Genomic DNA, 57,671 nt, shown 5'->3' with positions numbered 1-57,671 from the left:
CGTCGGCGGCACCCTGCGGCAGACCCGGGTGTCGGTGCGAGCCTTCCTGCCCGAGCTCGGCGGCGCCGAATGGCGGGCGGAACTCGACGCCGACTTCTTCGGCGGACAGCAGCCCTCCAACGGCGGGCGCACCTTTCCCCTGCTGCGGATCCGGCGGGCCTGGCTCGAAGGTTCGTGGAACCGCTTCGCGGTCCTGATCGGCCAGGAGGCGCCGCCGATCGTGGAACTCAACCCGGTGACGCTCTCCAGCATCGGGCTGAGCGCGCTCTCCAGCAGCGGGAACCTCTGGCTGTGGATCCCGCAGCTGCGCCTGACCGGGGACCTCGCGCAGGGGAAGCAGGTCCGGCTCTCGCTCGAGGGCGCGGTGCTGGCCCCGACCGGCTACACGCCGCAGCCGCCCTTCACCACGGACTTCGACCGCGCCGAGCAGTCGCGCCGCCCCTACCTGCAGGGCCGGCTCCGGCTGCGCTGGGGCACCGGCGAGACCGCGGGCGAGCTCTCCGCCGGCGCCCACCGCGGCTGGCTCAGCACCGCCGGGGATTCGCTGCTCGACTCCAAGGCCGTCGCGGCCCTGCTGCTGCTGCCCCTGGGCAGCCACGTGGAGCTGCGGGGCGAGGCCTTCGCGGGCGAGGGGATCGCCGGGCTCGGCGGCGGGTCGATCGGGCAGGTGTTCGGGCGCAACGGACGCACCATCCGCACCCGCGGCGGCTGGGCTCAGCTCAACCTCCGGCCCAACGGCGCCGTCTGGCTCCTCGGCGCCAGCGCGGGGATCGACGACCCGAAGGACGCCGACCTCGACACCACCGTGCAGCGGCTCAAGAACGTGACGTTCGGCGGGCACCTGCACTGGCGGCCCAGCCCCCTGGTCTTCGGCGTCGAGGTGCGGCAGGCCCGCACGACGTACGGCGCCGGCGTGGGCGAGCTCAAGGCCACGCACGTGAATGTCGCGGCGGGGTTTGAGTTCTAGTGGGAAACGGGAAACGGGAAGCGGGTGGCCGCACAGGATCGCCCGGCCCGCCGCGCAGCGCACCCGCCGCCGCCCTACCGCCTTACCGCCTTACCGCCTTACCGCCTTACCGCCTTACCGCCTTACCGCCTTACCGCCTTACCGCCTTACCGCCCTACCGCCTTACCGCCCTATCGCCTCTCCGCCCCCCGGTGGTAGGCGTACGCCACGCCGAGCGAGGCCACGCCCAGGATGAACGCCGAGCCCACCCGGTAGAGGGCATCGAGCTCGGAGAGGTCCACGAAGACCACCTTGAGCAGCGCCAGGCCGGCCACGAAGAACCCCGCCAGCCGCAGCGGCTTGATCTGGCGCCGGAAGCCGAGCAGGAAGCAGATCGCCGCGCCGAGGATCCACCAGGCGCTCACCGCGAGGCCGCCGGCGAGGTTGGCGGTGGCGGTGTCGAGGCTGCTCAAGTCGAAGGCCCGGGTGAGCTCCCCGGTGACACCGAAGAGCAGCAGCACCCCCGCCACCCCCCAGAGCCAGGGCCGGAGGGAGAGCCCCCGCCCCCAGCCCTCCGGCGGCGTCGTTTCCCGGAGCAGGCCGGCGGCGAGGGCGGCCGCCGTGAGCACCGCGCTCCACAGCGCCACCGCCCACCCGCCGATGAACGCCGCCTCCGTCTCCGGCCGTGCCGTCGACAGCGGTCCCAGCAATACACCGAGCGCCACCCCGTAGCTGGCCAGCGCGTACCAGCGGCCATCGCGGCGGTCGCGGACGCGATCGAGCCCCGCCCACAGCAGGGTGAGGGCCAGGAGGGCCCAGGCCTCGGGCAGTTGGTCCTCCCACCGGACCAGGGCCGCGATGCCCAGCGCCACCGCCGCCACGGTGCTGAAGCACCGCACGCCGGGGACGAGTCCCACCACCAGGTACGGCAGGGCGATCAGCAGCGGCAGCAGCCCCGGCGTGGCGTCGAGCCACTCCGGCGCCACCTGGTGCAGCGCGCCGGCCACCAGCAGCGGTGAGAGGTAGAAGTAGAAGGTGTCGCCGAAGGCGCCGGGGTCGGGCCACACCGTGCGGGCGCGGAGAGCGCGCCCCCAGACCGGCGCGGTCAGCACCAGCGCGCCGAGCAACGTGGGCCAGTGGTCGGTGGCCCGGTGGTCGGCGATGCCGAGCAGCGCCCAGCCGCCGCTGAAGGCCAGGAAGCGGGTCTCGAACCACCCCTCGCGCAGGCCCACGAAGAGCCCCGCCGCCCCGCCGAGGATCCCGTAGAGGTACACCCCGGCGGCATCGGCGCGGTTGAAGGTCACCGGCACCGCCACCGTGAAGTACGCCAGCGCCACCACGGCCATGGTGAGGCGCCAGCGGCGCGCCTGGGCCACCCAGCCGAGCGCGGCGCCCATGCTGCCCAGGTAGAGCAGCAGCATGTTGATGCTGCCCGATTCGGAGCCCACCACGATCGGCGCGAAGAAGGCCCCGAGCGCCGCGGTGGTGGCCAGCGCCTGGAGGTTGATGACCCACGCGATGCCGGCGAGCGCCAGCGACACCGCCGCGAGCGCGCCGATCGCCGGCGTGGGGGGCAGGAACTGGTACAGCCGCGCCGCGGCCCACACCGCCAGGTAGATGATCGCGGCCCCGAGCCCGATCAGCGCGGCGCCGTAGCTGCGGGTGCCCTTGCCGTGCAGCCGCCAGCCGAGGACACTCACCGCCCCGCCGGCGAGGGCCCCGCCCACGCAGCGGGCCAGCGGCGAGATCCAGCCGCGCTCGAAGGAGAGCTTGAGCAGGTATCCCGCGGCGAGGATCACGAAGATGACGCCCACGGCGAGCAGGCCGCGCTGGCCGAGCCACTCCTCGGAGATGATGGACGGGCGGGGACGGGACGGTGCGGGGGGGCGGCGGCTCGGCGCCTCCTCGAAGGGACGGATCGGCGGCGGAGGTGGCGGGAGCGGCGGAGCCGGCGGCGGCACGGGCGGGGGCGACGGCACCGGCCGCACGCCCTGGTTGGCGGTCACCAGCTGCCGCACCAGCCCCTCCAGCACCGCCAGGCGCTGTTCCAGCCGCGCCAGCCGATCGTCGTCGCTCACTTGGCCTCCCGGGCCGCGGGGACGGGGGTCTCGCCGGTGGGAGGCGAGGGGAGTTGTTCCACCTGGAACGCCAGCACGCTCACCAGCGCCATCATGATGGCCGCCACGATGAACGGCCACTGGTGCCCGATCCGCTGGAAGACGATCGTCCCCACGATCGGCGCCGCCACCCGTGCCAGCCCGGCGTAGGTCTGCGCCACGCCCATGGTGGTGCCCACCTCCGCCTTGTCGGAGTAGCGGGACATGAGCGAGGTGGTGGCCGGGAAGAGCAGCGCGGTACCCACCGGCACCAGCGGCATCAGCGCCACCAGCACCCAGAGGTTGCCCGCCACCGGGTAGGCCAGCATCCCCGCGATGAGGAACGCCGCGCCGAAGCGCATGGCGCGGGTCTCGCCCACCCGCTCCACCACCGGCCCGAGCAGCACCAGCCGCATGACGATGTTGAGCACGCCGATGTAGGTGAAGAAGTACCCGATCGTCACCTCGGTGATGCCGTGCTCCTCCTTGAGGAAGAGCGCGATCAGCGAGGTGAGCGCCGAGAAGGCGAGCATGCCGATGCCGTAGATCCACACGAAGCGCGGCACCGTGCGGGTGGGATGCCGCAACACCACCCACGCCGCGTGCCACACCGGCTTCTTGCTGAGGTTGGCCAGCCGCTCGGCGGTGGGCCGGGTCTCGGGGAGCCAGCGCCAGGCGAACCAGGCGTTCACCAGGCAGAGCGCGGCGGCGATGAGCCCCGGCGCCGAGCGGTCGAGGTGGGTGGCCAGGCCGCCGATCACCGGCCCGAGCGTCACCCCCACGTTGGTCGAGGCGGAGAGCCAGCCCAGCGCCTTGGCGCGGTCCCGGGGCTTCACGGTGTCGGCGACGTAAGCCTGGGCCACGCCGGTGGTGCCGCCGCCGGCGCCCTGCACCAGCCGCGAGAGGAAGAGCATCCAGATGCTGGTGGAGTAGGCGAACACCACGTACGCGATGGCGCTCGCCAGCAGCCCGATGACCAGCGCGGGCCGGCGGCCGTAGCGGTCGGAGAGCCGGCCCCAGAACGGCGCGGCGATGAGCTGCGCGATCGAGAACGCGGCGATGAGCCACCCGATGCGCTCGGGGGTGGCGCCGAGGTCGCTCGCGAAGAAGGGGAGGATCGGCAGCACCAGCATCAGGCCGATCATGTCCACCAGGTTCACGCCGATCAGCACCGACAGCTGCTTGAACTCCCCCGGCAGGGCGCGGCTGGGATTCACCGGGCAACCACCTTCCGTTCGCTCCCGAGCGCGAAGACCAGCCCGGAGAGCAGCATGAGGAACACGCCGTACGCCGCCGACACCCCGACATCCCCCTGGCGGAGGCTGGCGAGGATCTCGAGCGAGAGGGGACGGGTGTCGTACGTATAGAGAATGATCGAAGTGACGAAGTCGCCCAGGGCCGTGACGAAGGCCAGGGTGGCGCCGGCGGCGAGCGCGGGCCTGAGCAGCGGCAGCGTCACCGCGAAGAGGCGGCGCCGGGGCCCCGCGCCGAGGCTCGCGGCGGCCTCGTCGAGGGCGGGGTCGAGGCCCCGGAACCCCGCCAGGATGGCGCGGCTGGCGATCGGCAGGTTGCGGATGACGTAGGCCATCGGGAGGATCCACAGCGTCCCGACCAGCACCACGCGGCCCAGCAGCGGGGCGTGCACGCTGAACGCCGTGGCCAGCGCCACCGCGAACACCGTCCCCGGCACCAGCCACGGCACCGCGAGCAGCCGCTCGATGAGCGCCGCCCCGCGCCGCGGCCGCCGCACCGTGAGCAGCCCCGCCGCGAGCGCCACCCCGATGGCCACGGCGGTGGCCAGGGTGGCCATCCACAGGCTGTTGCCGAGGGGCCGCAGCCGCTCGGGATCGGTGGCCAGCGCCACGTAGTTGGCCAGGGTGTAGGCGGGCGGGAAGGTCTCGATGGTCCAGGTGCCCACCGGCACGAACGAGAGCAGCACCAGCGTGGCGTGCGGCAGCAGCAGCAGCACCGCGAGCCCCCACCCGAGCCCGGTGGCCAGCAGCCGCAGCGCGGGGGAGCGGATGGGCGCCGCCGCCGGCGCGATGCCCTTCCCCGCCGCGGCCACGTCGCCGCCCCGGTCACTGGCCAGCCAGAGGCCGGCGAGCGCGAGCAGGCTCAGCACCACGGTCTGCGCCATGGCCATGCCGTACTCGCCGTTGAGGCGGGTGAAGACGATCTGGGTGGTCATCACCCGGAAGCCGCCGCCGAAGATGTACGGCGCGCTGAAGGAGGCCAGCGCGGTCATGAAGGCGAGCAGGGCCGCGCCGCGGAGCGAGGGGAGCAGCAGCGGCAGGGTCACCCGGGTGAGGGTGCGCCAGCGGCCGGCGCCCAGCGAGTGCGCCGCCTCGATCGCCGCGGGATCGAGCCGGGCCAGCCCCGCGCGGGTGAAGAGGTAGAAGTAGACGTAGAGCGAGTAGGCGTGCACCAGCAGGATGGCCCACGCCCCCTCGAGCCGCCAGGGCGGGTCGGCCAGGCCGAGCGCGGCCTGCACCAGCCGCCCCACGAACCCGGTCTCGCCGTAGAGAAAGAGGAAGGCGATCACCCCGACCAGCGGCGGCAGCACCACCGGCAGCGCCACCAGCGCGCCCAGCAGCCGCCGGCCCGGGAAGTCGTAGCGCTCGAACAGGAACGCCAGCGGCACGCCGAGCAGCGCGGCCAGCACCACGCTGGCCACCGAGGTCCACAGGCTGCCCCACAGCGCCTGCCACTCCCGCGGCTCGCGCGCGAAGCGCTGGAACCAGGCCAGCGTGAAGCCGTCGGGCCCCCGCACGCTCTCCAGCGCCACCAGCAGCAGCGGGTAGGCCACCAGCCAGGCCAGCCCCGCCACCAGGGCCAGGGTGCCGAGGCGGCGCTGGCGCTCGGTCACCGGCCGTCCTCCGCGAAGCAGACGATCCGCTCGCCCCGGTCGGCGCGGGACTGGGCGGGGGCGAGGGTCACCCGGTCGCCGGCGGCCGCCGCGGCGGGATCGGCCGCGAGCTCCACCAGCTCGCCGGAACGGAGCCGCACCTGGTAGAAGGCGCTCGCCCCCGCGAAGCGACGGTCCTCCACGAGGCCGGTGAGCCCCGCGGCGCCGGGCGCGGTGAAGGCCAGCGCCTCGGGCCGCACCAGCAGCCGCACCCCCTGCCCCGCCGCGAGGCCCGGGATCCGCGCCACGATGGGCGCGGCGGGGAGGGCCCAGCTGGCCTCGCCCAGGGCCACGGTGACCTCCGCCGGCGTGACCGCCGTGACCCGCCCCCGCAGCCAGCTCGAGCGGCCGATGAACTCCGCCACGAAGGCGGTGCGCGGCGCCTGGTACAGCGCCTCGGGGGTGCCGACCTGCTCCAGCCGGCCGTCCTTGAGGACGGCGATCTCGTCGCCCAGGTCGAAGGCGTCCTCCTGCTCGTGGGTGACGATCACGGTGGTGATCCCCACCCGGCGGATCAGGGCGCGCAGCTCGCGCCGGGTCCGCTCCCGCAGCGCGGGATCGAGGTTGCTGAGCGGCTCGTCGAGCAGCAGCACCCGCGGCTCCGGCGCCAGCGCGCGGGCCAGCGCCACCCGCTGCTGCTGCCCGCCGGAGAGCGCGGTCACCGCGCGGCGCTCGAAGCCGGCCAGGTCCACCAGCGCCAGCGCCTCGCGCACCCGGGCCTCCGCCGCCGGCCCGCGCACGCCCCGCGCCTCGAGCCCGAAGGCCACGTTCTGCCCCACATCCAGATGCGGAAAGAGGGCGTAGTGCTGGAACACCATGCCGAAGCGCCGCGCCTCGGGCCGCAGCGCGACCACGTCGGCGCCGTCCACCACGATGCTCCCCGCGTCCGGCGCCTCGAAGCCGCCCAGCAGCCGCAGCGTGGTGGTCTTGCCGCTCCCGCTCGGTCCCAGCAGCGCCAGCGTCCGCCCCCGCGCCAGGGTGAGCGAGAGCCCGAACACCCCGGCGTGCGAGGAAAAGGTGCGGGTGAGGCCCTCGAGGACGAGGTAGCTCATCGCCGCGCCCCCGTGTGCCGCACCTGCTGGTCCCAGTAGCCCATCCAGCCGGCCCCCTCGCGCGCGAGCAGCGCCCAGTCCATCGGCTCCACCACCATGGTCCGCTCCACCTCGGTGACCCACGCCGGCACCCGCGCGGCGGGGAGGTCGTGCCGCGCCGGGAGCCGGAACACCCGCTCCGCCGCGAGCACCTGGGCGTCGATGCCGCCCACGAACTCGATGAACGCCCGCGCCAGGTCGGGGTGCCGCGCGCCGCGCACCAGCGCGATGGCGTCGTCGATCACCACCGTGCCGCTCGAGGGAAAGACGTAGCCGAACGGCATCCCCTTGCTGCGCGAGATGAGGATGTCGGGCAGGTCCCACAGCGTCACCAGCCCCTCCTGCCGCGCCAGCTTGGCGTCGAGCAGCGCCGGCGAGAGGGCGTAGGTGCGGGTCTGGCCGTCGAGCCGGCGCAGCCACGCCATCCCCCACGCGGTGTCGCCGGTCTGGCGCAGGCCGCGCTGGAGGATGAGCCCCCAGATGGCGCGCATGGTGCCGCTGGCCACCGGGTCGCGGATCAGCACCCGGTCGTGCCAGCGGGGCTCGAGCACGTCGTCCCAGTCGCGCGGGGCCAGCGACTCCGGCACCGCCACGTTGTTGTAGGCGATGATCGCCGGGGTGCGGTACACCGGGTAGTAGAGGTCGCCGGGGCCGACGCCGCCCGGGTCCACCTGCCCCGCCCAGCTGGGCCGGTACGGGGCCAGCAGCGAGTCGGCGATGCCGCGCTCGAACAGCGTGGTGGGCCCGCCGAACCAGAGGTCGGCCTGGGGGTTCACCCGCTCGAGCCGCAGGCGGTCGAGCACCTCCTGGCTGCCCAGGTCGAGCCAGCGCACGTCCACCTCGGGGTGCAGCCGCTCGAACTCGTGCTCCAGCAGCGTCAGGTGGTCGCGGCCGTGGGGGGAGTAGATGGTGAGCGGGATCCGGCCGTCGCCGCAGGCGGCGAGGAGGAGGAGCCCGGTCATCCAGCCCCGCGCCGGTCGCGTCACTCCCGTTCCACCGCCGGCAGGCTGTCGGCCCGGGGCCTGGGCGCGGGGCCGGTGGTGGCGCGCGACTCCCCCAGCGCCAGCAGGTTGGCGAAGAGCCGGAAGGCGCCCGGCACCGCCGCCGGCAGCTGCCGGAAGAAGCTGAGCCCGGTGTACACGTACGTGCCGCGCCCCACCCGGGCCACCAGCAGCCCGCCCTGCAGCGGGGGCTCGCCGGGATCGTGCAGCTCGAGCAGCGGGCTCCAGGCCCGGTCCCAGCTGCGCGCAAAGTAGAGCCCCCGCTCCTGCACCCACCCCTCCCAGTCGCCGGGGCCGAGGCGGTTGGGGGCGCGGAACGCGAGGGCGGCGGGCTCGAGCAGCCGCACCGGCGCGGCTTCGTCGGTGACGCGGTCGTGGCCGCCGAGCAGCGCGGTGGAGATGGGCCGCACGGTGTCGCGGGTGGCGGTGCTGGCGGTGGTGCCGGGGGCGCGGCTCCCCACGGTCATGGGGTAGGGCGCGTAGCCCCCCAGGAAGTAGCCGTACTGCTGGTACTGGACGATCACCGTGCCGCCGGCGCGGGCGTAGGCCAGCAGGCGGTCGTTCTGGGCCGGCAGCGCCGTGTCGGTCTCGAAGGCGCGGGGGCCGATGACGATCACCGGCCACTGCGCGGGCGTGGCGGCGGCCAGGTCGGCGCCGGTGATCACCGTGACCGGGAGCCCCACCTGCTGCAGCGCCTCGGGCACCCGGTCGGCGGCGCCGCGCAGGTAGGCCACCGCGCGGAGCCGCGGCAGCGCCAGCGGCGCGGCGCGCACCACCGCGCTGGCGTGACGCGACCAGGTGCGGGCATGGATGTGCGGGTGTTCCACCGTCCGCAGCCCCACGTCGAACACCCGGCCGCGCCGGTCGATCGCCAGGGCGTCGACGCGGTAGCTGCCGGCGGTGAGCGCGGCGGTGGCGGTGACCCGGAAGGTGAAGCGGCGCACCTCGCCCGGGCGCGTCAGGCGGAACAGCTGCGGCGCCGGCTGCGTGAACCCCGCCGGCACCACCAGGGTCACCTTCCCCTCGGTGGTGTCGCGGGCGCCGTGGGTCAGGGTCACCACGAACTCGCGGCCGTGCCCCGCGCCGACGGGCCACACCTCGGTCTCCGGCGTGAGCCGCACGTCCACCACGGGCACCACGGTGATCGGGCGCCGCACCTCGCCGGTGGCCTGGTCGTTGGCGCGCCAGGCGATCTCGCGCGGCTCGCGCTCGCCGGCCTGGCCGGGCGCGAACGGCGTGATCCACCAGCGCGGCTCGCCGAAGGGATCGCCCCAGGCCAGCCGCTGGTCGGGATCCCAGGTGTAGAGGTCGCCCTGCCGCGGCGCCCGCAGGAAGTACGGGGTGGTGTAGTCCTCCGCCGCGGGGAGGGTCCCCTCGAGCCGCGCCGTGAGCAGCCGGCCCGGCGCCAGCATCCCGGCGTCGCGCGGCTCGGCGCTGAGCCGGCCCGCCGCATCGACCACCGCGCAGGAGCCGCGGCGGGAGGAGAGGTTGAGCGGGAGGCGCGGCGCGGAATCGGGGAAGAGGTTCCAGGAGGAGCGGGTGCCGCCGAGGCAGAAGCCCGCCGGCGCCGGGGCGGGGCCGGTGTTCCACAGCGTGGCGGTGACCGCGAGGCTCTCCCCCGGCGCCACGCGGAGCTGGGTGGTCGTGGCGTCGACCACGACGCCGGCCGCGATGCGCCGGGCCCGCGCCAGGCGGCCCACCTCGCCCTCGAAGGGATCGCCGTCCAGGCGCACGTCGGCCTGCACCTCGCGGCCGCGGCCGCCGGGGGCGCCGTCGAGCGCGGCGCGGCGCGCCGCCTCCAGCGTGGCGGCGGCCCGGTCCAGCAGGGCGCGGAGCGCATCCCCCTCACGCGGGGCCAGGTGGAGCCGGGCCGAGTCCACCTGTGCCACGTACAGCGCCAGCGCCGCCGCCACCTTGCGCCGCGGCTCGGCCCGGAGCGCGGCCACGAACGGCACCGCGGCCAGCGTGGTATCCACCCCGCCGAACAGCCCGCTCCCGCCGCCGGTCCGGTCGGTGAGCAGCGCCAGCCGCACGGTGGAGGGGCCGGCCGCCTGCAGCTGCCCCATGTCCTGCGAGCGGTGCAGGCTGCGGCCCCGCATGGCGATCTGGTGGAACGACTGCCCCACGGCGGGATCGAGCGCGCCACCGTCGAGGGTCAGCGTGGTGGCGGCGGAATCGAACCGGGTGCTGCGGTACAGCTTGAGCGGCGCCCACGGCGCCAGCCCCTCCTCCCGCTCCAGCTCCGGGAAGCGCGCCGGATCGCCCGCCACCAGGAAGGCCTCCTGGGCCGCCCAGCCGGCGGCCTGGTGCTGGCCGTGGCCGTCGCGCGGGGTGCCGCTGAACACCGACACCACCACCTGGGGCCGGAAGCGGCGCACGATGCGCACCACGTCCTTGAGCACCGAATCGCGGGGCCAGTGGGCCCAGGTGTCCTCGAGATTCCTGGAGTAGCCGAAGTCGTAGGCACGGGTGAAGAACTGGCGGGCGCCATCGAGCCGGCGCGCGGCGAGCAGCTCCTCGGTGCGCAGCAGGCCGAGCTCCTCGCCCAGCTCCTGCCCGATGAGGTTCTGGCCCCCTTCCCCGCGGTTGAGCGAGAGGTACGCCGCCTCGGCCCCGAAGCCGCGCACCAGCACGGTGAGCAACTCAGTGTCCTCGTCGTCGGGGTGGGCGGCGATCAGGAGGAGGCGCTGGTAGTGGCCGAGACGGCGCAGCTCCTGGTCCTGGGCGACCAGGCCGCCGGTGGCCGGGGGCGCAAGCTGGCCGGCGAGCGGCCCGGCGAGGAGCAGCAGGGGGAGGAGCAGGCGATGGCGGGGCACGGGGGTCAAGGTAATCCCCGGCGGAGGGCTCAGAAAGGACGCCGGGGGAGCCGGCTCAGAACTGGTCGTCGAGGCCGTCGGCGTCGCGCTTGCCGGCGAGCATGGCGGCCACGAAGCAGGCCAGGGCCAGGAAGGCGAGGATGATCCCGCCAAGCGGCGAGATGCCCTTGAGGAAGAAGATCATCCCGAGGGAGACCAGCACGGTGCCGAGGCCGCGGAGGACCTCGTCCATGTTCTTCCAGTGGGTCTCGCGGCCCCACTGCACCGCCCCGGCCAGGCCCAGGAGCCCGACGATCAGGAGCGCGCCCCAGACCCACACCCAGATCCAGCGGCCCGGGAGGTTGAACAGCACGCGGGAGAGCATCACGGGGCCACCACCGGGACGGCGCCCGCGGTGCAGGCCTCGCAGGGACAGCGGTCGCGCAGCCAGCGGAAGGTGTAGATCCCCGTGCCGTGGCCGTCGGACCACTCCACCCGGAGCCCGTAGGCGCCCACCAGGGCCAGGCGAAGGGGGCGGATGTCCTGGGGGACGGTGGCGGGATCGAGCAGCGGGCGGCCGGTCATCTCCTCCACGCACCCGGCGCAGGGGCAGGCCAGGCGGAGGGCGCGGGCGGGGAACAGCGCGGCGTGGCCGCCGGCCACCCACTCGAGGTGGAGGCCGTCGTCCCGGCGGGTGATCGCGTGCGGCATGACTGGCGGTGGCGCCATGGTCGGTGGTCCGTTTCCAGGGGCGGCGTGGTGGCCAGTCCGGAGCGGGGCGGATTATACTAAGGACAGCACGGTACCTTAACTCTCACCAGACCGAGCCATGTCCACCACCCCGAACCCTTTCGGTGCCCGCGGCAGCCTGCCGCTGGGCTCCACGTCCGCCACGATTTTCCGCCTTCCGGAGCTGGAGCGCAAGGGCGTGGCCCGGCTGGACCGATTGCCGTTCTCCATCCGCATCCTGCTGGAGAACGCCCTCCGGTTCGCCGGCCGGGGCGTGGTGACCGAGGCGCACGTGGCGGCGCTGGGGGGCTGGTCGGGGGGCGGCGCGGGCCAGGGGGAGCTCCCCTGGATGCCGGCGCGGGTGGTGCTGCAGGACTTCACGGGGGTCCCCTGCGTGGTGGACCTGGCCGCCATGCGCGACGCCATGGCCCGGATGCAGGGCGACCCCGACCGGATCAACCCCATCGTCCCCTGCGACCTGGTGATCGACCACTCGGTGCAGGTGGACTACAGCGGCAACGCCGGCGCCTACCAGCGGAACGTCGACCTCGAATACCAGCGGAACCGCGAACGCTACCAGCTGCTCAAGTTCGCCCAGAAGGCCTTCCGCAACTTCCGCGCGGTGCCGCCCGGCACCGGCATCGTGCACCAGGTGAACCTCGAGTACCTGGCGCCGGTGGTGCAGCTGCGCGAGCAGCACGGCGAGCTGACCGCCTACCCCGACAGCTGCGTGGGCACCGACTCGCACACCACCATGATCAACGGCCTCGGCGTCATGGGCTGGGGCGTGGGCGGCATCGAGGCCGAGGCGGTGATGCTGGGCCAGCCGTACTTCATGCTGATCCCCGAGGTGATCGGCATGAAGCTGGTGGGCGAGCTGCCCCTCGGCACCACCGCCACCGACCTGGTGCTCACCGCCACCCAGCAGCTGCGCACGAAGGGGGTGGTGGACAAGTTCGTGGAGTTCTACGGCCCCGGGCTGGCGAGCCTGTCGCTGGCCGACCGCGCCACCATCGCCAACATGGCGCCGGAGTACGGCGCCACCATGGGCTTCTTCCCCATCGACGCCGAGACCCTCCGCTACCTGGAGCGCACCGGCCGCGACCGCGCCACGGTGGAGCGGGTGGAGCGCTACTGCAAGGAGCAGGGCCTCTTCCGCACCGACGCCACGCCCGACCCCGAGTTCACCAGCACGCTCACGCTCGACCTCTCGGCGGTGGTGCCGAGCCTGGCGGGCCCCAAGCGGCCGCAGGACCTGGTGCCGCTCACCGGCCTCAAGCGCAACTTCCAGGTGGCGCTGCCCGAGCTGATGACGCCGGCGGTCCCGGGGCCGCGGCGCGAGGGGGCGCAGGCCACCCATGCCCGCTGGGTGAACGAGGGCGGCGCGACCGGCGCCGCGACGGCCGACCACCCGCCCATCGCCACCCCGGTGGTGGACGGCCAGCCCTGCGAGCTGCGCGACGGCTCGGTGGTGATCGCGGCCATCACCAGCTGCACCAACACCTCGAACCCGTCGGTGATGATCGGCGCCGGGCTGCTCGCCAAGAAGGCGGTGGCAGCGGGGCCTCACCACCCGGCCGTGGGTCAAGACCAGCCTGGCGCCCGGCTCCCGGGTGGTGACCGAGTACCTCAAGGCGGCGGGGCTGCTGCCCTACCTGGAGCGGCTGCGGTTCGACGTGGTGGGCTACGGCTGCACCACCTGCATCGGCAACTCGGGCCCGCTGCCCGACGCCATCCAGCAGGCCATCGACGAGCACGCGCTGGTCACCGCGGCGGTGCTCTCCGGCAACCGGAACTTCGAGGCGCGGGTGCACCCGAGCGTCCGGGCCAACTACCTGGCGAGCCCGGTGCTGGTGGTGGCGTTCGCCATCGCGGGCCGGGTGGACATCGACCTGGCCACCGAGCCGATCGGCACCGGGTCGGACGGGAAGCCGGTGTTCCTCAAGGAGATCTGGCCCTCGCCGCAGGAGATCGCCGACACCCTGGCCGCCGCGCTCAAGCCGGAGATGTTCCGGGAGCGCTACGCCAGCGTCTTCGACGGCGACGAGGTGTGGCAGGCGCTGCCGGTGCCGACGGGCAGCCGCTACGCCTGGGACCCCGAGAGCACCTACGTGGCGGAGCCGCCCTTCTTCCAGAACCTCCCGGCCGTGCCGGGCCCGCTCCAGGACATCCAGGGGGCGCGGGTCCTGGCGGCGCTGGGCGACTCGGTGACCACCGACCACATCTCCCCCGCCGGCTCCATCCCGAAGCACGGGCCGGCGGCGCGCTACCTGCTGGAGCACGGGGTGGCGCAGGTGGACTGGAACACCTTCGGCGCGCGCCGCGGGCATCACGAGGTGATGATGCGCGGCACCTTCGGCAACGTGCGGATCAAGAACGCGCTGACGCCGGACAAGGAAGGCAACTGGACGCTCCACGTGCCGAGCGGCGAGGTGCTCTCGATCTTCGACGCCGCGATGCGGTACCAGGCGGAGGGGACGCCGCTGGTGATCCTGACGGGCAAGGAGTACGGCACCGGCTCCAGCCGCGACTGGGCCGCCAAGGGCCCGGCGCTGCAGGGGGTCAAGGCGGTGATCGCGGAGAGCTACGAGCGGATCCACCGCAGCAACCTGGTGGGCATGGGGGTGCTGCCGCTGCAGTACGAGGCGGGGACCACCCGGCAGAGTCTGGGGCTCACGGGGCGCGAGACGTTCAGCGTCACCGGGATCGCGCAGGGACTGACGCCCGGAGGCCGGGTGAAGGTCACCGCGATCGCGGCCGACGGCACGGTCACGACGTTCCCGGCGATCGTGCGGCTCAACAGCCAGGTGGAGCTGGACTACTACCGCCACGGCGGGATCCTGCAGCGGGTGCTGCGGATGTTTGCGGGGCAGGACAAGTAGGCCGGGCGTTGGCCGGGGGGAAGCGGGAAGCGGGAAGCGGGAAGCGGGAAGCGGGAAGCGGGAAGAGGGAAGCGGGAAGAGGGAAACGGGAAACGGGAAGCGGGAAACGGGGGCAGTGCGCCCCGCCCCGCGACCCCGCGATCCGCGGCTAAAGCCGCGGCTCGGCATCCATCGCTAAAGCGAGAACATCCTCACACTCCGGCCCCGTGGCTGGACCCGCCCGCGCGAAGGCGCTTCAGCGCCTGCAGCCGAGCCGCGGCTTTAGCCGCGAGCACGTGAAGGGATCCCTTCCTCAGGACGGGATGACAGCCGCTGCTGGACTCGCCTCGCCTTCCCGCTTCCCGCTTTCAGAAACGTTCCCGCGGGTCCGGCGATTGTCCCGAGCGTTGCGCGGGAATTCCGGAACGCCGGTACGGCGGGACGACGGCCGGGAGAACCTGCCGGGACGTCGGGACGGGGGAACGACGGCCGGGAATATCGGCCGGGACGGCGGTACGGCGGAACGGGGGTCGCGCGGGGTTTTCGGGAGTCCGGTACGGCGGAACGACGGTCGGGAGATGCTGCCGGGACGGCGGTACGGCGGAACGGGACTCGCGCGGGAATTCCGGGACGTCGGGACGGGGGAACGACGGCCGGGAATTTCGGCCGGGACGGCGGTACGGCGTGACGTTTGCCGCGCGGGACTTTCGGGGAGATGGCGGCGCGGCCTGGCTCCCGGGCGATTAGATTCCTCCCCATGGTCGATCGCCGCCACTACCCGGTCCGCCGACGGCGCCTGCAGGATCCCGAGGATTACTCCGCCCTCGACGCCCTCACCCCGTCGGCCCGCATGGCCATGGTCTGGCCGCTCACCCTGCAGGCGTGGGCCTTCTCCACCGAGCTCGCCGATGAACCCCGACTTCGTCGAGATGTTGGCCGAGTAACACGCGGCGGGCGCTGACTACCTGGTGGTCGGGGCCCACGCCCTGGCGGCGCACGGACGTCCCCGCGCCACGGGTGACCTGGACCTCTGGGTGCGCCCAACCCCTGACAATGCCCGGCGCGTCTATGCCGCCCTGCAACGCTTCGGTGCTCCACTGGACCATCTCACGGTCGGGGACCTGGTCGCCCCCGACGTGGTCTACCAGATCGGGGTTCCCCCCGCGCGCATCGATATCCTGACGAGCATCTCAGGAGTCAGCTTCGAGCAGGGCTGGTCCAGCCGTCTGACCGCAACGGTCGGGGGGCTCGCGGTCCCCGTCCTCGGCCGGGATTGCCTGATCCAGAACAAGCGTGCCGCCGGGCGCCCCAAGGACCTGGCCGATCTGGCGGAATTGGGAGAGTAGTCGATCCGGGGGCGGTTCGGCGGTTAGGCGACTCGGCGATTCGCGATGGGTGGTCTTCGAGGGATTCGGGCCTCCCCCGGCTGCCCCCTCTGGCGCGTGCCAGTCGTCGGCTTTGGCACGCGGCGCCGGGGGCACCCGGGAGGGAGGCGCCGCAGCGCCGAGTCACCGAGCCGCCGAGCCGCCTACCGGAGGCCGAGCACCGTCAGGGCGGTGCCGCACCAGAAGAGGAACATCCACTTGAGCAGGTCGGACCGCAGGCGTTCGAGGCCGACGTCCATGTCGGCCCGCAGGCCGGTGAGTTCCTGGTGAAACTCGGACCGGAGCCGGGTCTCCATCTCGACCAGGCGGGACTCCATCCGGGACTCCGCCTGGCTTATCCGCGCCTCCATCCGCGCTTCGCCCTGGCCGATGCGCGCCTCGACGCGGCCCCAGTTGAAGTCGTTCTGCTCCCGCAGTTCCTGCCGGTAGGTAGCATCCACCTGGTTGAACCATTCCACGAGATCGTTGGCGATCTCGTCGCCGAAGGTGTCGTAGAAGCGTTTCGACAGCCGCGCGGTCACGGGCATGGGCACCTCGCCAGGTTCGGGACGGTGCCCAGTGTACCATACGCTCGGCGGCGGCCAGGGCGCAATCGGTTGCGAAGGGGAGCGGGGAAATGCGCGTGGGCGATTGGGCGATCAGGCGATTGGGCGATCAGGCGATTGGGCGATCAGGCGATTGGGCGATTGGGCGCGACCGAGCCCCTTTCGGGAGCGGCGGAGCCGCGACCTGGGGGCGAGGGAGAGGGCGATTGGTGCTCTTTGAGGGGTCGGGGCCTCCCCCCGGGTGCCCCCTCTGCCGCGCGCCAGTCGTCGGCTTTGGCACGCGGCGCCGGGGGCACCCGCAGGTCGGCGGATCCCGTTCACGGCGGGTACCGTCTCCTTGCCCCGAGCCGCCGGCCCTGATAGTCCTACTTTGGGGAGGTCCGCCACAGCGCTGCTGCCCCGCCCCCCTCCGTTCTCTTCGTGGATGCCGGTGGGACTGCGTCAGCGCAACTCTATTCTGTAATCGGCCTTTCCTCAAGCAGCGTCAGGTGCACCTCGGCCTCAGCGTAGACGAACCGCAGCAGATACTCACGGCGCAAGAGCCCACCGGGAGCATCGGCAGTCCGCCAAGGCCAAGGCATTTCGGTGACTTTCGCCTGCACTCCAAGGGTGTCTGGAGCGAGCCAACTGGGACTTGCGATCCAGAGAAAGTAGCGGGCTCCAGTGTCCGCACAACTCCAGAGATACCTTTCCATGCAGGTGCCGCGCACGATCCCCCGCTCGACCAGCTGCTGCACAAGCCCCTCGGCGTGGCTCCTAGGGACCCGCTCGCGGCGCGAGTCCCCAGGCGAGTAGCGGCCCGCAACAGGGCTCATCGTGAGACGGCCACCCCGGCCAGATCCAGCTTGAGCAGAGAGGAGCGAATCTGGCGGGCGGTTTCCGCAACAGCCAATTCCTCAGGCGCTGGCGTGGAGGAGTCGACTTGGGCCCCACCGCGGCTTGCAGCGCGCGAACAGGCCAGCAACATGCACGCCATCAAAGCACCGAGCCTGATGGTTGGTTGCGCGGGGCGCACCGCGTAGGTGCTCGAGGCGGCATTCATGGCACGGGCTCGTTGGCCTGGACGGCGGTCTCGCCGGCCGTCGCCATCAGGTGCTTCCAGCGCTGCAGCCGCGAGCGGGCGATCCCCAGCTCGCGGCTCAGCTCGGCCGCGGTGATCTCGCCGCGGGTGATGCGCTCGATCTGCTCGCGCTTGAACTCGGCCGTGTACTGCCGGCGGCCATTGCGATCGCGGGCCATGGTGGGCATGCCACTCCTCCGAAGGTGGTCCGATGATACCTCACGTGAGGTGTCTCGGCCAATCGGGGAGCACTACAAGCCTACTCGCCACTCTCGGCGCGCTCCCAGGCGATCACAGTACCATCTAGCGAACCTTGGAAACAGTACCGCAGGTGGGCTTGAGCATCGCCAATATGGTCAAGCGACATCACCCGAATGCAGACCCCTGGGCCGACGGGCATAGGCTCTCTGCCAAGTCGCGGAGCACTAAAGGGGGAGATCCGGTCAATGTCACCTTCCATCACGACACTCTGAGCCCCGAATGGGTCGAGTAGACGAGCCAAGCGCCAAGCAACCTCACGATCCACCTCGGTGGATCTACCTATCCTAAGATTCATGGCTCGCGCCACCTCGACAGCGCCAGGACTGGGCGCACCACCCAACTGGATCGCACGCCCAGCGCTGATAGCCACCAAGATCATGGCTCCGTGCAGCACGCCACGGTTCTGCGCTCGAAACACTGGGATCGCCGGCGTGCCGAGGTCAGTGCCTTCGAACCTGACGTCAAGCACCTGCCGAAAGAGCGTACTCGTGTCCGATGATGCTCCGAGTGCGAGGGCGCGTGCCTGGAACACCGCGGTCAACTCGGCTGCGACAGTGGCTGGGACCTGGCCTCTGGCGCCCTCTGCGCAGGAGGTCAGGACAAGAGCCAGTAGCCATCGGTAGACGATGGCGCGGGTGCGAAGCAGGGGACTATTCGACAACATCATTTCCGCCTCCCAGTCCCGGCATAGAATGGGTTCGCATTCCGGGCCTGAGACTCTATGAGTACCGCGTAGCGGTGGCTGTCCGCAGCAGACCATCCTGCGAACGAACCGCGCGCTTCAGCAATCTCATGCGCCACGAGAATGCCCCAGTCGACCCGCCCACGGCGATACAAACTCGCCACGGCATCCCACGCAATCGGGTCGTCCCACATTCGAAGCTCCAAGGTGTTCCGGCCACTACCGTCCCCAGAGAATGTCGAGCACGGGCGGTGATCGATCGGGCAGTGACCGTTCATCGCCTTCCACCCGACCACCCGTTCAGTCCTGAGACGCCCTCCCTCTTCATAGAACGCATCATACTCCTGCTTGCACACTGTATTTAGCTTGCATCCGAGCAGCCCAGGATCAACGCCGCGCTTCGTCCCTTGGCTCCTCTCTTCCCACCACTCTTCCCACCGCTGGTCCTCCCGATCCCGGGCGTCGGTGCAGAACACCAGGCACATCGACAACTCGCCCCCGCCGCTGAAGGTCTCCTGCTCCGCGAACCCGAGCCCGAGATCCCCCACCTCCGCAAACAACCCACTCGGATCCCGCCCCTCGAGCACCGCCCCGCCCACGTAGGCGTACAGGTTGCCCCCGCCGCCGTACCCGATCGGGTCCTCCTGCGTCCACCGCCGCAGTTCCGGGCTGTAGTACCGCGCCCGGTGGAAGCTGAGCCCCGTCTCGGGGTCCGTCTCCCGCCCCGTCCACCCGACGTGCAAGCCCTTCGGCCACTGGTGCCCGCCGACCGAATCCCGCGCCAGGAGCTGCCCCGCCGGCGTGAAGCGCTGGCTCATCACCCACGTGCCGTCGCGCTTGACCAGGCCCCGGACGCTGCCCAGCTGGTCCTGCACCACGTAGAACTGGGTGCCGGTCGAGTCCTGCAGTCCCACCAGGTTGTCGGTCCCGGGGCCCCAGGTGTACTTCCACTTGAACGCCCCCGCCGCGTCGGTCTCCGCCACCACCTGCCCGCCCTGGTAGAGGTAGCGCGTCTCCCGCGCCTCCGCCCCCGGCAGCGGCGACCAGTACACCCGCCGCGCAATCCGCCGGCCCAGCACATCATAGCCGTACCGGGCCACCAGGCTGTCCGCCCCCCAGCCATGGCCGCGGTAGCGCACCCACGGGAACTGCGTGAGGGCGTGGGACGAGACCAGCCCACCTAGGCGGCGCGAACAGCACGGGGCGGCGCCTAGCCGCCCCGCAGAATACTGCCCGGCGCCGCCCGGCGGCGCCACCGGAGAACAGCGCTACCAATCGGCTCCAATGTAGGCGTCAGCACCAACGCCTTCACCCGTCCACGATGCGCGGAGTGTGATCGATACGCTCCCGGGGGAAAGGGAGTAGGCATGTCGCCAGTATTCGAACGATTCGGCTGAGACCACCTCTGAGCCACCGCGCCAATGAACTACCAGTGTCCTGCCGTCGAGGATACGGACGAGGTCGGTCTGGTGAGGGCGTTTCCCCACACTCAGCACGGGCTTGCAGGCAATGCGCATTGTCCCCTGGGCCACCGAGCCCAGGCACTGCAATGGCTTCGGAAGGGCCGCAACTCGCTCAACGGCCTCTTGCCATTGCAGCTCGTGCTCCTCCCCGTCCACATCGAGCACCACAAACTTGAGATCTTTGCCGCCCATGCCAAGTCCAGCCAGCAGGTAGAGCAGCGCGAGCTTCGCCCACAGGATATCGTCAGGCATATCCTAGACGCCCCGAGACAACCTATGGTACCACTGACCCGTTACAACGCCGGGCACTATTCGCGTCGCCTAGCGCAGAAGCGGCCGGACGCCCGGTCAGGGTTGGCGCTGCCATCCGTCCAGTGACCCCGCACCCCGGCGCCACCGTCAAACGACCTCACCTCGAACACGACTCCCGCATCAAGCGCCCCACCGCCCCAGACAAGGGCGATCTCCTTTTCCCCCGGCCAGAAGTAGCCAAGGAGGGGGCCATTGGCGGCTGGTCCAGACTGACCATGCCCAAGCGCAAGGTACTCAAAGCCTGAGACGTCAGCAGTGATGTTCCCACTAATCTCCAATAGGCACCCTGACTCACGGCAGACTGCTCGTACCGGCGTGATCGTCATGGCACCGTCAATCGTCTGACTTCGTGGCGGGCTCTCCTGGACAAGCCGCAGTGCATACTCCCCGGCCAATGACTTGACCATGGAGTCGGTTGGCGCCAGTACGCCTGAGGCGGGGGACTCGGGGCACTCGCGTTGCAACAGATCCTCGCCTGTGGACGCCGTGTTGGCCATGCCCCCACAGGCGCAGAAGAGAAGCACGCCGAAGATACCGGCGCGCGGGTTCCCGCTTGGCCTCCGACGCCTAACCAGCCCCGCACCCGCGGTGCAGCAGGAACAGGAAGTGGCGCGTGTTCGTGAAGGCCGTGATGCAGGCATCATCGACTCCAGGCAAGCGTAGGCCGTCGTGGGCCGCCCGGACCTGCGCGGGCACTCGCTCCAGGGCAACCTGCCACAATGTATCACCCGGAGCATAGGGAATCGATACACCGGCAGGACGCCCGATGACGAGGTAGCCGCGCGCGGGGGCCTGGGCGGCTGTGGGCCGCGGGCCGACCACGCTCAGCATGCAGAGGAGCGGTCCTGCCAGCCGCATGACGCGCGCGTCCGCGGTGTGTGTGAGTGCCGGACCTCGCGTTCCGCCGCCTTCATGGGACGATGATTTCCACCTGACCATACTCAGGCACATTGGACGCCATCCGTTGCATCGGCCGACATCGCAACCGCCGTATCCCCCCCCCACGGAGGGAAGTCGGCGACGCATCACGACCCGACGGGGGTCGCCGGAACGTCTTGCCCCAGCCGCCTGGCATACCATGCGCAGGCGCCCAACACCATGGCCAGGGCGGCGAGGACAAGAGCGTCCACCGCCGCTCCGCCGCCGGCCAGGGCACTCAGCCCGGCGGTGATCATCAGGACGATGGCACACGCCATGGTCGTGGCGCTGGCCCGGCGTATCCTTCGGGCATCACCCCTATAACCCCACAGCGCGATCCCGAGAAGCATGCAACTCACTCCCGCACCGAGAGCCACAACACCGCCTGCAAGAAGTAACGCGACGTCCTCGGGCTCAGACCCTGCGTTGTGCAACGCCTCGGGGAGCCCCAAGAATGCCAGTGCGGCCAAGCCTGCAAACGCTGTCGCGATGCAGAGCGACATAACCGCAAGTGGAATGCGCCCCTTCATTTACCCCTCCTATCCTGCTCGCTTAGAAGACGGTTGAGTAGTAGTGCGCCACACGCCTGCCGTAGGCACTGATGGATGAACACGACCCGCAGTTGTACCTGGTGGCCAAAGACGAGATTGGCGCATCGTTGCGAATTAGCCCTCGGGCCCCGAGCACGGCCAGGTGCTGTGCCATCACACGAATGTTGGTTCGGGAATCAAGGAGTTGCTCCCGCGAGTAGCCATAGAGACCCACCGTGATTTGCCCCAAGCCCACCGTCTTTCCCTTCCCAAGATACTCCTCCGCGAAGGCCTCTCCCGGTTTTAGATGCGTCTGCTCCTCATAGATGATGCTCCGCATGAGGTCACCATCGACTCCGAACTCCTCTGAGGCGGCGTCGATGTCCTCCTTGAATGCGGCGATTATCCCGCGCACAACACCGCCTCGGAGAGCTTCGCCAGCCCTCATTGCAGGATTGATGTCTCCATCCTGGAGTGGCGGCTCGCCTCCTGACTCCTGCGTGGCGCTCGCCTGGGCGGCCCTATTCTCCCTCTCCGCCTTCCGTGCCGCCGCCCCGCCATCCGGCAGCGGGATCTGATCCAGCATGGACGACGCGGTCGGGTCGAGGGTGAAGGGACGGAACGACTCCGCCAGCCCGAGCCCGCCCCCGCCCCGCAGGTCCTCGATCAACCCACTCGGATCCCGCCCCTCCAGCACCGCCCCGCCCACATAGGCGTACAGGTTCTGGCCGCCGCCGTACCCGATCGGGTCCTCCTGTGTCCACCGCCGCAGCTCCGGGCTGTAGTACCGCGCCCGGTGGAAGCTGAGCCCCGTCTCGGGGTCCGTCTCCCGCCCCGTCCACCCGACGTGCAAGCCTTTCGGCCACTGGTGCCCGCCGACCGAATCCCGCGCCAGGAGCTGCCCCGCCGGCGTGAACCTCTAGCTCATCACCCACGTCCCGTCCCGCTTGACCAGGCCCCGGACGCTGCCCAGAAGTCGGGCGGTTAGCCGGTTAGCCGGTTAGGCGGTTACGCAGTTCGGCGCGACCGAGGGCCCTTCGGGGGCAGTGCAGCGGCGACCCGGGCCCGCGGGAGAGGGCGATTGGGCGACTAGGCGATCAGGCGATTGGTAGTCATTGAAGACCGGGGGCCTCCCCCCGGGTGCCCCCTCTGCCGCGCGCCAGTCGTCGGCTTTGGCTCGCGGCGGCGGGGCACCCGGGGGTCGGCGGATGCCTTCCACGGCGGGTACCGTCTCCTTGCCCCGGACAGCCTGCCGAGCTCCGTGTCCTGGCGGTCCAGTCTTCAGGAAGCCACGCCTGGGGCAGATCGACGCCCGCTCCCCCGCGCCGCATTCTACGCGTATGCTAGCGAAGGCAATTGACGGACGATTTGGGCCATAACGCCGCAGTGGCATCACGGATACTTGAGCGGAAGCTCACGGGCGCCCACAACGAAGGCGGCGAGCGCTCCACTGCGCTCGAAGATGTACTGCGAGTACCGGGCAATCCAGCCTCCGGTCCAACCCTCCGCACTCTTCGCGATCACCGTGATGCCCACGACAGCCATCCCATTCTCGATCCTAACGAGCGTGTCGGGCGGCCAGTCCAGCGGGCGCATTGCCTGCCAGCGAGCGACAATCTCTGGGGTCATACATGCTTCACCGACCGATGGCCCCTGCAAACACGCGTCGCTTAGCCCCCACGCATCGCTGGCCATGGAGAATACCATGGCCTTCTCGATCGGTGCTTGGGCCTTCCAGTCAGGCGACGCCATCGCAGCGCGGCGATCAAACTCCTCGAGCTCAGGCGACACAAATCCGCCGAGCCTGAGTAGGACTTCTCCTGCGACCGCGACCAGGAAGAACCGCCCGTGCCCGGAGGGCCCGTACCGCGCCCTGTATCCTGGCAGCGGCCCTATGCTCCTAGTCAGCGTCGTCACTTCTACCGCTTGCTGAGACAGCGGTGTCAGTTCGAGCAGAGCTGGTACATCGCGGACCGCAAGGTCGGCGAGCACAAGCCGCGCCACGCGCTCAGAAGGAAGCACAGACACTTGGGGGGCAGCCGCTTCCGGCGCCAGCGATAGACTTGCCGCCAAGGTGCACATGTGCCACCACCAGAATCGACCGCGCCCGAGCGCAACGCGTTCGGCCACGCGGGCGATCAGCAGGCCTACGACCATGGCATGCCTCCTCTGATCATGGACTCATCTCTGCGCTTCGCGCACATGCTTCGTCACAACTGCCATTGACCGCGATCTCGTTAGTCCCGATCGCGTGGGCGAGCTCATGCCGGACAACATGGTTCATCGTCACGTTGTAGCCTCGCGACACTGACGCGGCAGCAAGGAGCGTAGGGTCGAGGATGACACGAATGGCATACCGGCGCACCTTAGGAACAAACGCCAGCGTGGTGGTTCCTCCGGGATTGTCGCCCCACTGAGAACCAGCATTCCCCGGGAGATCCGTATTGAACACAATGTCAATATGGTCTCTTCTGGCCAAGAACAACGCTTCTGCCGCACAAGTTGTGCTTGTCTTGATGCACTGCGTCACGTCAGCCAGCGATTGTGCATCAACAAACTTGAAGTTCGTGATCTGTTGAGTGTGGCCATCGGCATACCTGACAATGACGACCTTACGATTCGCAGCTTCCTCAAACCACTCCTCCCACTTCTGCTCCTCCCGATCCCTTGCGTCGGTACAGAACACCAGGCACATCGACAGATCGCCCCCGCCGCCGAATGCCTCTTGCACCGCGAACCCGAGCCCGAGATCCCCCACCTCCGCGAACAACCCACTCGGATCCCGCCCCTCCAGCACCGCCCCGCCCACGTAGGCGTACAGGTTGCCCCCGCCGCCGTACCCGATCGGGTCCTCCTGCGTCCACCGCCGCAGCTCCGGGCTGTAGTACCGCGCCCGGTGGAAGCTGAGCCCCGTCTCGGGGTCCGTCTCCCGCCCCGTCCACCCGACGTGCAAGCCCTTCGGCCACTGGTGCCCGCCGACTGAATCCCGCGCCAGGAGCTGCCCCGCCGGCGTGAACCGCTGGATCATGATCCAGGTGCCGTCCCGCCGCACCAGGCCCCGCACGCTGCCCAGCTGGTCCTGCACCACGTAGAACTGGGTGCCGGTCGAGTCCTGCAGCCCCACCAGATTGTCGGTCCCGGGGCCCCAGGTGTACTTCCACTTGAACGCCCCCGCCGCGTCGGTCTCCGCCACCACCTGCCCGCCCTGGTAGATGTAGCGCGTCTCCCGCGCCTCCGCCCCCGGCAGCGGCGACCAGTACACCCGCCGCGCGATCCGCCGGCCCAGCACGTCGTACCCGTACCGGGCCACCAGGCTGTCCGCCCCCCAGCCGTGCCCGCGGTAGCGCACGCTGCGGAGCTGGGTGGCCAAGGCGGGTCAGCGGCCCAGCCGCTCTAGTAGAAGTGGCACGGGGCGACCGAAGGCCGCCCCGCGACTCACTGCCCTGCAGTGGCCGGAACAGAACACCCCGGAAACTAGCACTCCAAGAAGCCCACCGACGGACGCCTTCGCTGGAGGTCGGAGAGACTTGTGCCAACCCATGCCGTCACGGACCCATGGGGCTTTCTAGCGCCAATGGTGAGCGCTCAAGTGCACTCAGCACTGGCCCAAACTGCGTCATGCGTTCCTCTCCAAGCAGTCGGACGGACTCACGGATGACAGCGATCGCGAGATCTGGCCAGTAGTCATGTCTCGCCACCGCCCATTTGGTGGCATAGGCGGGCTCCGCCACGAACGCCAACAGTTGCCACGTCGCATCGCAGGCAAATCCAAGCACTGCCGCCGAGTCGCGCACGGTCTCCAGCGATCGGACCGCGCTCAGCACGCCGGCACGTCGTGAAGCCTCCAAGTTCAGCTCTGCCACAAGCAGTATCGGCTGTGGCCAGCCACCCAGTGCACGGTAGAGCTGCGCTGCCGCATCCGCACCCTTGGTCCCGTATCTCGACGGGTCGGCCACGGCCTCCGCCAGCCCTGCGGCTATTCCAAGGGAGTCGGCCCGCCAGGCGCTTCTCAGCATGGGTGGCATACCGTGCCCCGTCCCGGCCTGGAGTGCCACCACAGCCGAGTCCACCACGGCGCGTTGCACATCATCGCCCGAGATGCGATCCCCCGGCAACACGGCTGGTAGCCCATGGGGAACTGCAAGGCACACTGCGGGCAACGCTTGAGAGTGCGCGGCTGGTGCCACAGCCAGAGCCAGAGCCAGGTGACATAACAGCACCGCCGAGGCGTAGCGGCGCACGTCTATTGGCATGCTTGCCCCCTGTAGGATTGGTTGTAGCCGGTGGCCATGTCCGCCCAGGTATAGGCGGCGCATTCACCAAAGCCATGAGCGTGCAGTGTCTCGTGGAGTAGCACATTGGCAAGCTCCGCGTATGACACGGACTGGAGCCTTAGACGCCCCGTATGGACCGCAGTGAATGACGTTCCGTTGTCCTCATACGTCTGGATCGTAATCGCGAGCGTCCCGCTGCCGGAGCCGTTCGCGGCTACGTAGCCTGGGTTGGAGAATACCCCACCGCTCATGAGATGCTCGGTGACCCAGTTCAGCGCATCCGAGGGCTGACTCCCAAGGACGCTTCTTGCCGCAGCAAGCGTGCGTGCAAAGTCCCTGTAGCTCAAGGCATCGGAGCCTGCGAAGATCCTGGCGATGCCTCTATTGGCACTCTGGCCATAGCTGGCCTTGAGCTTCTCGTATCGTGAGCGGTAGTCATTCCACATGTCGCGCAGAATGGTCTGGGTTGCGCCCCAGAGCTGCAGGGCGCGGGACGCCCGCTCCCCCCACGTGCCCCCGCTCCCGCCGAGATTCCCGCCGTAGGAGTCGAAGCCGGGCACCCCCGACCAATCATGCGGATTGCCGCAGGCTCCGCCAGAGCAGTCCCGGATCAACCCACTCGGATCCCGCCCCTCGAGCACCGCCCCGCCCACGTAGGCGTACAGGTTGACCCCGCCGCCGTACCCGATCGGATCCTCCTGCGTCCACCGCCGCAGCTCCGGGCTGTAGTACCGCGCCCGGTGGAAGGTGAGCCCCGTCTCGGGGTCCGTCTCCCGCCCCATCCACCCGACGTGCAAGCCCTTCGGCCACTGGTGCCCGCCGACTGAATCCCGCGCCAGCAGCTGCCCGTACGGCGTGAACCGCTGGCTCATGATCCAGGTGCCGTCCCGCCGCACCAGGCCCCGCACGCTGCCCAGAAGTTGGGCGGTTCGGCGGTTCGGCGGTTGGTGGTAACTTGAGGGGTCGGGGCCTCCCCCGGCTGCCCCCTCTGCCGCGTGCCAGTCGTCGGCTTTAGCGCGCGGCGCAGGGGGCACCCGGGGGTCGGTCAATGTGCTTCACGGCGATGGTTCCGACCTCCGACCGAACTGGCGGCCTGTCGGCGTCTCCTGGAGGCCAGACTTCGGAGAGGCCGGCCCTTCAGTCCCAATGCTCCGAGCCTGAGTGGCCCTGCAACGGGGAAAGGGTCAGTGCGATCAGCCACCCGATAGTCTGGACACCGTGCTCTCGACCGGTCCGGGGCCCGAGAGCTTGGGCGCCGCGCGCACGCGCTTCACGCGGAGGGCCGTATCAGGGCGTCCACTCCCAGTCGGGTGCACAATACCCCATCAGTGCCTCGCGCCCATTGTGCGGCGGCGGGTAGAGCCGATCAGCGACCTGGAGAAACTCCGACCGCACCTCCGGTCCCAGGAGGCGCATAGCGTGCGGCAGGAGGAGGCGAGCATCGATCGCCGGCTCGTAGAGCGGGTCGATCGCAGACAACGCACCTGCGGTGTGATACGCGACCAGCAACCATGCCGCTTCGCAGGCCCACCCCACTACCGTGCGCCGCTGTGCTTCCCCATCAAGCGCTCGGATCGCTCGGAGCGCACGCAAGCGCGCCTCCGGGCGGTGCCAGGACTCGAGAATGTGAATGACCGGAGCAGCGTCGCCGAAGGACACAAAGTACAACCATGAAAGGTCCTCCAAGTAGAAGTCCGGCGCCAACATCGCATCGCCATTCACCACGAGATAGGCCAACCCTCCTTTGGCACCTGTCGAATCCAGCCGCCGCGCCTTAGATAGAATGCGTCCAAGCTCTGCGCGCACCTCGCTCGGTGCGAGCCGCTCGCGCACCGCAAGGCCATGAAGCCGACTGAGTTCCTCCACCATTCCCAGGGCGGCAGTTCTCGAGGGCAACACCGCTGAGCTCCCTGCCTCCGCCATGTCGCTGCCCGCACGGTAGAGGGCCGGATCTCGGCATGCCAGCGGGAGAGGCGGCGGCACCTGTGAGGAGGCAGCGCCGCTGGGCCACACCACCAGTAGAGTTCCCCTTACCGCCAAGACGCACAGGCCCCGGATAACACCTAGCCGCATATCCGCCTTCCTGTCGTGTATCGGTTCGCGAAGTCCTGAGCACCACCTGGGCCATGGCCCAACTGGTGAACGGCGTGGGCGTACTCATGGAGTGCACAGTTGGCGAGCGCCCCCGAGTCTCGGTTACTCACCGTAAACACTGAGGGACTCAGGAAGTACCACCCGTAATATTGATCCGCGGAGCGCGGCGCGTACCCGGGATCGCGACTCACCGCCCTCCAGTCGCTCGCCGAGCCGACCCTGCCGCCGACCAAAAGGTGGTCGAGCAGGGACTGCCGGGCCGCCGCGTCGGCGATGCCTGCAGCGCCCATTAACATTGCGAACTCCGTGCTACTCAACTGCCGGGTGGGCTTGAGAAGTTCTGCAAGCGCAGGAAAGCGCTGCTCGTCAATAGTGCGCGACTCGAGATTGCTGTTCTTGTAGCGTTCGTATTCTTCCTGGTTGACCGCGCATACCTGGCCATAGCAGCCTTCCTTTCCCCTCGCTGCTCCGTACATCGCGTCCATCAGGTCTTCGAGATAGCCGTCATCCTCTATGTAGCTCCCGACCCCGCCACCAAAGCCGGAAGCGTCGCTCCCATCGCCCGACAGACCCCAAACCCCCGACCAATCATGCGGGTTGCCGCAAGCCCCGCCCGAGCAGTCCCGGATCAACCCGCTCGGATCCCGCCCCTCCAGCACCGCCCCGCCCACGTAGGCGTACAGGTTGCCCCCGCCGCCGTACCCGATCGGGTCCTCCTGCGTCCACCGCCGCAGCTCCGGGCTGTAGTACCGCGCCCGGTGGAAGGTCAGCCCCGTCTCGGGGTCCGTCTCCCGCCCCGTCCACCCGACATGCAGCCCCTTCGGCATCGCCACGACCGCGGAATCCCGCACCAGGAGCTGCCCATAGGGCGTGAACCGCTGGCTCATCACCCACGTGCCGTCCCGCCACACCAGGCCCCGCACGCTGCCGAGCTGGTCCTGCACCACGTAGAACTGGGTGCCGGTCGAGTCCTGCAGCCCCACCAGATTGTCGGTCCCGGGGCCCCAGGTGTACTTCCACTTGAACGCCCCCGCCGCGTCGGTCTCCGCCACCACCTGCCCGCCCTGGTAGATGTAGCGCGTCTCCCGCGCCTCCGCCCCCGGCAGCGGCGACCAGTACACCCGCCGCGCGATCCGCCGGCCCAGCACGTCGTACCCGTACCGGGCCACCAGGCTGTCCGCCCCCCAGCCGTGCCCGCGGTACCGCACGCTCCGGAGCTGGTTGGCTAAGGCGGTTTAGCCGCCGTGCCGAGTCAGCGAAAGGGGCACGGGGCGGCTGATGGCCGCCCCGTGCGTGATCTCCCAACCCCGGACGTATCCAAGGCCTAGCAACGGTCCTCGGTTACGGGCCGGGGTGGCCCCACGTTCAGGGGGCCCCGCCTAGCACGCCCCCTCATCTAGGCGGTCTAAGGGCGGGCTCGAGCATCGACCAGGCAGGCCCGGATGCCAGGTTGGTGGCCTCCCCCAGAAGCACACCGTTCTCTGCCAGGACGGCAGCAGCAAGCCCGAACTCACTGGGGTCCTTGGCCAGACAGTCAGCCACCAAAAGCACGAGGAAGCGATTCTCGGTGGCGAACCACCTCGTGCAACCGGGATCCCACGCGCCTCGCGGAAACCCCCCGACCAGGTGCCCAGTGGCCCTGATGACTGCCCCCGGGACGGTACGCGGTTCCTTCTCCAGTAGCGTATCGCCGAGCCTGAACCCGAAGGTGGCCGGCATTGCTGTTCCAACAACCAAGAAGCCATACGGAGCGCCTGATGGCATCCCGCCCACGAGTACCTGGCTGCTCACGCACGCGCCGCTCGACAGAAGGAGCGTCATGGCCACGACAGCGCAAGCACACGGCAGCACACTTTGCGTTCGGAACCGGTTGCCAAGCCACAACTCTCTCACTGCACTCTCCCATGAACCCACCCCTGTCCAGCTACCCATTGGTACCTCCACACCACTCGTCTGGAGACGACGTACATTGGCACTGTGTATCCGTTCTTGCCTGCCGATTGGATGTCAGGAGTACTCGGCTCGACACCGTAGCGACAGGCATCGGGGAGAGAGGCTGGCGGACACCTTGAGTAATCGGCGCCAACGGCAGGCCACCCGACATTGGGGTGCGAGTGCCACCCGAGAATCGCGCCTGCTGGCTGACTGCCCAGCTTTATCCCCCCGACGCCGCCGAATGTCACCGTACATGAGGTTGCCGTGCACCATCCACCGGATTCGACACGGTACGACAGGTACTTTGAGTCGTAAGGCGCCAAGTTCATCTTCGCGCGCACGTCTGCAAGTAGCTGCGGGTTACCTACGAGAGGGTCGCCCGACTGCTCAAGAAACTCCCGGCAGGCCTCTGGCAGTTCGCTGCAAGGCACCCTGTCACCGTTCGCCAGAACTGCAATCAGGTCTATCGTTGTCGAAGAGCCTCCGCTGGGCAACGGGATCTGATCCAGCATGGACGACGCGGTCGGGTCGAGGGTGAAGGGACGGAACGACTCCGCCAGCCCGAGCCCGCCCCCCGCCCCGCAGGTCCTCGATCAACCCGCTCGGATCCCGCCCCTCCAGCACCGCCCCGCCCACGTAGGCGTACAGGTTGCCCCCGCCGCCGTACCCGATCGGGTCCTCCTGCGTCCACCGCCGCAGCTCCGGGCTGTAGTACCGCGCCCGGTGGAAGCTGAGCCCCGTCTCGGGGTCCGTCTCCCGCCCGGTCCACCCGACGTGCAAGCCCTTCGGCCACTGGTGCCCGCCGACCGAATCCCGCGCCAGGAGCTGCCCCGCCGGCGTGAACCGCTGGCTCATGATCCAGGTGCCGTCCCGCCGCACCAGGCCCCGGACGCTGCCCAGCTGGTCCTGCACCACGTAGAACTGGGTGCCGGTCGAGTCCTGCAGCCCCACCAGATTGTCGGTCCCGGGGCCCCAGGTGTACTTCCACTTGAACGCCCCCGCCGCGTCGGTCTCCGCCACCACCTGCCCGCCCTGGTAGAGGTAGCGCGTCTCCCGCGCCTCCGCCCCCGGCAGCGGCGACCAGTACACCCGGCGCGCGATCCGCCGGCCCAGCACATCATAGCCGTACCGGGCCACCAGGCTGTCCGCCCCCCAGCCATGCCCGCGGTAGCGCACGCTCCGGAGCTGGTTGGCGGCGTCGTACTGGTACGTCCAGGTGATGGTCTGCGACAGCGTGGTGCCGCTGGCCTGGGTGAGGTTGCCGCCGGCATCATAGGTATAGCTCCAGGTCCACGCCCCCGCCACCCGGGTGAGCAGCCGGTCGGTCTGCAGCTCGTGGGTGCGCGTCTCCCCGTTCACATGGACGTTGCCGGTGCGGTCGAACCACACCGAGTCGCTGGCCAGCAGGGTGAGGAGGGTGTCCGCCTTCCGGAAATGCTGCCACCCCAGCAGCCGGCCCCACCCGTCATAGCTCAGGCTGTCCACCAGGGTGTCGGGGAGCAGCGGGGAGGGGCCGTGCTGCTCCACCCAGATGGGCCCGAGCGGGGCGCCGAGGGTGGGTTCGTCCGGGGCGCCCTCGGGATCGTAGGTGCCCACCTCGTACCCGCTGGCCCCGGCTGTCTGGGTGATCTTCGCCGCCCCGCTGCTCGCGAGGTACTGCACCGACTGGGTGAAGGCCGGCCCGCTGCTCAGCACGGTGCGCTGGGCGGGCCGCTGCTGGCCGTCGAGGGTGAGGCTGACCGAGTCCCCGAGGGGGGTGACCAGGCGCTCGGGGATGCCCCGCGCGGTCTCGTAGCGGGGCCGCCAGGCCCCCACGGGGTCGGTGACCACGCTGTCGCGGTCGTACTGGTCGCGGGTGTAGGTGGTGACCAGGGCGGTGGCGTTGCGATAGGCGGTGTCGGCGAGCAGGTGCCCGCGCGCATCAAAGCCGTACCGGACCTCCCCATTGACGCCGCCGATCGAGTCCACTGCCCCGGTCACCCAGACGCGGGTGAGCTGGTCCAGGGGACCGGCGTAGGTTCGGTTGATGGTCCCGATGCCGGGCACCACCTGGGTGAGGAGGCGGTTGCGGCTGTCGTAGGTGGCGGTGAGCAGGTCGCCCCGCCGGGTGTAGGTCTTCACGATGTTGCCCGCGACATCGTAGACCATCGAGTCCCGGGGCGCGGGCCCCCCGGCGCTCGGCGGCCGGCGCGCCAGCAGCCGCCCCAGGCGGTCATAGGTGTACACGGTCTGGTAGCCGCGTTCGCCGACCCGGGCGGTATCGCGCCCCGCCGCATCCCGGAACACGCTCACGGTCATGACATGGAAGCTGTCGGACGGCCAGCTCGCCGGGCCGCCCACGCAGGGATCGCAGGTGTCGCTGCGATAGCTGGTCTGGGTGGTGACCTCGTTGGTGGCGGCGACATACGTGGGCACCGTCTTCCGCCACTGCCACTTCACGGTGGACCCGGTCACCCGGACCTGCACCCGGGACAGGGTGCTCGCCACCCGGCCGTAGCTGTCGTAGGTGGACTGGCTCTGCTGCACGCTGCCGGCCGTCGTGGCCCCGGCGCTCACGGTGGTCGGGTTCTTCCACGTCGCATCGTAGGTGTAGCGCTGGCGCGCGGTGGTACTCGGCGGCAGCATCGAATCGAGCTGGCCCGTCGTGCTGCTGTACCAGAACTGGGTGACGGCCCCGCTCGGGTCCTTCGTCTTGATGACGTTGCCCTTGGCGTCGTAGAAGACACTGTCGGCCTTGCCGCGACTGTCCACGTGCACGATGACCCGGTGGCTGGCATCGTAGACCAGGCTGTCGAGCCGCACCCCCTGGCCGAGCCCGGTGACGGTGTTGGTCCAGGACTTCACCAGCCGCTGCTGGCTGTCGTAGGCCGAGTACACCCGGGTCGTGTCGCCCCCCCGCCGCGCCTCGCTCCACACCACCCGCCCGTCGGTGGTGTAGCGGGCCCGGCTGAGCGCGCCGAGGGTGTCCCAGACGTACCGGGCCTGGCCCCAGCGCGTGAGCCAGGAGCGCGTCCAGTTGCCCCGCGGATCCCGCATCTCGACCCAGGGCCCCGTGCTGTCGAGCGGCACCACGGTGCCGGCCCCGCGCCTGAGGACCGCCGTATAGGTGATCTGCGGCCGGACCAGCGCCCCGGTCTCGTCCGGCACCCGGGGGAGCCGCACGGCGCCCGGCCGCCAGAGGAAGCCGGCGGCGCTGGAATCGTAGACGACCTGGGTGGAGTCGCCGAGCATCCCCTCGCGGATGCCGAGGAGCTGGGTCTTGGTGGCGGCGTCCCGGACGGCGTAGCGGTAGATGGTGCGGTAGGGGGCGCCACCGATGGAGTCGCGGGTGAGCTGGTTGGTGGCCGCGTCGATGATGATGGCGTGGGTCCGCGGCACCCCGGTGCCGTGCAGCGTGGTGAAGGTGCTCAGCTTGCCGCTGGCGTAGCCCAGCAGGATGCGCTTGTCGAGCGGATCGCGCAGCTCCAGCAGGGAGTCGGTGGTGCCGCCGTACAGCAGGGTGTCGCGGTTGCCGTTCTGGTCGGCCCGCTTGACCAGCCGCCCCTGGGCATCGAACACCAGCTTGGCCAGGCTGCCGCGCGGGGCGAGTTCCCAGGTGGTGCCCACCTTCTTGAGCACGCTGAAGTTGCCGGGGGGCGGCAGGTAGAGGCTGTCGCCGTTGCCGCGGAAGACGGTCACCGCCCCGTCGGCGCCGACCAGCAGGCGGTCCTCGCCGGCCGCCACGAGGCGGAGCGCGCCGGCGGGCCACCAGCCGGCCCCGTAGCGGGTGGTGCGGCGGTCCACGAGGGCCACCTCCACCGAGTCGGTGGCCGACACCACCGCACCGCCGCCCGCGGGCACCACCCGGGCTTCGATCTTGAGCCACTTGCGCATCGGGGTGGCGAAACTCGAGGTCCGGAAATCCGCGGTGATGACGCCGCGGCACTTCCGGACCGCGCCGGTGACGCAGGCGGGCGCGGTATAGCGCACCGAGTCATTGATGTAGGCCCCATCCCAGGCGATCAGGGTCAGGGCACTCGGGTTGGCGCCGAGCCAGGGGAGTTCCACGTCGACCGGGATGGTGACCCGGGGCCAGGCCTGGCGGGTGGAGTACACCAGGCCGGCGGAGCGGGCCTGGCCCATCGAGAAGTAGGGCACGGTGCCGAAGCCCGTCTCGATCTCGACGCCGCTCACGGCGATGCCTGGGCCGAACGGCGCCCCGAAGCCGGCAGCGAGGCTGCCCGTGGGAACGCCGGAGAACCCGAGGATGGGCTTGCTGTCGTTCGCCAGCTTCACGATCCGGCGTTCCTCGGTGCAGACGCCGCCGGTGGTGCAGTGCGTCACGGTGGCGCGAGCGGAATCCCCGGGATTCTGCAGCGCGAGGCTGTCCTCGACCTCCCACTCGATGAGGCCCCGGTTCCGGCGCGCATCATTCGTGACCGTGACCACCGGACCGGCGGGCAGGCGCTGCCAGGTCATGCCGATCGTGGCGCTGTCGGTGGCGTACCCCGGGCTGAGCAGGAACCGGGCGAGCAGCGCCGGCTGGTGGCGCCGCACGGTGACGACGGCATCGTTCTGGGTGCCTCCCGGCGTGACCATGGCGATCATGCTGGACTGGACGCGGACCCCGTAGTAGCCGGCGTCGGTGGCCGGTCCGCTCGCGGTCAGCGTGATCGTGTTGCCGGAGAGCGCGAGGTTCCCGGTCTGGTAGTAGACGTGGACGGTGATGGCCTCGTCGGGCGCGAGGGTCTCGGAAGTGCTGTCGAGGAAGCACCCGGTGACCTGGCCGGTGTAGCTGCAGGCCAGCGTGTAGGTGCTGGTCAGGGTCCGGGTATTGAGCACGGTGAAGTCGGCCCGGAACCAGGCGGCGTGGGCCGTTGCGATGAGCGTGCCGCCATCCGGCGTGACGATGACGGTACCTGGGACGGCAGGCGCCGGAACGAGGGCACGGCGGAACGACGGTACGAGGCCGGGCGTCAGGAACGCGAGGAGGAGCAGGAGGACGGACAGCCAGCTGAGGCGGAGGCGCACCGGGAGGCTCCGGAGTGGGGATGCCTCCTTGCTATGTCATGGGGCGTGCCATTGGCGCCTGGTCCCAAGATGTTTGCATGGCGCCACTTGGCTCGCGCGCCGCCAGTTTGTCGCTGCGACAACGCGCCGCCGTGCGACAAATGGTGCGACACGGTGCGACTAGTTCAGTCCTGCACCACCCGCGGGGTTCACCGGGGCTGGATGCCCCGGCGCTTGAGGCGACGGTACAATGTGGCCCGGTGCACCCCGAGCAGCACCACCCGTGGCGGTGGTCCTCCCATTCCTATCGGCGCTGTTCGCGGTGGGGAAGGTCAAGCGGGGCTCCGCCTGCTGTACAGCGTGGCCCGGGATCGTCGGATGTTCACCGTCGAGCCGCCGGTGTGGCGGGACCGGTCGGCGCGGGCGACGGCTACGGCCTGAATCGGCCCTGAAAGACGGCTGGCCGGCTGGGGCGGAGGAGCCATGACTCTCTTGAAGGAGCCTCCGGGCTCGCTTCCCATCGTACAGGCTCTCCCCTGGTCGAGGGTCCGCTCGAGTCTCCAACAATGGGGTGTCGAGGGACGCCCGCGGGAGCGGGCCACGCCTCCGAGTGGTGCTAGGATCGGGCTACGCGGTGCCCGTCAGCCGGCAGTCGCTCTTTGACAATCGTGGTACCCTGCTCCATCGTGTGCCCGGGCCCACCGGGGATCCGCGTTGTGAGCCGAGGCGGGCCTCAGTGCGGCCTCCGACAAAACACCTGATCGCGGGCTGGTCCACCTCCCACTCGTCCGGGGCGCCTACCGGCGCTGATCCGATAACCCACGCGACGGGCGCCTGGCGCGCCGCGTCCGACGTGACACGCGATCGCGCTGGGAGCATCGCAGAGCGGGAGACTGGGTGGCGGCGGGTCCCCCTGGCGCTGCTCACGAATGAACGACAGCCGCCGGGCTGAACCCGCCCCTCTCGAAGCGCGCGAGCAGGTCACTGTAGGTCACCTTGTCACGAGCCACCACCTCAATCTGGCCGTGGTGAGATAGGAAGGCGTAAAACGCCCCGATGACGGGAACGTAGAATGCGTCCCATTGGAACAGGAGCGCGACAGCTAGCGCCGCGTGGGCTTCGATAAACTCGGATCGGTGGAATACGTGTGCCGGTGATGTTCGTACCGGGCCCGCACCCTGCGCCGATTGTCGCAATGAGTTCAGAAGTAGATGGCCAACGCGCTCTGTGGTCTCGCTCCAAATATCCCAATCCTGAAGCCAGAGAAGGCCGCCTTGGAACGCGGTTTCATCGTCCCCCGGAACCGCCGTCATGGCCAGCGCGTAGCCCAACCCGACGACTTCGGTCGCCGAACCGGCTACTGCAAGGCGAAGCCGATAGGACTCGCCTCCGGGAAACCCGATGCGTGTGCTGGGAAGCTCGTTGACAGGCTGAAGCCCACGCTCGGCACACCAGCGGATCGCCTGTTCGTCGGAAAGGAGTTCCATTTCGGTTCCTATCAGGGTGCAGGTATTGCGTTAGTCGCGGGGACGGCGATTCTCAGGAGAGTCCGGACAATCAAGTAGGCAGTCGCGGCTGCACCGACTGCGTCTACCTGATTCTTCGTGGGCCACTGCTGCGGGCCGTAGATCGGTGTACCATCGTGATCGCCGATTTCGGTGCCGTCCGGGTTGAAGCGCCGGGTGTTATTCCGCCCGCCCATGCCCTTGACGTCCCAGTGTCCCTCAGGGTCCCAGCTTGCACTGGGCTGTTCGCCTTTCTCGCTCGGGACCGGTGTCTTCGGTCCCCACTTCGTCCGCTTCCCCGAACCCGCTTTCACTTCCCAGGAGTTCGGCTTGCCATCCTTCCCGTCCGGTACCGGGATCGGAGGTCCGCCAGCCGGCTCGGGACATGGAACGGTATTACCGTTGGCATCCTTACAAGGAGTGAGACCAAACGGATCGGTATAGGCTAGACATCTATTCCCGCTTGACGCCTCCCTGAGGCCCGCGCTGTCTTCGGTGGCTCCTCCGCCCCCCTCACCCCGGAGCCACCCCATGACCCCGATGAGAAGCAGGCCTACGCCCGCCAGTTCCCCGTGCATGTCGGGGTCGACACTGCCAAGCAGTTCCACGTCCTGGTGGCCCAGGGCCCTGACGGACGCCGCTCCAAGCCCTTCAAGGTAATTGTCTGCCGGGCCGGCTTCGCGGCCACCCACGCGCACCTGCAGGACCTCTTCCCGGGGCTCACCCCCGCCCAGATGCTGGTCGGCTTGGAGTTCGCCGGCCACCACGGCTTCACCTTCGCCCGGTTCCTGGCTGACCGGGGCTACCCCGTGGTCAATGTGCTCCCGGCCCACACCAATCGGTCCAAGGAGCTGGAGGACAACAGCCCCTTGAAGACCGACGCCAAGGATGCCGCCCAGATCGCCAAGCTGGTCGGGATGGGCATCTTCGTCCGCTTCCCGTTCCTGACGACGCCCTACGTCGAGCTCCGGCTCCTGTCCGTCCAGCGGCACCGGCTCACCGTCGAAGCCACCCGGTTCAGGAACCGGCTGCAGGGTGTCCTCGATCTGGCGTGGCCCGAGTTCCTCGGGCAGTTCAGCGGGCTCCACAAGCGGACCCCGCTCGCGATCCTGGCGCGCTGGCCATTGCCGCAGGAGTTCGCCGCCGCCACACCCCAGGCCGTCTGGCGGCACATCCACGCCGCGTCCCGGGGTCACGTCTCCAGGAGCGGGTGGCGACGCTGATCGCTTCGGCGAAGGAGACCATCGCGCTGACCCAGGCCACGCCGGAGCGGCGGCTGGAGATCACCAAGCTCCTCGCTCGCTGGGCGCTGGTCCGGGAGCAACTGGCCGTGGTCGAGGCCCGGATCGTCGCGCTCGTGGACCAGTGCCCCGAAGCCCGGGTGCTGCTCTCGGTCCCCGAGATCAGCGCCGCCTGTGCCGCCACGATCGTGGCCGAGCTGGGCACCCCGGCCGACTTCCAGCACCCGCGCCAGGTCCTCAAGCTCGCCGGGATGAATCTCACCGGCCGCCAGAGCGGCCAGACCGAGGGCCGCCGGCGCCAGTCCAAGCGGGGCCGGCCGATGCTCCGGCGGCAGCTCTTCCTGCTGGCCGGCCGCTGGTGCCAGCCCCGGGGCCTGTACCGGCCCGAGTACGAGGCGATGCGGGCCCGGGGCATCCCGGGGACCAAGGCCGTGTGCGCTCTGGCCCGGAAGCTGGTGCCGCTGCTGCTCCGGATCATGCAGACCGGGGAGCCGTTCGACGAGGGCCGTTGGCGTGGGAATCGCCACCAAGTGGCCGCGTAGCGGCGCCATGCCCTCGCGTCGTTGCCGTTGAGCCGAGCGTGGAGCGAGCGGCTTCCGACCGCCCTTGAGCCTTGCGCCCCGAGCGCCCCCTCAAGCCTGGTCCTGACGCGCTCGCTCGGACCCGAATCGCCCATGAAGATGTGACGGCCCCCGAGGCCCGACGAGCTGTGAGTGTCGCGCGACGGTCCCACCGCACGCAGCAGGACGGCGCTCTTTGACAATCGACGGACCCGTGTGCAGCTTGGGGGCAGCGGTGGTGGGGTGACCTCCGCGTGCCCCCGCTGATGGAGCAGAGGACCGCTCGCATCCGACCATGGGGCCGGCCCGGCGCAAGCCGGTGTCCGCCGGTCTTCAGGACCCTTGGGGCTCCCACCACCCTCTTTCGTTCGCGGCGAGGCCCGCCATGCGCACCGGCCCCAAAGGCCCTTAACCAGCCCGGGCCCGCCGCCCCTGCACTCACTCGGCGAGCACGCGACGCTAGACTCGGCCGCCCGGCCAGGGCGAGGCCCGACAACCCGGAGGTGCTCCTGGAGGTCGAACGGTCCACTATTCAGGCGCGAGTACGTCTGCCGTCTGGGCCCCGGACGATCGCCACCAGGAAGCCGACCAAGCACCAATTCAGCGGCAGGCTCAATAGCGAGACCGCCAGGGTCGACATGATGTACTTGGGCCCTACGGCTTCGATTGCGGCGAGGAGTCGGTCGAGTCCGAAGCTCACCGGGAAGCCGAGCACGTACGCAGTAACGGTGATGGCATCGTAGGCGCCCTCGTGGGCACTCGGGGAGGAACGGGTCCACCCCAAGAAGAGGCTGAGGAGGAGCACCCCAGCGGTGGCTCCAGCGAGTGCTCCGCGGAACCCTGCTTTCCCCGGCGAATACATGTCGACCTCTCGCGCTCGGAGTAGACCTAGTGGCGGACTGAGCAGTTGCCCCCAGTCATCAGCCCGACCCCACCACAAAGACCAGGCGCGACCCCTGTCCGTCCGGAGAGCGCCCCAGCGGGCACTTGCCCGCCGCTGCTCGTGACTACGTCGTACACATAGCGATTCGAGTTGGATCCTCCAAAGGGGCTGTACCTCGCCCCGTTTCTCTCGACCGCGATGGTGGACGCATTGCTCAACACGGCGTTATCGTACTGCTGAGAGGTCATGCCGTCTGGGGCCTCCGAAACGACCCAGCTCCCGGCATACCTTGCCACTTGATCAGCTGGGGCAGTACCGATGACGTTTCGTCCACCCACGTTGAGAAGCTCGAATGTCTTGTCAACTTTCTCATTGTGCACACGCACCGCGCAGTGCTGTGCTGCTCCCTCAAGCCCCTCGACAGATCGGCATCCGATCTCAACGGTATCGGCCTTCAATCCAAAAGGATCCGTGAACGTGACACCCCTATTGCCCGATGGGGGTGGAGGGTGACCACCAGCTCCTAGCCCGCCGGCCCCGGCCGGCGCACCCTCGGAGCACCCCTAACCCGGAGTGCTCCCATGATCTCCTTCCCCCGGCGCGAGCGCGCCCAGACGGCCGCCGCCGTGGTCGGCGTCGATGCCGGCAAGTTCTCTCACACCTTGGTCGTCCGGCCCAAGGGCCAGGCAGACTGCAAGCCGTTCAGCTTTCCCACCACCCGCCAGGGGTTTGAGGCGGCGGTGGCGTTCCTCAGCCAGCAAGCCCCCAGTGCCACGCCTTCCACGATCCTCGTCGGGATCGAGTTCGCCGGCAATTACGGCTTCACCTTCGCCCACTTCCTGGCCCAGCTCGGCGTTCCCGTGGTGAGCGTGCTGCCCGCCCACACCAAGCGCTGGAAGGACGTCGCCCATAACCAGCCCTTGAAGACTGACGCCAAGGACGCCGGCACCATCACCGATCTCCTCGCGCAGGGGCATTTCGTCCGCTTCCCCTTCCTGGCCCCGGCCTACGCCGATCTCCGCTACCTGGTGGCGGCGCGGGAGCGGCTGTCGCTGCTCCGCCGCGGGGCGATGACCCAGCTGCGGAGCCTCTTGCAGGTCGTGTTCCCGGAGTTCGAGGCGATCTTTCCGCTGCTCACGAAGAAGACGCCCTTCGCCATCCTCCGGGCGTTCCCGACACCGGAGGATCTCCTCAAGGCCCCGAAAGCCAAGGTACTCCGGGTGCTGCACTCGGCCAGTCGCGGCCATCTGGGCGCCGAAACCTACGAGCGGCTGATCGTCGCTGCGAAGGCCACCTTGGGGTTGCCCGGAGCGCAGGGTCGGCTGCGTCAGGGAGATCGGCCTGGTCCTCGAGCGGCTGGCGCTCTTCGAGACTCAGATCAAGAGCCTGGAGACGGCGATGGTCGACGCCCTGCAAGGGGTGCCCGAGACGCCCTACCTCCTGAGCATCCCCAAGGTCGCCCCGGTTACCGCGGCCGTCTTCCTCGGCTCGATCGGCGATCCCCGGGCCTACGAGTCGAGCGGCCAGATCCTCCGGGTGGCCGGGCTCTCCTTGATCGAGCGCTCCAGCGGGATACTCCGCGGCACCAAGCGGATCTCCAGGCGGGGCCGGCCGCTGCTCCGCCAAGCGGCGTACATGTTCGCGGTCCGGAGTATCACCAAGGACGGCCTGTTCCGGGCCGAGTACGAGGCGCTGTGCCAGCGCAATGGCGGCCAGAAGATGAAGGCCGTGGTGGCGGTGATGCGCTCGGGGCTTCGGCTCCTCTACAGCGTGGCGCGCGACCGGCGGGTCTTCACGGCCGAGCCGCCGGTGTGGCGTGAGCGGCCGGCGCGGCAAGCAGTCTCGGCCTGAGTCGCTATGCTGGACGGCTGGCCGGCCGGGACGAAGGAGCCCTTGTTCGCTTGAGGCAGCCCATTGGGCTGGCCTCCCATTTTACACGGCTCCCCTGGCCGAGGGTCCGCTCGAGTCTCCGATAATGGGGTGTCGAGGGTCGCCCGCGTCAGCGGGCCACGCCTCCGAGTTGGGCTAGGATCGAGCTACGCGGGGCCCGTCAGCTGGCAGGCGCTCTTTGACAATCGACGTACTCGGCTTCATCGTGTGCCTCGGGCCCGGCGCGGATCCGTGTTGTGAGCCGAGGCGTGCTGCGGCGCGGCCTCCGGAGAAACACCTGATCGCGGGCGGGCTCACTTTCCACTCTGCCCGGGCAGCTACCCGGCGCGGATCCGACAATCCGAATGACGGGCGCCTCGCGCGCCGCGTCCCACGTGACACGCGATCGCGCCGGGTGCGCCGTCACCCGGTTCCTGCAGGGGCCTCGTGCTCGTCCGCGGCTGGTCAGGAGCGGCCTCCTGGCTGTTTGATGCGCCAGGTGTCGTCGCCGGCGGCCTTGGGGCTCACCGTGATCTCTAGGCCATCGGCGCCGAGAATGAACCACGAGTACTCACGCAAGTCATCCGAGTCGCTGAAAACAACAAGCTGATAGCCATTTGACCAGTGAGTGACCATGTCCCATGCTGGCCCAGATATGCTAATAGCATCGAGCCGTACGCCTACGAGAGCAGCCAGCGAGGCGATCAGCTCACCGTCCGGCGAGCTGTCACTGTTCCAATCGCAGATTACCCTGTGAACTGTCTGGAGGCGCCAGGGACTACCAATCGTTATCCTCCGCCATCCCTGTAGGTGCCCAGCCGACGCGTCATCGACGTGCCTCATGTCACCAATGTCGATCACGATTGTCGAACCAATTGGGTTGCTGACGGCGGTGCACGGCTGGCCAACTAGCCCCTGAAGGGCTGCGGAGAGTGCCTCGCGGGTGTTCAGCATTTCTTACTCCGGTGGCCTGATGTACTTGGCATTCTGCCGGACGATGTCGGCCGCCTCACGCAACTGCTCCTCGGTGAGTGACTTGACATCGTAGAATTTCTTGAGGCGGCCGATTTCTGTGTGGAAAGCGTTCTCGCCTTCGGGTGTAAACCTATACTCCTTCTTGATCTGATTTGATGCCCGGTTTTCAGCTGAGTTGCCGCCGCCACGGCCTGCCCTCGCCATCTGAAGCGGCTCGGTACCGCTCATGATTGCATCGGCGGCCTTACCAGCCGCCGTCCCAATTGCGATGGCGCCGGCGACAGCGTTCGTTAGCGCCAAGGCGGGTGAGCAGGCAGGTGCAGCAGGCCCGCAGGCGAGGCCCTCCAGACCGCCCTCGGCAAGCCCTCCGAAGAACCCGGCTGCGCCGCCTAGGGCTTGGGCACCTGAAACGAAGACCTGGCAGAGCAGGTCTTGCTTGGGACACAATCCGAACGGATCGGTATAGGCTACCGGGTTGTTCCCATTAAACTGGTACAGATTCACACCCCCCGCAATCCCGATGGGGTCTTCCTGCAGCCAGCGTCCCGAGTTGGCGTCGTAGCTGCGATTCCGGAAGAGGGACACCCCCGGCTGGTCGGCATTGCCCATCCGGGTGGCATCGAAGGATGAGCCATTGGTGGTGGTGCCCGCCTCCCGATGGCCGCCATCCCCCCAGACCGCCTGATTCCGGCTGCCATCGAAGTCCGCGGCGGCCAGCTCGCGGCCCTGCCCGTCCGTGACGAAGTAGATCTCCTCGACCGCACTACCATAGGAGTAGCGCGCCATCAGCAGGTCGTCCGTGCCGCCCCCGTGGATGAAGCGGTAGGTCTCGTTGGCGAACCGGGAGACGTTGACGCCCTCATAGGCCAGCAGGTTCCCCCGTAGTTGCAGGGCCGGAACACCTGGCCCTCCGGATCATACTGGCAGCCGTTGCGGGGTTCCGAGCGCAACCGCGCCTCGCCCTGGGACCACTCGACGTACTTGTACCCCGCCTGCCGGCCCATCGCATCATAGAACCAGCGCCGGTCCTGGTCGACCGTGGCGGCCGTGACCGGCGTCGGGCGCTGGGCGATCCGCGCGCCGTCGGCATCATACTCGTAGGCCAGGTCGAAGGGCGTATAGGTGTCGCTCCGGCTGCTGGCCTGCAGGCGGTTCGAGGCCCCCCGCGGTCGAGAAATTGTCGACTGTGTACTGCTGCAGGGTTCCCCCATCCCAGCGGGCCCGACGGTCCATGTTGCCACCGATGTCATGCCGCGTCGTATCGCCGTAGAAGGTGCTGCCCTCCAGGGTGGTCTGACGCAGCAGCTCGCCCCGGATATTGTAGACGTTCGTGACCTGGCGGGTGGCCCCCCCCTTGCCGCAGGGGAGGCCGGGCAGATCCTGCTGGGTCCAGTCGTTGCAGGCGTAGCTCTGGGACCAGATCCGCCCCACCGCGTTCACGTACCCCACGCCGTAGCTGAAGTCGAACCGGTCGCTCTTTCCGGTGGGCGGCTCGTAGACGGTCTTGACGCCGGCCACGGTCACCAGCACGTCCTGCAGGTCATACGTGGACGTCACCACGGCGCTGTTGGGGTAGGTGATCGTCTTGCGCCGGCCAAGGCTGTCCCAGGTGAACCGGAAGGCCCGGCAGGGTGGCATCACCAGCCCTGCCTGCCAGTTGTCCGCCTTGCCGAAGCAGGCCCGGAGGGTATCGAGGTCGCCCTGGGCGTTGTACCGGTAGAGCACCGAGTCCTGCCAGGGCATTGTACAGGCCCGTCTCGCCCGCCATGATGAGCTTGGTCCGCGCGCCCGCGCTGTCATACACATACCTGAGGGAGTCGAGGATGGCGTGTATCTGGTTGCCGGAGCCGTCGAGCGTGTTGAGGTCCGTGACCCGGGTCTCCAGCGCGCCATCCGCCAAATAGCTGCTCCGGATCACGCCCCATCGGTTGGCGGTGCGGGTGATCCGGCCGAGCAGGTCGTAGCTGTAGCTCACGCTGTCATCGGGAATGGTGTCGACCCGAATGCAGCATCCGGGGATCTGCCACTCAACCGGCGTCTCCGGCCGCTCCTGCAGCTGGAACACGCGCTTCGGGTAGATCATGGCCGTGCGCCGCCCGAAGGCGTCATACCGAAACCGCGTGGTGAGGCCATTGCGCATGCGGAGCGAGTCGAGGAGCCCGCCCACAGAGTAGAAGGCGCGCTTGGTCTGGGATGCGTCATCGACCTCGCCCACCGTGAGCCCCCGGGCATCGTAGCGGTAGTGCCGCTTCACACCTGGGGGTCGGTCACGGAATCGATGCCGCTGCCCGCGGACCTGGGCTTGCCCCGATTTCGTGGACACCTAGGTTAGGCGGCTGCGGTCAGCCGCGCTTCGTAGGCGGCCGGGCTGAGATAGCCCAGGGTCGAGTGCCGCCGGTGGACGTTATACCAGCCATCGAGGTACTGCGCCAGGTCGGTCGTGGCCTCCGCGAGGGTGGGCCAGCAGGCGTCCGCCACCAGTTCGCGTTTGAGCGTGGCGAAGAAGCTCTCCACCACGGCGTTGTCCCAGCAATCGCCCCGCCGGCTCATGCTGCAGGCGATGCCCCCCTGAGCCAGCTGGGCTTGGTAGTCGCGGCTGGTGTACTCCTTCCCCGATCCGAGTGATGCAGCAGCCCCCACGGCGGGCGACGCCGGGCCAGCGCGCGGCCCAGGGGCGGTGAGGGCGAGCTGCCGATCCAGGCGGGCACTGAGCGCCCAACCCACCACCTGCCGCGAGCAGAGATCGAGGACCACGGCGAGATAGCACCACCCCGCCGCCGTCGCGAGGTACGTGACGTCGGCCGCCCAGACCCGGTTGGGCTGCGACACCGTAAACTGGCGGGCCAGCTGGTTGGGGGCGGGCGCCTGCCGCGGATCGGCCTGGGTGGTGACCCGGAAGCGCCGCCGGGGCGTCCCCACCAACCCGGCCTCGCGCATCACCCGGGCGACCCGCTTCCGGCTGACCCGGCGGCCCGCTTCCTCGCGCAGATCCTTCCAGATCCGAGGACTGCCGTAGCGGCGCCGACTCCGGCGGTGGAAGGCGGCGATCTGGACTCCCAGCAGGGTATCGTCTTGGTAGCGGGCGCTGGGGTCGCGGCGCTGCCACGCGTAGAAGCCGGACGGGGTCACGGCCAGGACCCGACACATCAGGCGCAGCGGATACGCGTCTCGGTGCTGGGCGATCATCGCGAACCGCCGCGCAGGTCTTTCGCGAAGAACGCCGCTGCTTTTTTGCGAAGTCGCGCTCCATCCGAGCCACCTCGAGCTCGCGCTTGAGCCGACGATTCTCCTCCTCAAGGCTCAGGGTCGAGACGGGGCGGGCGACGTCTCCGCGGGCCTGGAGCTGCTGCTTCCAGCCCCGCAGCTGCTCGGGCCGCAGATCCAACTCCCGTGCCACCTGGCTCAAGGGTCGCCTGCCCTCGACGACCAAGCGGACCGCTTCCAGCTTGAAGTCAGGGCTGAACGACGGTCGGGCTCGCTTCTTCATAGGACACCTCCTGCCTCCATAATGGAGGCTCAGGTAGGTGTCCACCAAATCGGGGCAGGGTCAGTTGCACGATACTCGACCGAGTACATGCCGATTCATCTCTCAGAATACCTATGCCTCGGTCCACTCCGAATGGAAGGTGTGAACGGTCATTCGGACTTCTCAGCGCAGCGGGAGGGCCCCGCAATAGCGGCCAAGTAGAGCGTGTCTGGCGGGAGTACCGCCAGCTGAAACCGGGTGTCACGCGCAGCCCATTCATGACCTGTAGCAATGGTTGGATCCTCGCAGAAGCGGTACGGGGGGCCGAATTCCCGACTCAAGCTCCCGCGAAGCGCGGAGAATCTGGCGCGCAGCCCCTCCGCGGAGAGGTGCCACGTCACACCAACAAATACCTTCTCACCACGACCATTCAGGACTACCCGCAATGTTGAATCCCCCCGGGCGTTCTGGCACATCATGAACGGGCCGGTGCCGCCTCCGGGATACCGTGGGAGCGGTGAACATGCTTGCATCGCCTCGGCAATCCAACTGGAGCTCGCCACCTCGGTGTTGGATTGGGCCTGTATGCAGCTCGTGTGAAGCAACATGGCGCAGGCAAGGCAGGCCCATTTCACGACATCGCTCACGGAGTCATCCGGCGTGGAAAGATAGGGTGGTGTGAGTGGTCGGCCCTTGCGGGCCAGCCCAGAAACTCCCGAATCACGTTCTCCGAGCCGAGGGCCAACGTCTCCGAGAGTCCGAAGAACCCAGAGCGCTGTGTATTTTGGTGGCCGAGCTCGTGGACGATCGTGAGTGGCAGGTAGAATGCGTCCGGATGGCGCTCGTGAAACCCGACATCAATGTAGCTTATCCCATTCCGCGTCGTCCCAGCGTCCCACGCCGTGACTGGATCATCGACTACTCGCAGGCCCATGCTCTCGTACGCCGCAAGGTACTCAAGGAACTCCTCGCCGACTCCGCCAACTCCCCGCCACTGTTGGCGGCCAACTCGAGCACATGCTTGGCGCGCTCGTAGGCTGACTTCAGTTCGGTAGCCCGTGGCCCTTCGAATTCAATCGCGCAACCTCCAACACGGTTGCACTTCTGCGTCCAGACATAGAAGAGAAGCGCATCGAGGTCATCCAGGCCATCGTTGTTGAAGTCGCTGGTCCAGGCCTCGTAGCCGACGTGACAGCATTCCGGTGGCGCAATGCTCCGGAAGTGCTCCCAGTCGGGCGCGAGCCCGGTCGGGTCGCGGGCCACCAGCGGCCGCCCCCCCACGTACGCATACAGGTTCTCACCCCCCCGCCACCCCGGCCGGGTCCTCCTGCACGAAGCGCCGCTGGCCCGGGTCGTAGTACCGCGCCCGGTGGAAGTACCAGCCCGTCTCCGCATCCCACTCCCGGCCGGTCCAGCGGTAGCGCAGCGTCACCCCCGACCCCGCATTGGCAGCGACGCTCCCGTAGGGCGTGTAGCCATAGGTCCTGACCCAGGTGCCGTCCCGCTTGATGATCTGGTGGACGCTGCCCAGCTTGTCGGTCGCCACATAGTAGTGGTCGGTCGCGGCCGCGGTGGTCCGGAACGCCACCAGGTTGTCCGTCCCCGGACCCCAGACATACCGGGTGCCGATCGTGCTGCCGGCCGAGTCGGTCTCGAAGGCCACCTGCCCGCCGTGATACACGAACCGGGTGAAGCCCACCGTGCCGCCGGTGGCGGCGGCGTAGACCCGCTTGGCGATGCGCCGCCCGAGCACGTCGTAGGCGTACCGCGCGATCAGCGTGGCGCCCTGGGCCACCCGCACCAGACGGTTGAGGGCATTCTCGAAAGGCGGAACGCAGCGCGGGGCGGCCGGTGGTCGCCCCGCGGGTGGAGTGCGCTACCCCGGCGCGCCTCATGCTCGCTCTCGTCAGCTCTTCCTGTGCGCTACATCGCCCAAGGCAGCCCTGCAGCCCGGGCGCGCTCCAGCAAGACTGATCGGTACTCCCCCTCCGATAGTCTCACGGCATCCTGCAGAATGAGCTCCGCCTCAAGGACCGCACTGAAGGTCCCATTCGGCGGCCTTCGCGGCGACGTGTCGGCGCGCCACGCGTCGATCAACCAGGCGGCGTCACATCCGCACCTGAAGACGATGCGTGCCTGCTCGGCGGCCAGCGGCCCACGCGCGGCACCTGGCGCCATGCTGACCCTGTCATCCGTGAGGGGCGTTGTAGGATCAACAGCAATGGCGCAGGGTCGCCTGACATGGCCTTGTAGTGCACTGCGAATGCGTGCGCCTCCCGAGCCGTCGACAATCCGGAGTAGCCGCCCTCAGCCACCAGGAAGGCGATCGCATACTTGGTGCTGGTAGAGTCCCTCGCCCAGCGCTCCTCCACGACTGCAGGGACAGTTGTCCCCGAGGACGAGGTGCCGCGGCGCGCTTCTTCCCGCCACGCGTCGATGAGAGCCTCTGGCAGCCCATTCCCGTAAGGGTCCAGAGAATCGGGCAGTGTCCACAGCGCATCGCGCTTGATGGTGACGTTGTCGCACCGTACTGCCCCCCGGGCCGCACCAGTGGTGGCGATCAGCGTACCCAGGCCCAGCACGAGCCACCATCCGCACAATGTTTTCGTGGTCAGTTGCACGATACTCGACCGATTGCATGCCGATTTGTCTCCCAGCATACCTTTCCCTCATTCCAGTCCGGATGGAAGAAGTGAATGGACTCGTGAACAACGATGTTCCCCAACGGCCCTCTGCGGAATAGCTCGGCGGTCAGAATCGTCCAAGGGCCGAATGTTGCGGCCCAGACGGTGCCGTGCGCCGCACTTCCATACATGGCCGTTGCTGCATTGCCAATACCGCAGTAGCCGCTATTGAGGCGATCACGAAGCGGTTCGCGCATGTCGTCCTTCTTCAGTTGGAGCGCAGTAGCAGCGGCGCACTGCTCGATCGTAAGTGCTTTCGCATCGGCCAGGGCATCTCCCACAGTACCGACCCGCGTGCCGTTCACCGTCAGTTCGTCGAGGCTCCCCCTATCGCGTTCACGCTTTGCGATGAAGGCGTTCAGTTAGGCCCCGTAGTCCGGTCGGTACTTGGCCACCCAACTCCTCGGAGCGCCCACCGTATACCAGTATTCCCCATTGACATACACATCGGTGGTCCAAGAGAGAAGACTCCCAGAGTGGAGTTGCCAGCCGTTCGTGGAGAGTGCTAACCTCGAGCACCTCAATGCGAGGGAATGCCATGCCAGCGACGCCCAAGGGAGTCCGCGTCCGGCGGAAGTACGAGTTCATCAAGGCCCACCGGCAGCAGTTCCCGATTCAGGTGATGTGTCGGGAGCGGGCCGTCGCACCCAGTGGCTACTACCAGTGGCTCAAGTGCCCGCAGTCGAAGCGCGCCATCGAGGACGCGCGGCTCCTGCGCCTGATTCGCGCCTCCTTCACGGCAAGCCAGGGCATCTACGGCGCGCCCCGCGTGTTCCTCGACCTGCGGGAGGCCGGGGAGATCTGCAGCAAGCACCGGGTCGCTCGCCTGATGCGCGAGAACGGACTGCGCGCCCTGCATGGCCATCGCACGCGTCGTTGGGAGGTGGGGAAGCCGGCGGTCCTCACGCCGCACCTGCTCAAGCGGCACTTCGCGCCTACGCAGCCCAACGTGGCGTGGGCGACGGACATCACGTACATCCGCACGTGGCAGGGCTGGCTGTACCTCGCCGTCGTGCTCGATCTGTTCTCCCGCAAGGTCGTCGGGTGGGCCGCCGGCCCGACCATCCACCGCGAGCTGGTCCTGAACGCGCTCGCGGCCGCGGTGAAGCAGCGGCGGCCGCGCGGGACCATCATTCACTCGGATCAAGGCACGCAGTAGGGCAGCGATGCCTGGCGCCGGTTCTGCCAGTCCACCCAGCTCGCACCGAGCATGAGCCGTAAAGGCAATTGCTGGGACAACGCGGTCGCGGGGTCCTTTGTCAGCAGCATGAAGAAGGAGCGCATCAAGAAGCGCATCTATCCGAGCCGTGACGTCGCCCTGGCGGACATCGCCGAGGACATCGATCACTTCTACCACCCCGTTCGACGGCACAGCCACCTCGCGGGCGTTAGCCCCGAGCAGTTCGAAGCCGCTCACAGGCGTCGCCGCCGAGCCGGTTAGGAGTCAGTGCTCAGGCTCCACGGAAAGCTGGGAACTCCACCTCTCGCACTGTCGACGGAACCGGGATGCCTTCGGCGGCGACCAAGGAGCAATCCGGCGTGGGGCTACGAGGGGCTTCCGAAACGATGGTTGAGCTGTGCATCTATTCCCATGACTTATCGACGCGCCGCAACTCAAAGGTCCCTTCCTGATTCGGCGACCATTCATGCGTCGTCCGCCAGGAACCATGTGCGCTCTGCGAACCCATCGTCCCGCTCAGGATGACCCCCCCTGATGGCGGCACACCAAGCACAGCCTCGAACGACCCTTGTTTGAGCAACCATCCGATCGCTCCTGAGTCCGCCCGCAGACCTGTGGCCGGTGGTGCAGCTGGCCACAGGACGCGGTACACTCCACGGGTGCACCGCTCACAGTGAATGCGAACGACATGAGCGCCCCAACGCGCCGAATCCTCCACGAACTCGAGGCGGTACACGGCGCGACGCGCACCCACTGGATCGAATAGCACACACTCCCACAGGCCCAGGAGAGGCGCTGGATCCTGCATTGAGTCCTGCAGTGCCCGGAGGTGTCGCTCTGACCTTTCGATCAACTGCTCGGCAGTAGGCTGTTCGTGTTGAGCCGCGAGCGGGCTCCTGGCAGCGCCACGGCGCACCACAGCGCGACCGCCTCCCAAGTGACCGCTGTTGATGACAACACTGTGCCTCCAATCGTTGGCGTGCTAATGCCGCGTGCGAATGCCGTAATAGCTTGGATTGCTGTTCCGCACCAGGTTCTCGAAGTCGACACCCTGCTGATAGGCGAATGACTGGGTACTGCCCCGAATCCACAAGAAGTAGCCTTCCGCGAGTTCATGCGTGATCACGGAGGCAATGTCGATCACCGGCGCCGTAAGAGTACCTGCGTTGAACAACGCGACAGCATGGGCGCTGAACTGGCTGGGATTGTATGCAACAAAGAGGTCCGCAGCGCCTCCAGTGTTCCACCCTGGTTCGTTGTCCAGTGTCAGACGCACAATTGTGACATCGACTCCTTCTGACACGAGTTTCATCACCCAGAGATTGCAGGTCGGCTCGTTCACACACTGTCCTTCATCGCCGGTGGGGCCCAAACCACCGCACGCGCCCTGCGCCACCGATCCACGCCTCCATTCGTCGTTGTGCGGCCCGGACGGACATGTTCCAGCTCCCGAGATACTCCCCTGTTGCGGCAACGAAGATCTGTGTCGTTTCAAGCAGGGTACCGCTTATCCCAAACCACCCATCCCATCCCGCATGACTCGCCGCGCAACAATCGCTGGGCCACTGCGTGAACTTCGGGTCCGGCCCAAGCCCCGACGGGTCCGCGGCCACCAGCGGCCGCCCCCCCACGTACGCATACAGGTTCTCACCCCCCGCCACCCCGGCCGGGTCCTCCTGCACGAAGCGCCGCTGGCCGGGTCGTAGTACCGCGCCCGGTGGAAGTACCAGCCCGTCTCCGCATCCCACTCCCGGCCGGTCCAGCGGTAGCGCAGCGTCACCCCCGACCCCGCATTGGCAGCGACGCTCCCGTAGGGCGTGTAGCCATAGGTCCTGACCAGGTGCCGTCCCGCTTGATGATCTGGTGGACGCTGCCCAGCTTGTCGGTCGCCACATAGTAGTGGTCGGTCGCGGCCGCGCTGGTCCGGAACGCCACCAGGGTTGTCCGTCCCCGGACCCCAGACATACCGGGTGCCGATCGTGCTGCCGGCCGAGTCGGTCTCGAAGGCCACCTGCCCGCCGTGATACACGAACCGGGTGAAGCCCACCGTGCCGCCGGTGGCGGCGGCGTAGACCCGCTTGGCGATGCGCCGCCCGAGCACGTCGTAGGCGTACCGCGCGATCAGCGTGGCGCCCTGGGCCACCCGCACCAGACGGTTGAGGGCATTCTCGAAAGGTGGAACGCAGCGCGGGGCGGCCGGTGGTCGCCCCGCGGGTGAGTGCGCTACCCCCGGCGCGCCTCATGCTCGCTCTCGTCAGCTCTTCCTGTGCGCTACATCGCCCAAGGCAGCCCTGCAGCCCGGGCGCGCTCCAGCAAGACTGATCGGTACTCCCCCTCCGATAGTCTCACGGCATCCTGCAGAATGAGCTCCGCCTCAAGGACCGCACTGAAGGTCCCATTCGGCGGCCTTCGCGGCGACGTGTCGGCGCGCCACGCGTCGCTCAACCGGGCGGCGTCACATCCGAACCTGAAGACGATGCGTGCCTGCTCGCCAGCTGACCGGCCCGCTTTGTCTGGTCCAGTTGGTGAGTCAGTCTAGGCCGCGGTGAGCGGCTCCTGCGGGCTGCTGTAGTTGGCCTGGGCAGGATGGCCTCCGGGGCTGGGGGACGATAGCCGAGGGCGCTGTGGGGCCGCACGCGATTGTAGTGCACCCGCCACTGCTCCACCAGGACCTGCGCCTCGTGCAGCGTGGCGAAGACCTCGCGGTTGAGCAGCTCGTCCCGCAGCTTGCCGTTGAACGACTCGCAGTAGCCGTTCTCCCATGGGCTCCCCGGCGTGATGTAGAGCGTGCCCGCCCCGACCCGCCCCAGCCAGGTCCGCAGGATCGTCGCCACCATCTCGGGCCCGTTGTCTGACCGGAGGTGGGCGGGCACCCCGTGGACTTCCATCAGGTCGGCGAATACCTCGAGCACATGGGGCGCGCGCAGCCGACGCGCCACCCGGATCGCCAGGCACTCCCGGGTCCACTCGTCGAGCACCACCATGAGTTTCAGGGGCCGCCCGTCGTCGGTGCGGTCCATGACGAAGTCCCTGACCAGACGTGGTGCCGGTGCGCCGGCCGCAGGCGCACGCAGGAGCCGTTCGCGAGCCAGAGCCGGCCCCGCTTGGGCTGGCGCTGAGGGACGCGGAGCCCCTCCTGCTTCCAGATCCGCTCCACGCGGCTCAGACTCACCACCCAGCCCTCCAGGGCCAGCAGCGCCTGCACCCGCCGATAGCCGTAGCGGCCGTACTGGGCCGCGAGTCGGACGATGGCCGCTCGGAGCGGGCCGTCGTCGGCCCGGGGCGTGGGCAGGTAGCGAATGGAGGAGCGGGCGATGCCCAGCGCCCGGCAGACCCGCCGCTCGGAGTAGCCCAGCCGGCTCCGGACGTCGGCCACCGCGTCCCGCCGCCGTGCTGGGCTCAGTATTGTCCCTCCGCCACCTCTTTCAGGATCAGCTTGTCCACGGTCAGCTCGGCCACCACCCGTTTGAGGCGGGCATTCTCCAGCTCGAGCTCCTTGAGCCGCTTAGCCTGGTCAATCTTCAAGCCCCCGTACTGCTTGCGCCAGCGGAAGTAGGTGTGATCGGTGACGCCGATGACCTTGCAGGCCTCGGTGATCGTTTTGCCCTGGCCGAGCAGGACATCCGCTTCCCGTAGCTTGTGGATGATGTCGTCCGAGGTGTACCGTCGCTTCGCCATGAGACCAGGCCTCCAGGGTGTGGGTAGAAACTACGTCCATCACACCTGGACCAGGAATTGGAGGGCAGGTCAAGCGCCGTGGCCCCAACTGCCCGATCAGCAGCCCGAGGCCGAGCGCAGCGCCATAGTACCCGAGCAGCACGGTCCATCAGGGAGGACGCAGCCATTGCTCCGAACGACCTCCCGTTGCGGCAAGACTCAGGAGGAACGCCGCCGCGCAATAGTGCGCACACCTGTTCGCTCGCTGCATGATCACGCGGCGGCGCTCCCTGCTGTCCCCAGGCCTCATGGGACGCTCACCACCGTGTGAGTTCACAGATGGCGCCATGCGCGCATGCCACGCAGCCCGGAGCGCCGTCAGGTGTAGGAGCCAGGCAGCCAGGGCTACCGCGCGGCCGGGCCCAGCACCCCTGACCGTGGGTCCCGCCCGGCGGGCCCGACCCCGGTCACGGTTCCTCGGGGTCGGAGAAGGCCGCCCGCAGCCGGAGCGCCGCCAGCGGACCGACGACCACCGCATGTGATGTTGCCGCCCGTCGCCATTGCGACTCCCGCCCGAGGATCACCGCCGGGCGCCGCGCCAGGCGCCACGACTACTCCCAGCGTTCGAGCACAACGATGCGTCCGTCCTTGAATACCCTGACGACACCCCCTCCGCCCGGCGCCAATGGCTTGGGAAGAAAGGAGACGACCACACCCGCCGCATCCCGAACAAAGCTGGCCACCTCGAGCATCGGCCGCTCGGACTTTGGCAGCGTGGACTCGAGCGCGCGCTGGCCGGCGCGCACCAGGGCCGCTGAGTCCTGCGGCATCGCCCCCTGGAACTGCGCGGCGCCGTTCGTGGTGGCGCCACCACACGCGAAGGTGCCTGCACCCCCAGCAAGGAGCGCGGTCACGCGCAGGCAGGCGCGGTTCGGGAACGCCATGCCGTATGCCTCCTCCGTGGGTGCGCACCGGCTGACCGGGCGCAGTGCTCGATCGCTGACCATTCACCGAGACATCGCCTGGCCCACGAGAGCCCCCCCAGAAAGCCCGGCTCACCGAGCCGACGAAGGGGACGTCTGGCGCACTCAGCCCCCAGCATCCCGGCGGCCCGCCCTTCATCGGGGCGTGACGCCCACCCGGCCACGAGGAGCTACTCGTCTGGCAGCCATCCGGCCGCACCAAACATGGCTCCCACCACTCCGCACAGCGCCACGGCGATCACGATCTGCCGCAGGGTCATGCTCCCCGGCATGGCGGTCAGATAGACCAGGGGAATACCGGCAGCGACACCACGGCGCCGAGCCCGGCGGCCCGCCAGCGCGTCGTGGCATGCGGTCGCACTCTATCGCCGAGAAGGCCCACCATCGCCGCCCCAGCAAAGTTCAGGCTGACAGTCACGCCGATCGGGAGGTGCGGAGGGGATGCTCGTACCCAGCCGGACTGGCTGTACTGCACCGCAGCGACCACAGAGGACCCCGTTGCGTAGAGCATCGCGTACTTCATGATCGGGCCTTCCGCACGCCGCATCGGGACACCTCACGCCAGAAGGACGGGCCGGGCGCGACGAGGACCAGAAGGGCGTCTGTTCCGGTGACGATCGCGACGCCGGCCGCAGCCGCCACGGAGCGGGTCTCCCCGCGCCGACCGAGCTCGTGTCACCGGGCCTCAAGGCAACGTTAGTGGAACTTGCCCGTGAGCGCTCCGAATAGCAGCAACACCCCGGAGATCATGAGGAGGGCCTTGATGAGCGGCCTCGGAAGCAAGGCGAACCACCCGATGCTCCGGACAACAACGAAGAGCACCCTGGGCCGTTCAATCGCCGCAAAGAGGAAGACCGCGCCGCAGTACGCGACCACAATTGAGGTACCATCAAGGTATAAGCACCTAGAGCCCGCGAGCGCGAGGGCTACGCCAACAGAGACAAGTAGGACGTAAAGCAGCAGAAACGTCCAGAAATCGACTTCAGTCTCCGTGCCGTCAGGTGGCATAGTGCCCTCTTCCATTACGACAAGGCCTGCGCCATTTCCCATCGGCACAAACGCCCGCATCCTTCGCCCCCATCACCGTTGGCAGCAAATGGACCAGACAAAGCGGGCCGGTCAACTACCGCGCCTGTGGGGATGGTGCTACGAAGTTCCACCGGACGACTTCGTACGACGGGCCGAGCCAAGCCAGTGGACGCCCATGACTATCCCCACCACCAGACTGAGCGCTCTTTCTCCAGAGAATGGTGCACCCTCCACCATACTCAGGAGCCCGCTGAGGCCGAAAGCAAGGAAGCCCAATGTTCCAATGGCAGTCATGTGCCGTTCGGAGAGGGGCTGATTGAGCCTTCTCCATAGCGACACGCCCTTCCGCTCAAGCACCATGACATCCCTCATCATTGCTGCCGCGCACTGAGATCGCGCGGCATCGTACCCATCGCACGGCACTGCATGCTAGTAATAGTCGTACCATGAGGAGTTATAGGCGCACATTGCTGCTGTTCCGACCCACTCGCCCCCCGTCAAGCCCCACCCGAGGACACCTACGGTATTGAGCACCTGTGCCCCTACCGCCGCGAGGTTGGGAGCGAGGGCGAGCGAGCCTGCCATAGGAGATGTCGGATGTGGCCATACCTCCCATACCTCTGGGGCCCGGGACGCCAGCTGAGTTAGGCTAGTGAACGGAAGGCGCCGCCCCAGGATCGAACCCGTTGCATAGACTCGGCCAAGCGCCATGACACCTCTCGCCGCCCTTCCGGCCAGGTTACCCAGCCCGTCGCGGTAGTACTCGCGGCCCCTCGCGGCACACTCGCGGAGAGTGGAAGTGCGTGGGCCGGAGCCATCCCGCTCTGTCGTAGTCCCCCGAGGCCCGCCTGCCCCCCTGCCTCTTGGACCTGCAGGCCGGTGAGGAAATGACGACCCCGGAGGCGCGTTGCGACCCGTACCTGGACCGATGAAGCCGCCGTTTCCTGCTCCTCCCGCTTTTTCACACTTCAAATCTCAAGTCGGGACACCATTCTCGTCTACGCCACGGGTCACGATCTGAACCCAGCCCTCCCCGCACAACGGATCCAATCCCCACGGATCCACTACATTGACCGGATCGTTGCCCGAGTACCCGAACAGGTTGTGGCCCCCCTCGACCCCGATCGGGTCCTCGCTGATCCACCGCCCGAGCGCCGGGTCGTAGTACCGCGCCCGCATGTAGTAGAGCCCGCTCTCGCTGTCGTACTCCCGCCCCGCGAAGCGGTACCGCACCACGACCCCCGTGTCCGCGACCGCGTCGCCCCAGGGTGCCTCGGCGTACTCCTTCACCTTGGCGCCGGTCCGGCCGGCCGGGCCAGGCGCGCACGGTGCCGTTGATCGGGTCAAGGATCGCCGCCAGGGTATCACTGACCGGGGTCGTGGTCCGCAGGGCCAGGAGCTGGTCCACGCCCCCTGGATACCGGGCGTATTCCCGCAGCACGGTTCCCGCGGCGTTGAGGTCGAAGATGACCTGGGCGCCCTCGTATACGTAGTACTCGTCCGCGGCGGCCATCTGCTTCCGCACCCGGCGCCCGAGGGCATCATAGAACATGCTGTCCACGAGGGCTCCTGTCGAGCCGTTCCGGTGTGGCGACCGGTGCGTCGGTTGTGCGGTCAGGCAGTCGGACGGCCGGGCCATTCGTGGTCCATCTCGATCCGCCGTAGCGCCGGTCTAGCCGCCGCGCCGTTCGGCGGGATGGGCCCGCGCGTGCACGGCCAGCAGGCGCCCGATGGCGAGGTGGGTGTACCGGGCGGTGGTGGAAAGGTTCGCGTGGCCGAGGATCTCCTGCACGTCGCGCACGTCGGCGCCGCCATCGAGCAGGAGGGTGGCCATGGAATGGCGGAAGAGGTGGCAGCTGCCGGGCTTGCCCACCCGGGCGCCGGCGACGTATCGGGCCACCCGCGCGGAGAGAGGTGATTGAGGCGGACGCGGGTGCCTCGCGTGGAGAGGAACAGCCATCCCGGATCGGAGGCCCCGGCCAGCCGGGGCCGGGCTCGGCGCAAGTACCGTCCCAGCCACTGCAGCGCCCGGCGGCCGACCGGCACCGCGCGGTCCCGCTGGCCCTTCCCCGCGCGGACGAGCAGCACGCGCCGCGGCGGGTCGAGGTCCGCGATCCGGATCCCGGCCGCCTCCGCGCGACGAATGCCGCTCGAATAGAGCAGCTCGAGGAGCGCGCGGTCGCGCAGTCCGAGCGGGGTCGTGGCATCGGGCTGGCGGAGCACTCGCGTGGCCTCGCGATGGGAGAGCACCGCGCGGGGCAGCTGCACCGGGCGCCGGGGCAGGATGAGCTGGCGCGTGGGGTCGGCGGCGAGCAGCCCCTGGGCCACCGCCCACCGCAGGAACGCGCGGAGCGCTCCGAGGTACTCGGCCCGGGTGCCCCAGCCCAGCGGCGCGCCATCGGGGCGGCAGGCCCGGGCGAGCGCCGACTGGTAGGCCTCGAGGGTGTCCGGGAGGAGGCCGGGGAGCGGGTCGCCCTCGGGCCCGGCCCAGGCGAGAAAGCGTTCCACGGCGCGGCGGCAGTTGCGGCGGGTCGCGGGAGCATGGTTGGTGGCCTCGAGCCAGTCGAGGTAGCGGGTGAGCCACGGGTGCATGGGGCGCTCCAGGTTGGGAGGAGCGAGGGTGGCACACGGGCATGCCCCCCGCCAGAGGCGGGCCGACGGCCGGGCTACCGGGCGGGGCCCCGGGGCGATAGGATCTTGCTCACCCAGGATCCCATCGGGCTGGCGGGGGGCGTCAATCTCTACGCCTACGCCGGCAACAACCCGA

General features: G+C 69.1%; 41 protein-coding genes and 6 pseudogenes (1 of these 47 running past the window's edge). 9 read left to right on the top strand and 38 right to left on the bottom strand.

Annotated features, from left to right (window positions below; translation table 11 throughout):
* Nucleotides 1–967 carry the 3' portion of a hypothetical protein gene (locus IPJ95_07880; protein ID MBK7923535.1) on the top strand. The gene continues 206 nt to the left of window position 1, outside the view, so 967 of the gene's 1,173 nt are visible here — the last part of the coding sequence; its start codon lies beyond the left edge, outside the window; the stop codon is at nt 965–967.
* A 170-nt stretch (nt 968–1,137) separates the two neighbouring features.
* On the opposite strand, the gene IPJ95_07875 is transcribed toward IPJ95_07880, so the two are convergent.
* The 8 genes from IPJ95_07875 to IPJ95_07840 are packed head-to-tail and all read right to left on the bottom strand — an operon-like array spanning nt 1,138 to nt 11,563.
* Nucleotides 1,138–3,024 (bottom strand): DUF2339 domain-containing protein, encoded by a 1,887-nt coding sequence (locus tag IPJ95_07875; GenBank protein ID MBK7923534.1) that lies wholly within the window; start codon nt 3,022–3,024, stop codon nt 1,138–1,140.
* Nucleotides 3,021–4,259, bottom strand: coding sequence for an MFS transporter (locus IPJ95_07870; GenBank protein MBK7923533.1), 1,239 nt, complete (start codon nt 4,257–4,259; stop codon nt 3,021–3,023). Before IPJ95_07870 ends, IPJ95_07875 begins: the two co-directional genes overlap by 4 nt.
* A complete protein-coding gene (locus tag IPJ95_07865; protein ID MBK7923532.1) occupies nt 4,256–5,908 on the bottom strand; it encodes an iron ABC transporter permease in 1,653 nt (550 codons plus the stop codon). The genes IPJ95_07870 and IPJ95_07865 overlap by 4 nt, the downstream gene beginning before the upstream one ends.
* A complete protein-coding gene (locus IPJ95_07860) occupies nt 5,905–6,999 on the bottom strand; it encodes an ABC transporter ATP-binding protein (GenBank protein MBK7923531.1) in 1,095 nt (364 codons plus the stop codon). The genes IPJ95_07865 and IPJ95_07860 overlap by 4 nt, the downstream gene beginning before the upstream one ends.
* The gene (locus tag IPJ95_07855) at nt 6,996–8,000 is read right to left on the bottom strand and encodes an extracellular solute-binding protein (GenBank protein MBK7923530.1); all 1,005 of its coding nucleotides are present in this window, start codon (nt 7,998–8,000) and stop codon (nt 6,996–6,998) included. The genes IPJ95_07860 and IPJ95_07855 overlap by 4 nt, the downstream gene beginning before the upstream one ends.
* A 20-nt stretch (nt 8,001–8,020) precedes the next feature.
* Nucleotides 8,021–10,855 (bottom strand): PIG-L family deacetylase, encoded by a 2,835-nt coding sequence (locus IPJ95_07850; GenBank protein ID MBK7923529.1) that lies wholly within the window; start codon nt 10,853–10,855, stop codon nt 8,021–8,023.
* A 55-nt stretch (nt 10,856–10,910) separates the two neighbouring features.
* Complete coding sequence (locus IPJ95_07845) at nt 10,911–11,222, bottom strand: hypothetical protein (GenBank protein MBK7923528.1); 312 nt, start codon at nt 11,220–11,222, stop codon at nt 10,911–10,913.
* Nucleotides 11,219–11,563 carry a DUF971 domain-containing protein gene (locus IPJ95_07840; protein MBK7923527.1) on the bottom strand — a complete coding sequence of 115 codons (345 nt, stop codon included), beginning with the start codon at nt 11,561–11,563 and terminating at the stop codon, nt 11,219–11,221. Before IPJ95_07840 ends, IPJ95_07845 begins: the two co-directional genes overlap by 4 nt.
* Before the next feature lie 100 nt (nt 11,564–11,663).
* On the opposite strand from IPJ95_07840, the pseudogene acnA reads away from it, so the two are divergent.
* From acnA to IPJ95_07825, 3 genes and pseudogenes are all read left to right on the top strand, one after another.
* Nucleotides 11,664–14,445, top strand: a pseudogene (gene acnA, locus IPJ95_07835) (aconitate hydratase AcnA).
* Nucleotides 14,446–15,181: 736 nt separating this feature from the next.
* Nucleotides 15,182–15,385 (top strand): hypothetical protein, encoded by a 204-nt coding sequence (locus IPJ95_07830; GenBank protein ID MBK7923526.1) that lies wholly within the window; start codon nt 15,182–15,184, stop codon nt 15,383–15,385.
* Nucleotides 15,333–15,770 (top strand): annotated as a pseudogene (locus tag IPJ95_07825) (hypothetical protein). The gene IPJ95_07830 and the pseudogene IPJ95_07825 overlap by 53 nt, the downstream one beginning before the upstream one ends.
* Nucleotides 15,771–15,952: 182 nt before the next feature.
* On the opposite strand, the gene IPJ95_07820 reads toward IPJ95_07825, so the two are convergent.
* From IPJ95_07820 to IPJ95_07755, 14 genes are all read right to left on the bottom strand, one after another.
* Entirely contained in the window at nt 15,953–16,336 is a 384-nt protein-coding gene (locus IPJ95_07820) for a hypothetical protein (GenBank protein MBK7923525.1), read from the bottom strand.
* A gap of 1,056 nt (nt 16,337–17,392) precedes the next feature.
* Nucleotides 17,393–17,602 carry a transposase gene (locus tag IPJ95_07815; protein ID MBK7923524.1) on the bottom strand — a complete coding sequence of 70 codons (210 nt, stop codon included), beginning with the start codon at nt 17,600–17,602 and terminating at the stop codon, nt 17,393–17,395.
* A 736-nt stretch (nt 17,603–18,338) separates the two neighbouring features.
* A complete protein-coding gene (locus IPJ95_07810) occupies nt 18,339–19,496 on the bottom strand; it encodes an RHS repeat-associated core domain-containing protein (GenBank protein MBK7923523.1) in 1,158 nt (385 codons plus the stop codon).
* A 129-nt stretch (nt 19,497–19,625) separates the two neighbouring features.
* A complete protein-coding gene (locus IPJ95_07805; GenBank protein ID MBK7923522.1) occupies nt 19,626–20,072 on the bottom strand; it encodes a hypothetical protein in 447 nt (148 codons plus the stop codon).
* Nucleotides 20,073–21,157: 1,085 nt separating this feature from the next.
* Nucleotides 21,158–21,580 (bottom strand): hypothetical protein, encoded by a 423-nt coding sequence (locus IPJ95_07800; GenBank protein MBK7923521.1) that lies wholly within the window; start codon nt 21,578–21,580, stop codon nt 21,158–21,160.
* A gap of 22 nt (nt 21,581–21,602) precedes the next feature.
* On the bottom strand, nt 21,603–22,433 hold the full coding sequence (locus IPJ95_07795) for a hypothetical protein (GenBank protein MBK7923520.1): 831 nt from the start codon (nt 22,431–22,433) through the stop codon (nt 21,603–21,605).
* A gap of 539 nt (nt 22,434–22,972) precedes the next feature.
* The gene (locus IPJ95_07790) at nt 22,973–23,737 is read right to left on the bottom strand and encodes a hypothetical protein (GenBank protein ID MBK7923519.1); all 765 of its coding nucleotides are present in this window, start codon (nt 23,735–23,737) and stop codon (nt 22,973–22,975) included.
* Nucleotides 23,738–23,753: 16 nt separating this feature from the next.
* A complete protein-coding gene (locus IPJ95_07785; GenBank protein MBK7923518.1) occupies nt 23,754–24,950 on the bottom strand; it encodes an RHS repeat-associated core domain-containing protein in 1,197 nt (398 codons plus the stop codon).
* 175 nt (nt 24,951–25,125) lie between these two features.
* Nucleotides 25,126–25,596, bottom strand: coding sequence for a hypothetical protein (locus IPJ95_07780; protein MBK7923517.1), 471 nt, complete (start codon nt 25,594–25,596; stop codon nt 25,126–25,128).
* 227 nt (nt 25,597–25,823) lie between these two features.
* The gene (locus IPJ95_07775) at nt 25,824–26,726 is read right to left on the bottom strand and encodes an RHS repeat-associated core domain-containing protein (protein MBK7923516.1); all 903 of its coding nucleotides are present in this window, start codon (nt 26,724–26,726) and stop codon (nt 25,824–25,826) included.
* A gap of 415 nt (nt 26,727–27,141) precedes the next feature.
* Nucleotides 27,142–27,723, bottom strand: coding sequence for a hypothetical protein (locus IPJ95_07770; GenBank protein ID MBK7923515.1), 582 nt, complete (start codon nt 27,721–27,723; stop codon nt 27,142–27,144).
* Nucleotides 27,724–27,917: 194 nt separating this feature from the next.
* Entirely contained in the window at nt 27,918–29,156 is a 1,239-nt protein-coding gene (locus IPJ95_07765) for an RHS repeat-associated core domain-containing protein (protein ID MBK7923514.1), read from the bottom strand.
* 1,162 nt (nt 29,157–30,318) lie between these two features.
* Nucleotides 30,319–34,893: an RHS repeat-associated core domain-containing protein gene (locus IPJ95_07760; GenBank protein MBK7923513.1), complete on the bottom strand. Its 4,575-nt coding sequence runs from the start codon at nt 34,891–34,893 to the stop codon at nt 30,319–30,321.
* Nucleotides 34,894–35,795: 902 nt separating this feature from the next.
* Complete coding sequence (locus IPJ95_07755) at nt 35,796–36,359, bottom strand: hypothetical protein (GenBank protein ID MBK7923512.1); 564 nt, start codon at nt 36,357–36,359, stop codon at nt 35,796–35,798.
* A 590-nt stretch (nt 36,360–36,949) separates the two neighbouring features.
* On the opposite strand from IPJ95_07755, the gene IPJ95_07750 reads away from it, so the two are divergent.
* From IPJ95_07750 to IPJ95_07735, 4 genes and pseudogenes are all read left to right on the top strand, one after another.
* Complete coding sequence (locus IPJ95_07750) at nt 36,950–37,600, top strand: transposase (protein ID MBK7923511.1); 651 nt, start codon at nt 36,950–36,952, stop codon at nt 37,598–37,600.
* Entirely contained in the window at nt 37,588–38,160 is a 573-nt protein-coding gene (locus IPJ95_07745; GenBank protein MBK7923510.1) for an IS110 family transposase, read from the top strand. Before IPJ95_07750 ends, IPJ95_07745 begins: the two co-directional genes overlap by 13 nt.
* Nucleotides 38,161–39,642: 1,482 nt before the next feature.
* Nucleotides 39,643–40,170: pseudogene (locus tag IPJ95_07740) on the top strand (transposase).
* A gap of 289 nt (nt 40,171–40,459) precedes the next feature.
* On the top strand, nt 40,460–40,912 hold the full coding sequence (locus IPJ95_07735; protein ID MBK7923509.1) for an IS110 family transposase: 453 nt from the start codon (nt 40,460–40,462) through the stop codon (nt 40,910–40,912).
* A gap of 483 nt (nt 40,913–41,395) precedes the next feature.
* On the opposite strand, the gene IPJ95_07730 is transcribed toward IPJ95_07735, so the two are convergent.
* From IPJ95_07730 to IPJ95_07695, 8 genes and pseudogenes are all read right to left on the bottom strand, one after another.
* A complete protein-coding gene (locus tag IPJ95_07730) occupies nt 41,396–41,884 on the bottom strand; it encodes a hypothetical protein (GenBank protein MBK7923508.1) in 489 nt (162 codons plus the stop codon).
* Nucleotides 41,885–41,887: 3 nt separating this feature from the next.
* On the bottom strand, nt 41,888–42,691 hold the full coding sequence (locus IPJ95_07725) for an RHS repeat-associated core domain-containing protein (GenBank protein ID MBK7923507.1): 804 nt from the start codon (nt 42,689–42,691) through the stop codon (nt 41,888–41,890).
* A 303-nt stretch (nt 42,692–42,994) separates the two neighbouring features.
* Nucleotides 42,995–43,462 carry a hypothetical protein gene (locus tag IPJ95_07720; GenBank protein ID MBK7923506.1) on the bottom strand — a complete coding sequence of 156 codons (468 nt, stop codon included), beginning with the start codon at nt 43,460–43,462 and terminating at the stop codon, nt 42,995–42,997.
* Nucleotides 43,446–44,159 carry a hypothetical protein gene (locus IPJ95_07715; protein MBK7923505.1) on the bottom strand — a complete coding sequence of 238 codons (714 nt, stop codon included), beginning with the start codon at nt 44,157–44,159 and terminating at the stop codon, nt 43,446–43,448. The genes IPJ95_07720 and IPJ95_07715 overlap by 17 nt, the downstream gene beginning before the upstream one ends.
* A 74-nt stretch (nt 44,160–44,233) precedes the next feature.
* Entirely contained in the window at nt 44,234–45,202 is a 969-nt protein-coding gene (locus tag IPJ95_07710) for an IS3 family transposase (protein MBK7923504.1), read from the bottom strand.
* Nucleotides 45,168–45,392: pseudogene (locus IPJ95_07705) on the bottom strand (transposase). Before IPJ95_07705 ends, IPJ95_07710 begins: the two are co-directional and overlap by 35 nt.
* A 1,276-nt stretch (nt 45,393–46,668) precedes the next feature.
* Complete coding sequence (locus IPJ95_07700; GenBank protein ID MBK7923503.1) at nt 46,669–47,172, bottom strand: RHS repeat-associated core domain-containing protein; 504 nt, start codon at nt 47,170–47,172, stop codon at nt 46,669–46,671.
* Between the two features lie 810 nt (nt 47,173–47,982).
* Nucleotides 47,983–48,360 carry a hypothetical protein gene (locus IPJ95_07695; protein ID MBK7923502.1) on the bottom strand — a complete coding sequence of 126 codons (378 nt, stop codon included), beginning with the start codon at nt 48,358–48,360 and terminating at the stop codon, nt 47,983–47,985.
* 233 nt (nt 48,361–48,593) lie between these two features.
* Here IPJ95_07695 and IPJ95_07690 point away from each other — a divergent pair.
* Nucleotides 48,594–49,496 (top strand): annotated as a pseudogene (locus IPJ95_07690) (IS3 family transposase).
* Between the two features lie 721 nt (nt 49,497–50,217).
* Here IPJ95_07690 and IPJ95_07685 read toward each other — a convergent pair.
* The 8 genes and pseudogenes from IPJ95_07685 to IPJ95_07650 all read right to left on the bottom strand — a co-directional run bounded on the left by IPJ95_07685 (nt 50,218) and on the right by IPJ95_07650 (nt 57,496).
* On the bottom strand, nt 50,218–50,577 hold the full coding sequence (locus tag IPJ95_07685) for a hypothetical protein (GenBank protein ID MBK7923501.1): 360 nt from the start codon (nt 50,575–50,577) through the stop codon (nt 50,218–50,220).
* A 165-nt stretch (nt 50,578–50,742) separates the two neighbouring features.
* The gene (locus IPJ95_07680; GenBank protein MBK7923500.1) at nt 50,743–51,384 is read right to left on the bottom strand and encodes a hypothetical protein; all 642 of its coding nucleotides are present in this window, start codon (nt 51,382–51,384) and stop codon (nt 50,743–50,745) included.
* Nucleotides 51,385–51,802: 418 nt separating this feature from the next.
* Nucleotides 51,803–52,913, bottom strand: a pseudogene (locus IPJ95_07675) (IS3 family transposase).
* 590 nt (nt 52,914–53,503) lie between these two features.
* Complete coding sequence (locus IPJ95_07670) at nt 53,504–53,836, bottom strand: hypothetical protein (GenBank protein ID MBK7923499.1); 333 nt, start codon at nt 53,834–53,836, stop codon at nt 53,504–53,506.
* A gap of 316 nt (nt 53,837–54,152) precedes the next feature.
* Nucleotides 54,153–54,398 carry a hypothetical protein gene (locus IPJ95_07665; GenBank protein ID MBK7923498.1) on the bottom strand — a complete coding sequence of 82 codons (246 nt, stop codon included), beginning with the start codon at nt 54,396–54,398 and terminating at the stop codon, nt 54,153–54,155.
* Between the two features lie 173 nt (nt 54,399–54,571).
* Nucleotides 54,572–54,883: a hypothetical protein gene (locus IPJ95_07660; protein MBK7923497.1), complete on the bottom strand. Its 312-nt coding sequence runs from the start codon at nt 54,881–54,883 to the stop codon at nt 54,572–54,574.
* A 996-nt stretch (nt 54,884–55,879) separates the two neighbouring features.
* Nucleotides 55,880–56,449, bottom strand: coding sequence for an RHS repeat-associated core domain-containing protein (locus IPJ95_07655; GenBank protein MBK7923496.1), 570 nt, complete (start codon nt 56,447–56,449; stop codon nt 55,880–55,882).
* 69 nt (nt 56,450–56,518) lie between these two features.
* Nucleotides 56,519–57,496, bottom strand: coding sequence for a tyrosine-type recombinase/integrase (locus tag IPJ95_07650; GenBank protein MBK7923495.1), 978 nt, complete (start codon nt 57,494–57,496; stop codon nt 56,519–56,521).
* Nucleotides 57,497–57,671 lie beyond the last annotated feature (175 nt).

This window comes from Gemmatimonadota bacterium (assembly GCA_016713785.1).
GTDB lineage: Bacteria > Gemmatimonadota > Gemmatimonadetes > Gemmatimonadales > GWC2-71-9 > JADJOM01.
The sequence above is the reverse complement of the archived record's forward strand: the minus strand, read 5'-3'. Positions and strand labels throughout refer to the sequence as shown.

Excerpts from the sequence above, each read along its gene's own strand:
- IPJ95_07860 (MBK7923531.1), bottom strand. The coding sequence starts at position 6,999 with ATGAGCTACCTCGTCCTCGAGGGCCTCACCCGCACCTTTTCCTCGCAC.
- IPJ95_07855 (MBK7923530.1), bottom strand. The coding sequence starts at position 8,000 with ATGACCGGGCTCCTCCTCCTCGCCGCCTGCGGCGACGGCCGGATCCCG.
- IPJ95_07840 (MBK7923527.1), bottom strand. The coding sequence starts at position 11,563 with ATGGCGCCACCGCCAGTCATGCCGCACGCGATCACCCGCCGGGACGAC.
- IPJ95_07830 (MBK7923526.1), top strand. The coding sequence starts at position 15,182 with ATGGTCGATCGCCGCCACTACCCGGTCCGCCGACGGCGCCTGCAGGAT.
- IPJ95_07820 (MBK7923525.1), bottom strand. The coding sequence starts at position 16,336 with ATGCCCGTGACCGCGCGGCTGTCGAAACGCTTCTACGACACCTTCGGC.
- IPJ95_07815 (MBK7923524.1), bottom strand. The coding sequence starts at position 17,602 with ATGCCCACCATGGCCCGCGATCGCAATGGCCGCCGGCAGTACACGGCC.
- IPJ95_07805 (MBK7923522.1), bottom strand. The coding sequence starts at position 20,072 with ATGCCTGACGATATCCTGTGGGCGAAGCTCGCGCTGCTCTACCTGCTG.
- IPJ95_07800 (MBK7923521.1), bottom strand. The coding sequence starts at position 21,580 with ATGAAGGGGCGCATTCCACTTGCGGTTATGTCGCTCTGCATCGCGACA.
- IPJ95_07790 (MBK7923519.1), bottom strand. The coding sequence starts at position 23,737 with ATGGTCGTAGGCCTGCTGATCGCCCGCGTGGCCGAACGCGTTGCGCTC.
- IPJ95_07780 (MBK7923517.1), bottom strand. The coding sequence starts at position 25,596 with ATGCTGAGAAGCGCCTGGCGGGCCGACTCCCTTGGAATAGCCGCAGGG.
- IPJ95_07775 (MBK7923516.1), bottom strand. The coding sequence starts at position 26,726 with ATGAGCCAGCGGTTCACGCCGTACGGGCAGCTGCTGGCGCGGGATTCA.
- IPJ95_07770 (MBK7923515.1), bottom strand. The coding sequence starts at position 27,723 with ATGGTGGAGGAACTCAGTCGGCTTCATGGCCTTGCGGTGCGCGAGCGG.
- IPJ95_07755 (MBK7923512.1), bottom strand. The coding sequence starts at position 36,359 with ATGGAACTCCTTTCCGACGAACAGGCGATCCGCTGGTGTGCCGAGCGT.
- IPJ95_07735 (MBK7923509.1), top strand. The coding sequence starts at position 40,460 with ATGGTCGACGCCCTGCAAGGGGTGCCCGAGACGCCCTACCTCCTGAGC.
- IPJ95_07730 (MBK7923508.1), bottom strand. The coding sequence starts at position 41,884 with ATGCTGAACACCCGCGAGGCACTCTCCGCAGCCCTTCAGGGGCTAGTT.
- IPJ95_07725 (MBK7923507.1), bottom strand. The coding sequence starts at position 42,691 with ATGGCGCGCTACTCCTATGGTAGTGCGGTCGAGGAGATCTACTTCGTC.
- IPJ95_07670 (MBK7923499.1), bottom strand. The coding sequence starts at position 53,836 with ATGGCGTTCCCGAACCGCGCCTGCCTGCGCGTGACCGCGCTCCTTGCT.
- IPJ95_07665 (MBK7923498.1), bottom strand. The coding sequence starts at position 54,398 with ATGAAGTACGCGATGCTCTACGCAACGGGGTCCTCTGTGGTCGCTGCG.
- IPJ95_07660 (MBK7923497.1), bottom strand. The coding sequence starts at position 54,883 with ATGCCACCTGACGGCACGGAGACTGAAGTCGATTTCTGGACGTTTCTG.
- IPJ95_07655 (MBK7923496.1), bottom strand. The coding sequence starts at position 56,449 with ATGATGCCCTCGGGCGCCGGGTGCGGAAGCAGATGGCCGCCGCGGACG.
- IPJ95_07650 (MBK7923495.1), bottom strand. The coding sequence starts at position 57,496 with ATGCACCCGTGGCTCACCCGCTACCTCGACTGGCTCGAGGCCACCAAC.